The organism is Rhodococcus sp. NPDC127593 (assembly GCF_042671975.1).
Taxonomy (GTDB): Bacteria; Actinomycetota; Actinomycetes; order Mycobacteriales; family Mycobacteriaceae; genus Rhodococcus_F.
Window position 1 is genome coordinate 1 of sequence record NZ_JBHXWI010000044.1, and the last position, 57,671, is coordinate 57,671.

Genomic DNA, 57,671 nt, shown 5'->3' on the forward strand with positions numbered 1-57,671 from the left:
CGTGTCAAGCGAGCAGGGCAGTGACCCGGCGGCACCTCGGGTGCATCGGCAGTCCATCTGAAACCACCGACACAAGGATGGTGCACCAGTGAGCGTCACTCGACTGGGCTCCCAGACCCGTCAGCTGATCGATGCCGCGCGGCACGAACTGCGCGGCGATCCCGCCACCGTCGAGGAACTCCGGCACTGCGGCGCCCGCCTCGAGGAGCCACTGCGTGTTGCCCTCACCGGCACGTTGAAGGCCGGGAAGTCGACGCTGCTCAACGCCCTCGTCGGCGAGGAGATCGCACCCACCGACGCCACCGAGTGCACCCGGGTGGTCACGTGGTTCGAGCAGTCCGCCACGCCGCGAATCGATCTCACCCACGACGCCGGACGCCGGACGCGACTGCCCGTGCACCGGGACGAAGGCAAGCTCTCGCTGGATCTGGGGACGGTGACCGCGGATCGGGTGGAGCGGCTGCAGGTGGGGTGGCCGTCGGCGCTGCTCGGCGAGTTCACGCTCGTCGACACTCCCGGAACGTCGTCGAACTCGCGGGACGTGTCGGCGCGCACCCGGGCGCTGCTCCTTCCCGAGGACAGGCCGTGCGACGTCGACGCCGTCGTCTACCTGACCCGAGGCACCGACGGGGCGGACGTGCGGCTGCTCGATCAGTTGCAGACCCGGGTCGGGACCGCGGCGGGTCCGCTCGGCATCGTCGGTGTGCTGTCGCGGGCCGACGAGGTGAAGGGCGGTCGCGAACGCACCCTCGATGCGGCCCGGGCCGCCGCGGACGACGCGGGCCGCCGGGTGCAGCGGAGCCTGCTCCCCGTGTCGGGACTTCTCGCGCTCCGCGGTCGCACTCTGCGTCAGACCGAGTTCGACGACCTCGCCGTGCTCGCCGCCGTTCCGGACAGCGCACTCGAGTCCGCGCTGCGCTCGGTCAGCCGGTTCACCGGCGAGGACCCCGATCTCCTGCTGTCGCCGCGGCAACGAAGCGACCTCCTCGACGCGTTCGGCCTGTTCGGTATCCGGTTCGCGGTCAGGCTGATTCGCGCGGGCGCGACCGACGCGCCGGCGCTGGCCCGCGAGCTGACGGCGCACAGTGGCCTGGAGGACCTCCGACGCACCCTGCATCTGCAGTTCGGTCAGCGCAGCACCGAACTGAAGGCGCACTCGGCGCTCAGATCGCTGAAGGCCGTGCTGGCCCGCACCCCGTCGTCGGCGAGCCGCAGCCTGAGCAGGGCAGCCGACCGGCTACTCGCAGACACCCACGTGTTCCGGGAACTGCGGGTGTTGTCGGGACTGCGGACCAGCGGTCTGCAGTTGCGGGACGCGGACGTCGTCCTGCTCGAGCGGGTGCTCGGCGGCGAGGGCATGTCGCCGCACACCCGCCTCGGCATGCCCGCCGACGCCGCCCCGGAGCAGATCTCGCGCGTCGCGCTGACGGCCCTGCGGTTCTGGCGGTCCCAGGCGGGCCGGCCCACGATCGACACGGCGACGGTTCAGGCGTGCGCGTGCGCGGCCCGTTCCTGCGAGGCACTGCTGGCGCGGTGAGCGCTCGGCGCCGGGCGACTCGTCTGGCCTGTTTGCTACTCGGACAGGCCGAGCGATTCGGCAAGTTGCGGCCACGACGCACGTAGATCGTCCTCCCAGTAACCCCAGGAATGCGTACCGTTGTTTCGAAAGTCGAACGTCGCCGGAATGTTCAACTGATGTAGACGCTCCGCCAGCCGGTGGGTACAGACGTTGGTGGCTGCTTCGATCGCGCCGCCGACCGCTATCTGATCCTGCAACGGCGGAGATTGCGGAGTCCGCGGCTGCAGAGGGCTCTCGTGTGGTCCAGGGAGTCCGTTGCCGTTCGCGATGAAGAGCGAAAGCCCCCTCAGCCCCTCTGCGTCGAGGTAGGGATCGTGTTCGCGCCATCCGGGTCCGTTGAAGGGTCCCCACATGTTCCTCGCGTCGCCATTACCCAAGGCTTCGACGACCAGCCGGACGTAGGCCTGGCCGAGCGGGTCGCTGGTCTGCGCGCATCCGCTGTACGAGGCCACGCCCCGGTACAGACCGGGAGCCTCGATGGCCAGGTCGAGCACGGAAGTGGCCGACATCGACAGGCCGGCGATCGAGTTCACCGAGTTCGTGCCGAGCTTCGAATCGATCACCGGTGGGAGTTCACGGGTAAGGAACGTAGTCCATCTGTTCCGCCCGAGTACTGGGTCGTCCGTCACCCAGTCGGTGTAGTAGCTGAACATTCCCTCGGCCGGAATCACCACGTTGGCGTTCTTGTCGGCGAAGAAGTCGAGAATGTCGGTTTGGTTCAGCCAGTTCGCGCCGTCCTCGCCGCCACCGGCACCGTTGAGCAGATACAGCGTCGGCCGCGGCGCACTGTCCTCGGAAGGTCGGATCACCTGCAACGGGATCACCCGATCCATCGACGGGGAGTACACGAACACGTCCCACCGGCGATCGTCGATCTTGTCGATGTGGTCGACATATGCGGTTGATGTCGATTGCGGCCGCTGCGGGTCGGCACCCGCCGGGGCCACCCCAACCAGACTCGAGGCAACCGTTGCGGCACTCACCAGACCCATAATCCATCGTTCACGCGCTCCTGACAGCCGAGGCGAACGCCCGTTTTTTCGTGAATCCTCGCGAACCCTGATTCGCGCGCGTCGATGACCGCAACTGACCGGCTCACCCATCATGTTGTTTGCTCTCTCAGGGCCTCGTTCAAGATCTGGCCGGTGACCGCAAGAGCATCGGGTGAGGTCATCCGCCAATGCGTGGCCGGCACGGCGTGGTCGTGGACCGCGCCCGTGACCGCGTGGCCCCAACCCTGGGCCGCCCGCTCTCCGTCGGCTGCCGCGGTGAAGAACACGATGTCACCGTCGAAGCGTGCGGGTCGATATTCGGACATCAACCTCGAGTTCCGCTCCGCCGCCGACAGGAGCCGCCCCAGCACCCATTCGACTCGTTCCACGGAAGACCCGGTCAGCTCGGCCAGACCGGCAGTAACATCGTCGAGACCGCGACCGGATTCAGTTCTCACGAACTCCTCTTCGATGCCGAAACCGCCCAGCAACTCGCTTATCGAGATGTCGTCGACCGACCCGTCCCCCGCATTCGGCCCGACAAAGCTGTCCATCATGGCCAGCAATTCCACCTGTTCGCCCACCGCCTGGAGATGCACCGCCATCGCGTGGGCGATGACACCGCCGAGCGACCAGCCGAGCAGCCGGTATGGACCGCAGGGATAAACGCGACGAATCTCGCGGATATAGCGGTCCGCCAGTTCCTCGAGCGACGCGGGCAGGTAGTTCTCCTCGAGAATCGACGGACTTTGTACGCCGTAGAGCGGCAAATCGGTATCGAGGTATTTCGCTAAACCGGAGTAGCACCAGGACAATCCGACAATTGGATGAATGCAGAACAGCGGCGTCCCCGCGCCCGCGCGGATCGTCAGCAGCGCCCCGAGACCCTCCTCGTCCGTGCCCATAACACCGCTCTCGATCCGACAGGCCAGGGCTTCTGTCGTGGAATCCGAGAAGAGCCACTGCAGCCGAACAGCCGTCTTCAGCTCGGTTCTCAACCGGTACACCACCTGCGCTGCGACGAGCGAGTTGCCGCCAAGTGCGAAGAAATCGTCATCCAGTCCGACCTCCTCGAGGCCGAGAATTTCTGCGAACACAGCGGCCACTGTCTCTTCGATGGGGTTGGTCGGCGCCCGGAACTCCCGAACGACGAACGACGGCGCGGGCAACGCCCGTCGGTCGAGCTTCCCACTGGGATTCAACGGCAACGCGTCGAGCTCCATCAGCACGTCCGGAACCATGTAGTTCGGCAGCGAGGTACTCACCACCTCGCGTGTCGCCTCGACGTCGACGGTCCGCCCGCTGGTCGGCACCACATACCCGACCAACTGCTGACCGAACTCACCGTCGCGCACGACCACCACGGCCTGGTCCACCGACTCGTCTGCCCTGAGCGCGGTCTCGATCTCCCCCAACTCGATCCGCAGACCACGTACCTTCACCTGAAAATCAGTTCGCCCCAGGAACTCCAGATCACCGTTAGCGTTCCACCGCACACGATCACCCGTGCGATACAAACGCGAACCCGGACCCCCGAACGGATTGGCCACGAACCGCTCCGCCGTCAGATCAGCCCGGCCATGATACCCACGCGCCAACTGCACACCCGCCACATACAATTCACCCGCCACACCCACCGGCACCGGACCTAAACGCCGATCTAATACCACCACGGTGGTATTCCACACCGGTCCGCCGATCGGAACACTCAGCAACTCACCCCCACCACACCGATACGACGCCGCAGTCACCGCACACTCGGTCGGACCGTACTTGTTGTCCAACCGCGCCACCGACCTCGTCGCCCACCGCGCAGCCAAGTCCACCGGCAACTCCTCACCACCAGCGAACACACACCGCAACGAATGCGGTATCCGCACCCCCGGATCCATCAACAACGCCGCCAACATCGACGGCACGAACGCAGCCACGGTGATACCGGACTCTTCCATCAGTGACAGCAGATAGTCCGGATCCCGATGCCCCTCCGGACGCGCGACCACCATCCGAGCCCCGACAGTCAACGGAACGAACAACTCCCACAACGACACGTCGAACGTCACAGGAGTTTTGTGCAGCACGACATCGGAGTCATCGAACTCGTATTCAGCGGCCAACCAGGACAATTGGTTTGCAATCGCGCGGTGGCTGACCGAAACGCCTTTTGGTTTTCCGGTCGATCCCGACGTAAAGATTACGTACGCCAGATTCTCCGGCCGTGCGGATGTCACGACTTCGGACTCCCCAACCGGTTCGGACGAATACGCCGACAAATCCAACGCGTCAAGGCTCAGTACTGGAATCCGGAACGCGCCGAATCCGTCTCGGGAGGTGGACAGGACACACACGGGTGCTGCCGTTTCCAGGATGTAGTCGTTGCGTTCCGGCGGTTGATCAGGGTCCAACGGCACGAATGCAGCACCCGTTCGGAGCACCGCGTAAACCCCTGTCACCAACTCCAGCGACCGGCGCATCCCCAGTGCCACCAACGACTCCGGTCCCACACCCTCGTCGATCAATCTACGAGCCAATCGGTTCACCCGAGCAGAGAACTCGGCATACGACAGCGACTCGTTGTCGTACACGACTGCCACTGAGTCCGGTGTTCGGGCCACCTGCGCATCGAATCCGTCGAGCAGCAGTCCATCCGGGACGTCGTGTCCCGTGATGTTCCACTCGCGCAGCATCCGACGCCGCTCGTTTTCGTCGACGATCGAGATGTCGCCCACCGGCATCATCGGATCATCCACCACCGCTTCGAGAATTCGCACGAACCGCCCCGCGATCTCGCGCACCGTCGCGGCGTCGAATACATCCGTCGCGTAGGACAGCGTTCCCACGAATCCAGCCCCGCCATCCGCCGACTCACCCACAGTCATCGACAGGTCGAACTGCACTGCTTGCCGATCGACCTCCACCGGCGAGACCGTCAATCCCGGAAGCTCCACCGCCGGCCGAGTGAAATTCTGAAACGCCAACATCACCTGGAACAACGGAGAGAACGACTGAGACCGAATCGGATTCAGCTTGTCCACCAACCGCTCGAACGGAACATCCGCCCGAGAGAACGCCTCGAGATCGACATCGCGCATCCGCCCCAGTAGTTCCGCGAACGATTCGCCCGGCTCGTACTGAGCCCGCAACACCAACGTATTGACGAACATGCCCACCAGATCGTCCAACGCCGCATCACCACGGCCCGCCACCGGCGACCCGATCGCGATATCGGTCGCCCCACTCAGCCTCGCCAACAGCACCGCCAACGCCGTATGCACAACCATGAACGGCGTCGCACCCTGTTCACGGGCCAGCGCCGCGAGACGCTCCACCGTTGCCGCCGGCACGGTGAAATCCACGCTGGAGCCGAGGCCCGACCGCACCGGCGGGCGTGGCCTGTCGGTAGGTAACGCCAGCGCATCCGGAAGCCCCGACAACGCACCCATCCAGTACGCGATCTGTTGCGACATCAACGATCCCGGGTCGTCTTCCGAACCCAGCACCTCCCGCTGCCACAACGCGTAATCCGCATACTGCAACGGCAACGGCGTCCAGGACGGCTCATGCCCTGCGTGCCGGGAGGCATATGCCACCAACACGTCTCGGCCCATCGGTCCGGTTGAGAAACCGTCCGCGCAGATATGGTGCACCACCACCGCCAAGACGTGCTCGGACTTCGACACCCGGTACAGCGCCCCGCGCACCGGCACCGATTCCGTGACCTCGAAGCCCGCCGTGAGCAATGCAGCCACCCGCATCCGCAGCTCTTCCTCGTCCGCGACCGGAATCGGCGTCAGGTCCATCGACACTCCCGACGCATGCACGATGCGCTGTGTCGGCCCCTGGTCCGAGTCCGGGAACACCGTCCGCAACGCCTCGTGCCGAGCGAACACGTCGAGCACCGCAGCCTGTATCGCAGCCACATCCAATTCACCGGTCAGGCGGACCACGAGCGGAATGTTGTATGCCGCCGACTCCGGGTCGAACTGGTTGAGGAACCACATCCGCTGCTGCGCCAATGACAGCGGAACTCGGTCGGGCCGCTCGCGGCGCGTCAGTACCGGGCGTCCACCCTCACCGGCATGCTCGTCGGCCCGCACCGCCAGCGCCGCCACCGTCGACGCCTCGAAGATCACCCGAACCGGCACACGGGTGTCCAACGCCGCACCCAACCGGGACACCACCTGCGTCGCAACCAACGAATTACCGCCCAACGCAAAGAAATCGTCGTCCAGACCGACCCGCTCGAGCCCCAGCACCTCCGCGAAAATACCCGCCACGACCTCCTCGACCGGCGTAGTCGGCGCCCGAAACTCCCGAGCGACGAACGACGGCGCGGGCAACGCCCGTCGGTCGAGCTTCCCACTGGGATTCAACGGCAACACGTCGAGCACTACCAGCACGTCCGGAACCATGTACCGCGGCAGCGAAGTACTCACCACCTCGCGTGTCGCCTCGACGTCGACGGTCCGCCCACTGGTCGGCAGCACATACCCGACCAACTGCTGACCGAATTCACCGTCGCGCACGATCACCACGGCCTGGTCCACCGACTCGTCCGCCGTCAGCGCGGTCTCGATCTCCCCCAACTCGATCCGCAGACCACGTAGCTTCACCTGGAAATCGGTACGACCCAAATATTCGAGGTCGCCGTTCGAATTCCACCGCACCAGATCACCCGTGCGGTACAGCCGCTCACCGGAGTCGGCGAAGGGATTGGCGACGAAACGTTCTGCCGTTAGCGCCCCGCGGGCATGATAGCCGCGGGCGAGCTGGATTCCGGCGAGATACAACTCCCCCGGCACGCCGACGGGCACGCGGTGTAACCGGCGGTCCAGCACGAACGTGCGGGTATTCCTTATCGGTCTCCCGATCGGTATCGGACCCGCCACGCCCCGCAGGCAGCGATGCACGGTCGAGGTCACCGTGGCTTCCGTCGGACCGTAGGTATTGTCCAGCACTGCCTCGGTCCGCGCGGCGAACCGAGCGGCCAAGTCCGAGGACAGCGCTTCTCCGCCGACCGAGACATACCGCAGCGACCGCGGCAGTGCGAGCGCCGATTCCGCGAGGAACAATGCGAGCATCGACGGCACGAATTCCAAGATCGTGACGTGCCACCGGACCGACATCCGCATCAGGTACTCGGGATCACGATGTCCTCCAGGCGCGGCAACCACCAATCGAGCACCGACCTGTAGTGGATAGAACAGCTCCCACACCGACGCGTCGAACGTGATGGGCGTCTTGTGCAACACCGTGTCGCGATCGCCGAGCGCGTAGCGGTCACGCATCCACGCAATCTGGTTCACTGCCGAGCGGTGGCTGACCGCGACGCCTTTCGGTCGCCCTGTGGATCCGGACGTGAAGATCGTGTAGGCGAGATTCTCGGGCCGCAGTGGCGCCAGCCTGGACCTGTCGGTCACCGTCTCAGAGTCGAAGACCGACAGGTCCAGGATGTCGACCTCGTCGGCGTCCACCGACGCCGGCAGGTCACCACGGTCCGTGGACGTGGTCAGCACCACGACGGGTTTCGCGGTCGCAATCACGTACTCGGTGCGGTCTGCGGGATGCTCCGGATCCAGTGGCAGGTACCCGGCACCGGCTTTGAGCACAGCGTAAATGCTCACCATCATCGCGAGGGAGCGACTCATGCCCAGCCCCACCAGCGACTCCGGTCCTACCTCTCGTGAGATCAGGTATCGGGCCAGCCGATTCGCGCGAGAATCGAACTCGGCGTATGTCAACGTCTGTTCCTCGAACACCACCGCCACCGCATCCGGCGTCCGGTGTACCTGCTCGTCGAAGAGCTGCACCAGGGTCCCGCCCTCGACAACCACGGCTGTGGCATTCCATCGCTCCATCGCCGCACGCTCGTCGACGCTTCGCAACTCGAGCTCGCCGACCGGTATGGTCACATCGCGTGTGACCGCCTCGAGGATGGTGACGAGTTGGGTCGCGAATCGGGCGACCGTCGATTCCTGGAACAGGTCGAGCGCATAGACGATTGATCCCTCGATTCCGGTCCGATGCCCCTCGGAATCCGAGGTGTCGGTGAAGTGGAATTCGAGATCGAGTTTCGCACCGACGATGTCCGTTTCCAGCGGGGCGATCTCCAGGCCCGGCAGAGTTACCCTGGACCGGACGAAATTGTGAACCACCAGCAGTACCTGGAACAGGGCTGAATGGGCTGTGGAGCGCGTGGGATTGAGGACTTCCACCAGGCGTTCCAGCGGAACGTCGGGGTTGCCGAAGGCGGCGAGGTCGACTTCCCGGACGTCGGCCAGAATATCGGCGAACGACGTTGCGGGGTCGACGCGGCTTCGCAGCACCAGTGTGTTTCCGAACATGCCGATGAGGTCGTCGAGTGCCGGGTCGCCGCGGCCGGCTATCTGTGTGCCGATGGGGATGTCCTCAGTTCCGCTCAGGCGGGCCATCAGCACCGCCAGCGACGCGTGGACGACCATGAAGAAGGTCGAGTTGAAATCTCGTGCAAGGTGATCGATACGCTCGGCCAGATCCGAACTCAGGGTGAAGCCGACCTTGGCGCCGCGCGGTGATTGTACTGCCGGACGCGGATGATCCGTCGGCAGCTCCACCATCTCCGGCAGATCTGCCAGAACCTCGGTCCAGTACCGCAGTTGTTCCGAGATCAGTGACGTCGGATCATCCTGCGCGCCCAGGATCTCCCGCTGCCACAGGGTGTAGTCCGCATACTGCACCTCGAGCGGCGACCAGCCTGGCTCATGTCCCTCACGCCGCGCGGCGTACGCCACCACGATGTCGCGCGACATCGGCGCTGCTGAGCCGCCGTCACTGGAAATGTGGTGCACTACCATCGCCAGCACGAACTCGTGGTCGTCGAGCTGGAACAGCTTCACGCGCAACGGGACTTCCCGGGACACGTCGAACCCGCACCCGACGAAGTCGAATACGAGGGCATGTGCCTCCTCCGGAGCGACCCGCTCCGGCGTCACACTCAGCGGGAGCGCCGATGTGGGGACGATTACCTGAGACGGCCCGTGGTCCGAGTCCGGGAACATAGTGCGCAAGGCTTCGTGCCGGTCGATCACGTCGACCAATGCGGTCTGGAGCAATTCGATGTCCAGATCACCGGAAAGCCGAATTGCCAGAGGAATGTTGAAGGCCGCCGAATCCGGGTCGAACTGGTTGAAGAACCACATCCGCTGCTGCGCCAACGACAACGGAATCCGCGCCGGCCGCACCCGACGCGTCAACGCCGGCCGCCCACCTTCACCAGCATGCTGCTCGGCCCGCACCGCCAGCGCCGCCACCGTCGACGCCTCGAAGATCACCCGAACCGGCACACGGGTGTCCAACGCCGCACCCAACCGGGACACCACCTGCGTCGCAACCAACGAATTACCGCCCAACGCAAAGAAATCGTCGTCCAGACCGACCCGCTCGAGCCCCAGCACGTCCGCGAAAATACCCGCCACGACCTCCTCGACCGGAGTAGTCGGCGCCCGAAATTCCCGAGCGACGAACGACGGCGCGGGCAACGCCCGTCGGTCGAGCTTCCCACTGGGATTCAACGGCAACGCGTCGAGCATCATCACCTGCGACGGCACCATGTAGTTCGGCAGCGTCTCGCCCACCGTGATGCGCAGCGCCTCGGGGTCCAGGGCAACCTTGGTATCGGCCACTACGTATCCCACCAGTTGTTCACCGGTGTGGGGATCGTGGTGCAAGACCACGACGGTCTGCGCAACTCCTTCGCACCTGCTGAGCGCTGCCTCGATCTCACCGAGTTCGATCCGCAGACCCCGCAATTGCACCTGTGAGTCGATTCGCCCGACGAAGTTCAGTCGTCCGTCTTTCGTCCACCGCACCAGATCGCCCGTGCGGTACATCAGTTCGCCGGAACCCCTGAAGGGATTGGCCACGAATCGAGCTGCCGTGAGTGCACCGCGGGCATGGTAGCCGCGGGCGAGCCCACTGCCAGACAGATACAGCTCGCCGATCACGCCGACCGGAGAGGGATGCAGCCTTGCATCGAGGACAACCGCTCCGGCGCCCTCGATCGGGGTGCCGATCGTGATTCGTTCCTCCGGCACGAGCGGCTCGGTCATGGAGATGATGATGGTGGTCTCTGTGGGACCGTAACTGTTGAAGAAACGACAGGCGGGTGCGAACTTCGCGACCAACTCCGGAGGGCAGACGTCTCCGCCGACGACCACGGCCTGGAGTTCGTCGAGCCCGTCCGGGTCGACGATCCCCAGGGCCGCCGGCGCTGTGATGATGTGGGTGACCCGCTCGACGTGCAGCAACTCCGCGAGCTCGCCGCCACCGATGATCTCGGGTGGAGCGACAACCAAGGTGGCGCCGGCACTGAACCCCGCGATCATCTCGAACACCGACGCATCGAAGCTCGACGACGAGAACCTCAGCACCCGCGAGTTGCCGGTCAAGTTCAGTTCGAGGCGGGCGTCCGCACAGAACGACGCCAGCCCGGCATGGGTTACAACGACACCCTTCGGGACCCCGGTCGAGCCCGACGTGTAGATCATGTAGGCCGCATTGGACAACGCCACCGGCGCACCGCGCTCGCCGTCGGTGATCTCTGCCGCCGAAACCTCGTCGCACAGATCCTGCACTTCACCCGCGGTGGGTACCAGCCAGGCAACCTTCCCCGGCAGCGATGTGGTCTCGGCGCTGGTAAGACCGATCACGGCTCCTGAATCGACCAACATGTACTCGATCCGCTCGACCGGCAGTCTCGGATCGACCGGCACGAACCCGCCACCCGCCTTCGCGACCGCCCACACCGCAACCACTGATTCGATGGATCGAGCGAAGGACAGCGCGACAAATGTCTCAGGACCGACACCCCGCGAGATCAACACTCGGGCCAGCCGGTTCGATCGGATGTCGAGGTCCGAATACGACACCTCCACGCCACCGCAGGTCAACGCAACGCCCAAGGGGTTCGACGCGACGCCGGCCGCCAGAATCTCCGGCAACGTCCGTGCCGGCACAGGCAGTGGCACTGGGGCCGCAATCGCAAGCACCCGTTGCCGCTCGGCGGGACCCAGCAAGTCGATGTCGCCCACCGGGACGGACGGATTCTCGACGACCGCGTCGAGCACCCGCACGAACCCCTCTGCGATGCCGCGCACCGTCGGAGCATCGAAGATGTCAGTGGTGTACGACAGCCTCCCCGCATACCCGCCCCCGGCCGCCTCACTCAGAGTCATCGAGAGGTCGAATTGCGCGGCCTCCCACTCCACCTCGAGCGGTGACACCGTCAACCCCGGCAACTCCACCCTCGACGGCGCGAAATTCTGGAACGCCAACATCACCTGAAACAACGGCGAGAAAGACTGCGACCGAACCGGATTCAGCTTCTCCACCAACCGCTCGAACGGCACATCCGCCCTGCCGAACGCCTCGAGGTCCGAATCGCGGACCCGCCCCACCAGCTCCGCAAACGACCGACTCGGCTCACAATCGGCCCGCAATACCAATGTATTGACGAACATTCCCACCAGATCGTCCAACGCCGCATCACCACGGCCCGCCACCGGCGACCCGATCGCGATATCGGTCGATCCACTCAACTTCGCCAACAGCACCGCCAACGCCGCATGCACAACCATGAACGGCGTCGCACCCTGTTCACGGGCCAGCGCCGCGAGACGCTCCACTGTCGCCGTCGGCACCGCGAAATCGACACTCGCACCCACACCCGACCGCACCGCCGGACGTGGCCGGTCGAGCGGCAGAGCCAGCACGTCCGGCAGACCCGCGAGCGCATCCGCCCAGTACTCGAGCTCCTGCGACATCAGCGACGTGGAATCGTCCTCCGAGCCGAGAACGTCTCGTTGCCACAGGGTGTAATCCGCATACTGCACCGGCAGCGGGGTCCACGACGGCGCGTCGCCGGCTGTGCGCGTGGAGTAGGCGTGCACCAGATCGCGGGCGAGTACCTGGATCGACCAGCCATCGATGCTGATGTGGTGCACCACCATCACCAACACGTGTTCGTCAGGAGCCTCGCACCGCACCAATGTCAGAGCGATCGGGATTTGCGTGGTCACGTCGAATCCGCGTGCCACTGCCGCCCGGATCCGCGTATCCAGAGCAGCGGCCGGGACGACGTCGGTCACAACGTCGATCAGATCACCGGTCGCGGCGTGATCGACCGGCAGCACCAGCTGATACGGGCCGTCAGGGGATTCGGGATACATCGTCCGCAGCGATTCGTGCCGATCGAGGATGTCCGCGGCCGCCCGGCGGAGTTCATCGACGTCGAGCGAGCCGGACAGCCGCAGTGCCGCCGCCACGTTGTAGGCACTCGACGCGGGGTCGAACCGATTGAAGAACCACACCCGGGTCTGAGCCAGGGACAGGGGAACCCTGTCCGGCCTCGGGCCGGACACGAGCGCGGGGCGCGGTCCCGCACCGGCGTGCGTCCGGTCGACGACTTTAGCCAGAACCCCGACGGTGGGCGCCTCGAACAGCGACCGCACGTTCAACCCGGTGCCGAGCTCAGCGTTGATCCGGGCTACCACACGGGTCGCGATGAGGGAGTTGCCCCCGAGATCGAAGAAATTGTCCGACATACCGATCCGCGGGGCGCCGAGTACGTCCGCGAGAATCTCCGCGAGGACGGACTCGGTCGGGGTACCGGGCGGGACGAACTGCGCCGAACTCGCGAACTCGGGGACCGGCAGTGCCTTGCGGTCGAGTTTGCCGTTCGCGGTCAAGGGCAGTTCCGCGAGCACGACCAGCGCCGACGGCACCATGAATCGGGGAAGCGTGGCGGCCGCGAAATCGAGGACGTCCCGCTCGGCCGGGGGCCTCCCGGGCGCAGGCACCACGTATCCGGCGAGGTAGTCGCCGGTGGACCCGTCGTTGCGGACCAGTGCCACGGCCTGTGCAACATCGTCGTGCCGGAGCAGCGTCGCCTCGATCTCACCGAGTTCGATGCGCTGGCCGCGAAGCTTGACCTGGAAGTCCGTGCGGCCCAGGTATTCGAGCTGTCCGGTCGGCAGCCACCGAACCAGGTCACCGGTGCGGTACAGCCGACTGCCTTCTCGCACATTTCCTGCCGCCGCGAAGGGGTTCCCGACGAACCTGTCCGCCGTCAGATCGGACCGGGCCTGATATCCGCGGGCGAGCTGGACGCCGCCGAGATACAACTCCCCCGCTACCCCGACGGGAACGGGACGCAGGCGTCCGTCGAGCACATACGTATGGGTGTTCCAGACCGGCGCTCCGATCGGCACGGTGATCTCGTCCGGCCCGGTCTCGTAGTAGGTCACGTCGACCGCTGCCTCGGTGGGACCGTACAGGTTGTGCAGCTCCGCCCCGCTCACCCGGTGCAGATCCGCCGCCGTCATGGGTGGAAGCGCCTCACCACTGGTGAACACCCGGCGCAACGAACTGCACCCGTCGACATGCGCCCCGGCAAGGAACACGGCGAACATCGACGGGACGAAATGCACGGTGGTCACCGATTCTTCGCGGATCACCCGCTCGAGATAGGCGGGGTCACGGTGCCCGTCCGGCTCGGCGATCACCAGCCGGGCGCCGGTCTGCAACGGCCAGAACAACTCCCACACCGACACGTCGAACGTCACGGGGGTCTTCTGGAGAACCACGTCGTCGTCGCTCAGCGGGTACCGGTGCTGCATCCACAGCAGCCGGTTGACGATGCCCTCGTGCGGTACTGCCACACCCTTGGGTCTGCCTGTGGAGCCGGAGGTGAAGATGACATACGCAGGGTTTCGGGTATGCAACGGCCCCAACCGGTCCCGGTCCCGGATGGGGTCATCGGACAGCGCCGATACATCGAGGGTGTCGAGGTCGACGGCCGGAACCTCGCGGGGCAGCGCGGCGCGATCCGCGGTCGTGGTGAGAACGACGACTGGACCGGCGGTTGCCACGACGTACGCGATCCGCTCGGCCGGCTGGTCCGGGTCTATCGGGATGTACGCGCCGCCGGCCTTGATCACGGCATAGATTCCCACCAGCATATCCACCGAGCGTCGCACCGCTACACCCACGAGCGATTCGGGTCCCACACCCGCGCTGATCAGGAAGCGCGCCAGCTGATTCGCGCGGGCATCGAACTCTGAGTACGTCAGCACCGTCCCCTCGAACACGACGGCTGGGGCGTTCGGCGTGTGAGCCACCTGCGCGTCGAACAGCTCGGCGAGGGTGAGGCGCGGCACCTGGTGTTCCGTTGCATTCCAGGTGTCGACCACCAGTTCCCGTTCCTTGGGAACGAAAAGGTCGACGTCGCCGACCGGGGTGTCCGCGTCGCGCGCGATGGTCTCGAGAATCCCGATCACGCGCGCCGCGAGTGTCGTGACGGTATCGCGATCGAAAATTCCGTGCTGGTAACGCAGGCTCAGCCGCAGTTGAGGTTCGAGGATCGACAGCAGGGTGATCGGATAGTGCGTGGCGTCACGCGCATCGAGAGCGGTCACTCGCATTCCCGCGATGTCGGTGTGCTCGTCGAATCCGGACTTGTCGATGGGGTACGACTCGAACACCGACAACGTGTCGAACAGGTTGCCCAGACCTATGCGTGCCTGGATGTCACCGAGTCCGAGGTAATGGTGATCGAGCAGGGAAACTTGCTCACCCTGGAGGCGGGCGAGCAGCTGCGCGCACGTCTCGTCCGGGTCGATCCGCACCCGCACGGGCACGGTGTTGATGAAAAGTCCCAGCATGCTCTCGACACCGGACAGCTGCGGCGGCCGACCCGACACGGTGGCACCGAACACAACGTCGCGACGGGAGAGCAGCCGGGACAGCAGTATTCCCCACGCCGTCTGGACGACGGTGTTCACGGTGACTCCATGGCGCGCCACCACCGTATCGAGCGCACCGATCAGGGCCGCGGGCAGCGCGATGTCGACTTCGCCCGGCACGCCGTGCTGTTCCGAGGACGCCTGCGGCGCCAGCAGGGTCGGCTCGTCGAGCCCCTCCAGCGCACGTTCCCAGGCGCGGAGGGAAGCGTCCCGGTCGCGTGTCGCCACCCATTCCAGGTACGTGCTGTACGGCCGCGGCTCCGGGAGGGCGGAAGCGTCGTCCGCGGCATAGCGAACCAGCAGCTCGCGCACCAGCAGTGGCATCGACCATCCGTCGAGGATGATGTGATGGTTGGTCAGTGCCAGCACGTGACTCTCGGGTGCGGTGCGGATCAACAGTAGGCGCACCAGCGGAGGACGGGCGAGGTCGAATCGGGCGACGCGGTCGTGATCGAGGAGACGCTCGAGTTCCTCGCCGGCCGCCGACCCGAACCCGGTCAGATCCACCTCACGCCACGGCACGTCCACCCGGTCGACAACCAACTGCGCCGGGATACCGGCGTCGTCGTACTCGAATGCGGCACGCAGATTGGCGTGGTGTGCGAGCACGCCGGCGGCGGCACGGCGCAACCGCGCGGAGTCGACCGCACCGTCGAGGTCGATGCGCAGTTGCGCGGTGTAGATGTCCAGCGAATCGGCGGCCAGCGTCGAGTGGAACAGCAGCCCGGACTGCAACGGGGACAGCGACCAGATCTCTCGCAGCCCCGGGTACGAGTGTTCCCAACGCTCGATTCGACTCTGGCTCACCGTGACCAGCTGGCAATCGGATGGTGTCAGACCACCCGCGACGGGCTGAACAGTGTGCGCGGCAAGACCGTCGAGAGCGCTTCGCCACAGATCCGCGAGGGCCGCGACGTCGGAGTCTCGGATCACCCCGGTCGGGTACGCGAACGATGCCGTCAACCGGGGCCCGTCGGGGCTGTCGACCACCATCGCGTTGATGTCGATCACCGCAGCCACGGCCATGCCGGATCCGCTCGCTGTGATCAGATCCGGCGTCTCGGAGTCCGGCATCCAGCCGAGGTCCTGCAACTCGCCGAGGTGTTGCACGCCCACGCGGCCCAGGTAGTTGAAACTGATCTGCGGCTCCGGGAGACCCCCGAGAATCGACCTCGCGCTCTCGTCGAGATGCCGGAGCAATCCGAATCCGACGCCACGGGCAGGCACCGCGACGAGCTGTTCCTTGACGGCCTTGATCACGACACCGGCAGCATGTCCACCGTCGAAGGCCCCACCGAGTTCGACGGCCGGCAGTTCGAGCCGGACAGGGAAGGCGCTGGTGAACCAACCGACGGTACGTGCAAGATCCGCACCGGCCACGGCCTCCTCCTCACGCCCGTGGCCTTCCAACGTCAGTAGCACCGAACGTTCGTCGATCCCGTGCGAGTGTCGCCGCTGCACAACCGCCATCGCCAGCGCCGACAGGAGTCCGTCGTTGACGCCGCAGCCGAATACATCAGGAAGTCGAGCGAGCACCGCATCCGTCACGGCGGCACTCACGTCGATATGTACCCGCTCGGTCGTGCGCATCGTGTCGATCGCGGACGAGATCGGACGTGTGCCGATACGTGGGTCGGGGCCGCTGAGAACCTCACGCCAGTAGGGCAATTCGTTTCTGTGCGCTCCTCGATCTGCCGCATCCTGCAGTCCATACGCCCAGCGGCGGAACGACGTGCCCACCGGATCCAGCGTCGGCGTCTGCCCCGCGCCCAGCTGCAGCCACGCCGTCGCGAGGTCCGGCAACAGCACGCGCCACGACACACCGTCCACCACCAGGTGATGCGCGAGAACCAGCAGTCGGCCTGGTGCACCTGCAGATTCGGAGACACACCACACCAGCTGAAGCATGATCCCGTTTTCCGGGTCCAGGCGAGCCGCAGCCGCCGCACACTCGGCGATCACCACGTCGGTGAACGCACGGCTGCCGGGTACCGCCGCCGTGACGATCCTCGAAATCCGATCGCCGGCCGACACGCTGCCGGCGGCCGTCGTTTCGAACGCCCAGGTACCGTCGCCGTCGGGGACGAACTTCGAACGCAGGGCATCATGGTGATCGAGCACCGCCGCGAGCGTCGCACTCAACCGATCCGGATCGACATCAGACGGCAAGGTCAGCAGCAGCGCCTGGAAGAAGTCGTCGAAGGGGCCCCGCTCGAGCATCGAGTACATGATCGGTGTCAGCGGGATACGCCCGACGCCGGCGCCCTCGAGCTCCTCGAGGACGACCGCTGATTCTGCCTCCACCGGCACCGCCACGGCGGCGATTCCGGCGATCGTCTTGTGCTCGAACACGGCCCGCGCACTGAAGCTGAGGCCGAACTCCCTGGCCCGGGCGGCGATCTGCATCGCGACGATGCTGTCCCCGCCGAGCGCGAAGAGGCTGTCGTCCACACTCACCCGGTCGAGGCCGAGCGCCTCGGCGACGAGACCCGAGAGCTGCTCCTCCGCCGGTGTCGACGCGGCGCGGAACTCGTGTTCAGCTGATCCGAAGTGTGGTTGAGGCAGGGCACTTCGGTCGAGTTTTCCGGCCGCCGTCACCGGCACGTGGTCGAGCCGCAATACCGCCGACGGGACCATGTGGGACGGCACGATCTCGGCGACGCCCTCGACAATCGCGCCCGGATCGAATTCCCGACCGGTGCCGAGGCGCACGTACGAGACCAGCGCCGTCGTGCCACTCGCCGTCCGGTGAACCACCGTCGCCGCGAAGTCGACGCCGTCCTGGGCGAGCAGTGCCGAGTCGATCTCGCCGAGTTCGATACGGAAGCCACGGATCTTGACCTGGGTGTCGGACCGGCCGATGAACTCGAGCGTGTAGTACTTCGCCTCGGCTCCCTGCGACGACCGCACCCAGCGCACCTCGTCACCGGTGCGGTAGAGGCGAGACCCCGGCTCACCGAAGGGGTTGGCCACGAATCGGTTCGCCGTCAGCCCGTGCCGGTGGTGATAGCCGCGTGCGACTCCGGGGCCGGCGAGGTAGAGCTCACCCACCACCCCGACGGGCACCGCGCGGAGCCTGCGGTCGAGCACCACGACGCTCGCACCCTGGATCGGGCGGCCGATGGTAATCGGTTCGCCCGGCGTCAGCGGCTCACCTGCGGTGATGATGATGGTCGTCTCGGTCGGCCCGTAACTATTGGTGAAGCGACACACCTGGCCGAACCGCTCCACGAGGTCGGGGGTGCACACGTCCCCGCCGACCACCACCGCCTCCAGATGTTCGAGCCCACGCGGGTCGACTGTGTTCATCACCGTGGGAGCGGTGATGATGTGGGTCACCTGCTGCTCGCTCAGCAGGTCGACGAGGTCGGTTCCACCGTGCACCTCGGGCGGGGCGACGACCATCGTGGCGCCGGCGCTGAAGGCCTGGATCATCTCGAATACCGAGGCGTCGAAGCTGGCCGACGAGAACCGCAGCATCCGCGATTCGTCGTGAATGCCGAGTTCCGGGCGGGCGCCGGCCGCGAAGTTCGACAGACCGGTGTGGGTGACGACGACCCCTTTCGGAAGCCCGGTCGATCCCGACGTGTAGATCATGTACGCGGGGTGGTGGACCGACAGCGGGGCGAGGCGATCCATGTCGCCGATCGCGGCGCTCCGCTCTCGGTCACAGCGTGCGCGCACCTCGTCGTGGTCGAGGACGAGCCAGTGAATGCCGTCGGGAAGTGTTGCACGCAGTTCGTGCATCGTGAGCCCCACCAGCGCCCCCGAATCGGACAGCATGTGGGCGACTCGCTCGGGTGGCAGCTTCGGATCGACAGGCACGAAGGCGGCCCCGGTCTTGGCGACCGCCCAGAACGCGACGAGTGACTCTGCCGATCTGGGGAGACTCAGCGCGACGAAGGTTTCCGGTCCGGCCCCCGATTCGATCAGTAGTCGCGCCAGTTGATTGGATCGATGGTCGAGCTCGTGGTAAGCGACCTCCCTTCCCGACGCGCGAATCGCGATTGCGTCCGGCGAGGCGGCAATGCCGTCGGCCAGCAAGTCGGGGAGGAGCCGTTCCGGCTCTGCCCGCGGACCACAACACGGCACGAGATCCGCGCGTTCGTCGGCGTGCAGCACGTCGAGAGCGGCGATGCGGTCGGTGGCCGACGACGCAGCGAACGCGGCGAAGAATTCGAGAAACCGAGCGTGGTGACCGCGCAGCGCCTGCTCGGTGTACAGATTCGGGTTCGCCTCGAAGTCGACCTGCGCCACGTCGCCGGCGACACCGGGATAGATGTTCACAGCGAGGTCCTCCACCGGACCGGTGGTCAGCACGTGGAGCCGGCCGATCGACGGACCGAGCCGAATCTCGTCGTGGAACATCATGATGTTGATCGACGGCCCGAAAAAGCCGCGACGTCCACCCAGGACGCCCGCGTCCCGTCGTATGTCCTCGTGCCGGTACCTCTGGTGACGTAGTGCTCCGGTCAGCTCCCGTTGCGTCCGTCTCATCAAGTCGACGGGGGTCGTTTCGTCGCCGACCGAGAGTCGGATCGGAAGGACGTTGGAGATCATGCCGCCCGAGCGGCGCAGCCGGGCGGTAGTGCGTGCCGAGACCGGCAAGCTCAACACCACGTCGTCCTGGCCGGTCAGGCGGGACAAGAATGCAGCGACGGCAGCCACGGCGGCTGTCGCGAACGTCGCTCCGGGTTCCCGGTCGGTCAGACTCCGCAGTGCGGCTGTCGTAGCGGCGGACAGCGGCGCGCTGCTCACCAGTGACTGCGCCCCGATCTCGGCCGCTCGCCCGGCGAGGCTGATCGTCGGTGGAAGGTTATGGCTGCGTTCGGCCCAGTACTTGCGGTCGGCCTCGAACCGGCTCGAGGTGCGGTAGCGCGCCTCTTCTTCGACGACCTCCTGCAATCCACTCGCGGTGAACTCGGCCGGCGGGCGCCCCTCGACCGCCGCGGTGTACAGCTCCGCGGCGCGGTTCATGAACGTCATGGCGCCGAAACCATCGAGGGCGATGTGATGAATTCGGGAGTACCAGAGGTAACAGTCGTCGGCGATGCGCAACATTGCCGAACGGATCAGCCGATCGTGGAGGAGATCGATCGGGTTGCTGTACTCGGCGCGCATCCACGCCTGAGCCGCCGCCCGCGGATCAGGGTCGGAACGGAAGTCGAGATGTGTCATCTCGAAGCCGAGCGACTCGTCGACCGTCTGGAGCGGCTCACCGTCCCACTCGACGATTCGGAGCAGTCCGGTACCGAGTTCCCGGAGTGCGGCGGGTCCGATCCGTGCGAGCAGGTCGATGTCGAGATCAGCGATTCCGACCTCTACGTACTGAGCGATGACGATCGGAACGTCGCCCAGCAGGTGCTGGGCAAACCACATTCCACGTTGTGCGGCGGAGAGGGGGAACGGCTCGGACAGCGGTGCCACATTCGCCATCACCGTGTCCGAATGGACGGAATTCGTATCGAGATCGTCCAGCGATGACACCCTCGGCCCTCGGCAATCCATAGATCGACACTGAAGCGCGCGAAGGGAACACCCATTTCACTCAGCTGCGGCTATCGACTCCTCTTTCCGACGCTACCCGTGGCCACGCCGCCCACGCGATACCCTGCTCCGTTCATACCGCGTGGTCTCTACATCTCCGCAATCAGAGAAGAGCACAACGACCGGTTTGTTTTGCGTATCAAAACGTTCGGGTTCCGGTTCGACGGTCAGCCGTTGGCGGCCGCCAGAGTTCGAGTCGCGGAATGTCCGGTGGCTCGAATCCCAGCACCTGGCCGTAGAAGGACAGTTCGGCGTTACGCGAGCTGATCAGGGTGGCCAGCTTCCGGAATCCGTGCGACTCCCCCTCGTATTCGAGGTAGGCGTGCGGGATGCCCTTCTCCAGGAGCGCGTCCCGGAACCGTTCCGCCTGCGACGGCGGCACGATCGGATCGTCGAGCCCCTGTAGGAGCAGAACCGGGCAGTTCAGTCCGGCAACGTTGTTCAGCGGTGCACGCTCGGCGTAGAGGTCGGCCGCCTCGGGCAGCGGGCCGATGAGGCCGTCGATGTATCGGGACTCGAAATCGTGTGTCTCCTTCACGAACCCGTCGAGTTCCGCCACCCCGAAGTAGGACGCACCGCAGGCGAACACGTCCGACGTGGTCAGCGCCGCGAGCACGGTCCACCCGCCGGCGGATCCGCCCTCGATCGCCAGCCGGCCGGGGTCCGCCATGCCCGCCTCGGCCAGGCCGGTCACCGCGGTCACCACGTCCTCGACGTCGACGACCCCCCACTGTCCCCGCAAGCGGTTGCGATACTCGCGCCCGTATCCCGTGGACCCGCCGTAGTTCACGTCGACGACGCCGATGCCGCGACTGGTGAAGAACGCGAACACGGGATTCAGCGAAGGCGCGACCCGCGACGTCGGTCCGCCGTGCACGAACGCCACATACGGCGGCAACTCCCCGTCCTCGCCCCGGTACCGCGGGTGACGCGGCGGGTAGGCGATCACGTGGACTTCGCGTTCGGCGCCCTGGAACGTCAGCTGCCGGGCCTCGGGGAGATATGCCGCCTCGGGAAGTTCGGTGACGGACAGCCGGACCGTGCGGAGTGCGCCGGTGTCGAGGTCGAGTTCGCGCAGGCCCGACGGGGTCTGGGCGCCGCCGGTGAGCAGCAGGATCCGGTTGCCGTTGCGGTCCCCGAGGCCGACGCTGGTGAGCCCGTCCAGAGGGATGTCCACGAGCGAACCGGTCGCGGGATCGAGGACGGCGAGCGTGTCGGTTCCGAACGTCCTCACGGTCAGGAGCGTGCCGTCGTCGCGGCGGGTGTGCCAGCGGCCGCCGAGCATCCACAGCGCGCCGCCGAAGTCGGCGTCCATCGGGCACAAAGCGACCGGGTCGGGATCGTCGATGCCGACGCGGTAGAGATTCCACCACCCGCTGCGGTCGCTGATCGTGTACAGCTCGGTGGGCCCGACCCACTCCGGTTGCAGCACCGATTCCTCGGGACCGCCGAGAAGTGTCCGCACCTTCCCGGTCACCCGGCCGCCCTCGACCGCCACGACCCTGAGCTCGGTGCCGTCCCACGGCATCTGCGGGTGATCCCACGCGATCCAGGCGAGGTGCCTGCGATCCGGGGACAGCCGCGGATTGGCCAGGAAGTCCGAGCCGGCGACGACGGACCGCACTCGATGCGGATCGTTCGCCGCCGACCCGTCCAGCGGAATCACGCAGATGTCGCGGGAGACGCCGCCGTCCGTGTCGTGCATCTCGCGGACGGCCCACACCTCGCCGTCGACCACCGACAGGTCGCCGTACCGCAGCGAGCACGGCTGCGGCGGCTCCGGTGTCAGCGGCACCGGTGTCCCGCCTTCCAGCAGGTACAGACGCTGATCGCTGAACTCGGCGAACACCAGGCGGCCGGCGTCGGTGACGGTCCAGGCGCCGCCGCCGTACTCGTGGACGCGGGTGCGGGCGTTCCACGGCGCCGGCAGGACGTCTTCCGGTTCGTCGTCCAGACCGAGGCGCCGCACCGCGACCCGGCCGCCTTCGCTGGGTCGCAGTTCGGACCACCAGACGTCGTCGCCCACGTACCGGCCGCCCTCGACGGGATGGCCGCTGGAGGCGAGATCCGCCGCCGCGATCGGAGAGGGCCAGGAACCGTAAGGCGCAGAGGTCATCCGCCGAGGATATTCCGCCGTCCGCTACTCCGCAGGCAGCCACGCGCCGTGAAGGCCCGCCGGAACCCGGATCGGTAGCCGCACCTTCCCGATCGGCCCCGACCCGGGGTCGTCGGCGGGCAGCACGAAGAACCAGGACGACATGTCGCGCCGGTCGGTGCCGATCATTCCCCAGTACTCGTGCTCGGCGCTGGGCATGAAGATCGGCTCGCCCACCGACACGCTCCCCGGATCCCAGTGCGCCTCGGTGCCGCGGGCCGTGTCGAAGAACCACAGCGAATCCTGCCGGCCCTGGCTGCGGTCGAGTTTGCCGACGGTCGCCACCGTGCGGTGCCCTCGGGTCAGCTCACGGTCGTCGACCCGCGGGAACTCGACGTCGCGGTCGCACACCACCTCTCGCGTCACCCGTCCGCTGCCGGGGTCGACGACGGCGCGAACCAACGAGCCGAGCGACGGCGACGGGGCCTTCGCGAATCCACCGGGATACGTCCACTCGACGTAGTCGACGCTCACCCTCCCATCGGGCAGATCGAAGGCGTTCGCGAAGTGCCACACCCAGTAGGCGTCGTGCGTCGTCCACCGGACCGGCCCGCCGTCGCGGGGCACCAGCGCGATCCTCGTGCCGTCCTCGGGCCGCCAGTCGAGCACGGACCCGCCGGTCAGCACGGCGGCGATGTCGAAGACCAGCGGGCACAGCATCAGAACGATGTAGTGCTCGGTGAGCGCCATGTCGTGGATCATCAGCGGTGTGTCCACACCCTCGACCGGCGTCGGTGTCCGCGCGACCGAGCCGTCGCGGTTCACCACCGACCACGTCAGGTACGGGGCCTCGAGCTGGTAGTTGAACAGCACCATTTGTCCGGTGACCGGGTCGATCTTGGGGTGCGCGGTGCTCCCCACATCCATGGCGCCGTCACAGTTCTCCCGCCCCAGCGTGCTCAGGTCGGCGGGGTCGAGGCGGAACGGCAGCGTGGTCTCGGCCATCGCGAGCAGCCGTCCGCCGTGCCGGACGATGTTGATGTCGGGCAGCTCGCGCGACGTGCCCGCCAGTTCGGGCCCCACTTCGTCCTCCGTCGGCGTGTAGAGGTCGGTGACCCCGGGCCAGATGACGTGCCCGGCTTTCTCCTCCGCCTGCACCATCGGGGTTCGGACGAAGCGGTTGGTGTATCGGGCCGCACCGTCGGCCAATTCGACTCGGTGGACCATGCCGTCGCCGTCGAGCGGATAGACGTACGTCCCGATCGGGTCGAAGCGCGGATTGGGACCGTTGCGTAGATAGGTGCCGTGCAGATCGGCGGGCAGCTCGCCGATCACCTCGAGATCCCGGACGTCCACCTCCTCCCGTTGCGGCGCGAACACCCCCACGAGGTGGCTGTGGTGCGCGATGTCGACGGGTCCGGGACGACGGGTTACCGGTGCTGACATGTGCGTCCTTCCCTCCGGGCGCGGTGGACACGAGACGGATCTGGCCCCCTCTCGAGGGTACGGCGGCCACCTGCGCGGGCGGGGTGTTTCGACGTCGCGACGGCGGTCCGATACCCACCAGTAGAAATCCGGTTGCCCGGGAGTGGGAGAATGACGCTCGTGAGCAACCCAGACCACGGCCATCACCGCATGCCGCACCGCAAGCTGGAGCAGTCCACCAAGCTTCAGAACGTGCTCTACGAGATTCGTGGACCGGTACATGCCCACGCCGCCCGGCTGGAGGCGGAAGGCCACCGGATCCTGAAGCTCAACATCGGCAACCCCGCGCCGTTCGGTTTCGACGCGCCGGACGTGATCATGCGCGACATGATCGCCGCGCTCCCGTACGCGCAGGGTTACTCCGAGTCCAAGGGCATCCTGTCGGCACGGCGCGCGATCGTCACCCGCTACGAGCTGGTCGCCGGGTTCCCCGAACTCGACGTCGACAACATCTACCTGGGCAACGGTGTGTCCGAGCTCATCACGATGACGATGCAGGCGCTCCTCGACAACGGCGACGAGGTGCTGATCCCGGCGCCGGACTACCCGCTGTGGACGGCGATGACGAGCCTCGCCGGCGGCACCCCGGTGCACTACCTGTGCGACGAGGGCAACGACTGGAACCCCGACATCGCGGACATCGAGTCGAAGATCACCGACAAGACCAAGGCGCTGCTGGTCATCAACCCGAACAACCCGACGGGTGCGGTGTACTCGATGGAGGTGCTGCAGCAGCTCGTGGACCTGGCGCGCAAGCATCAGCTGCTGCTTCTCGCGGACGAGATCTACGACAAGATCCTGTACGACGACGCCAAGCACATCTCACTCGCGACGTTGGCCCCGGACCTGCTGTGCCTGACGTTCAACGGGCTGTCGAAGGCGTACCGCGTCGCCGGCTACCGGTCCGGTTGGGTGGCCATCACGGGCCCGAAGGAACACGCCGCGGGTTTCCTCGAGGGACTCGATCTGCTGGCGTCGACGCGCCTGTGCCCGAATGTGCCCGGTCAGCACGCCATCCAGGTGGCGCTCGGTGGGCATCAGAGCATCGAGGACCTGATCCTGCCGGGTGGTCGACTGCTCGAGCAACGTGATGTGGCCTGGGAACGCCTCAACATGATTCCGGGTGTGTCGTGTGTGAAGCCGAAGGGCGCGCTGTACGCCTTCCCCCGCCTCGACCCGAACGTGTACGAGATCTACGACGACGAGAAGCTGGTCCAGGATCTTCTGCTGCAGGAGAAGATCCTGATGGTGCAGGGCACCGGCTTCAACTGGCCGGACCACGACCATCTCCGCATCGTGACGCTGCCGTGGGCGCGTGATCTCGCTGTCGCCATCGAGCGGTTCGGAAATTTCCTCACCAGCTACAAGCAGTAGGATCGAGACACAGCAAGCGACACGCGCGTCGCTTGCGTGTCTCCTGGGGGAAAAGCATGGTCACCAGCACCCGCGCGCGTTTCGGACAATTCGTCCACAGACGACGGCGTTTGCTGAACCTCACACAGGACCAGGTCACGGCCGCGGGTGGCCCGTCCGACGCCGCGCAGACGCGCGCCGAGAACGGGACCGGCCCGGATCCGAGCATCGAGACCCTCCGCAAACTGGACTCCGCGCTCCGCTGGGCGCCGGGCAGCGCGGCGCGCACCCTCGACGGTGGTCATCCGACTCCCCTCGAGGCGCTCGACGGGGAGGACCGGTCGCCGACCTCGCGCCCGCTGACGCTCGGGCCGTCGGAGATCCCGCTGGATCTGGACACAATCATCGAGATCTTGGGGCCGCACACCCAGATCACCAAGCTGAGCGCGGCGCACCCCGAGGTTCCGGGGCTCGCCGAAGCAGCAGGCGAACTGAGCCGTGTGGTCTCGAAGATCACCGGCGCGTACGTGACGCGGTTGCTGGAAGTCAACGGAGGACCCGCCGGGCCGCGCCAGCCGCTGGTCGAATTCGCGTTCGGCCAACTGCTGGAGGAACCGTCCACGGTCACCGACCCGCGTGAACTCGAGGAGGCGCGGTATCGCCGCTTCCTCTACGGCCGGGGAGAGGACCTCGACGCCGCCACCCGGGAGCGCTTCTGGCGTCGATGGGAGGACGCGGTGAAACTTGTGGCCACCGAGGATCCTGAACGCAGCGGAGACGCGGAGGTGAACGCATGAACGGCGTGCCACTGTCGGTGCGGGTCAACCGCCTCTTCTCGCTGGCCCACGACCTCGACGGTCCCGAACCGGGCGAAGACGCCGTCGCCGTGGGTGTGTCGCGGATTCTCGGCCGTCCAGTCGAGCCGTCCGAGATCGAGTCCCTGCGCAGGAACGATCACCACGCGCCCGAGCCCGACGTCCTGCGGGCGGTCGCGCAGCACTTCCATGCCCCCGAGCAGTACCTCGCCGCCGACGGCTACCACGACTACGACACGCTGGTCCGTTTCAAGATCGCGGTCCGCGCGGCCGGAGTCCGGCACCTGTCGATGCGATCGCTCGACGCCGGCGCGGAGCCGACCACCGCGGAGATGGAATCGCTGATTCCCCTTCTGGAGAATCTGCGGCGGAGTCACGGACCGATGCCGGTCGCGGCGCCGGACCCTCGTCAGACCTGAGCGGGGACGCGCGCCGACGGGTCCGCGGGGCCGCCGAACTGAGGGAGGCGACGCGCCCACAGTTCGGCCGCCACGTGCTCGGCGTCCCGCCAGTGATCGGCCATCCGGGCCAGCTCCCACGGTTCGCCGCCGACATCGGTCGTGAACAGGTGGGCCGTCGCGCCCGTGCCGTGCGCCCGGTGACCAGCCCTGCGGGCCAGGCACGCGAGGTGAAGCCGCGTCGCCGTGACCACGGGCGATGCGGTGCCGGTATGCCCGCCGAGTTCGAACACCACGTGCCGGTCGAGGATCATGATCGCGTCGCGGATCTCGACGCTCATGCGGTCCAGGCGGCCGCGGGCGGACAGTGCCCGGCGATCCGCCGGACGCAGTTCCAGGACCACTTCGGGCACCGCGCCGGTCAGGGTCCGCCACATCGGCCGCAGACGCCGGGTGACCCGCCGCGATCGCCGCCGGTGACCGAGCACCCGTGCCACCGGTCCCACCGAGATGAGCGCGCCCGCCGACACGACGAGCAGGCGGATGAACGCCCCCGAGTCGCTGTGCGATTCGGTCAGGGCGTTGTCTTCGCTGACCGCGTTGACCACGCCGGTCGTCATGACGACCCCCATGTCGAATACCTCGAACAACGACAGGGCGATGACCGCGAGAAACACCCGCCGCTCGCGTCCCGGCGTCGCGCTGCGCACGGCCTTCAGCGAGATCCACAGGTTGAGCAGGGCGACGGACAGGATCGGAACCGCGTACGTGATGCAGTACGCCGCGAAAGGCCAGCCACCCTCGTCGGCGATGGCGACGCCCCGCGATCGCGCGGGCGTGCTCAGGCCGATGAGGATCGCCCCGGCGACGAGACACATCGACAACGAGACGACGTGGATGCGGGGAAGACGCGCCGGGCCGAGCGCCCACGCGGAGAACAGGCTGATCAGCGACGCCGCGGTGAGGATGATGCAGACGTTGCTGAGAGTGTTCGCGAATCCGTACCCGAACCAGCGGTCGAGCCAGACCTGTGCCAGCGATCGCTGGAGGACCAGGGAGAGGGAGGCGAAGACGACGGCGGCGTTCATCCGGCGTTCGGCGACCGTCGATCGGACGAGAGCCAGGCGCAGGAGCGTCGTCCCCCAGACGACGGCGAGGAGCGGCCAGCTCACATAGGTGGGCGGTGCGTACACGGCGTCAGAATGTTCCGAGCATCCGCGACACCCGTGCGTCACCGACGGTGTCGTCGCTCGTCCTCGCTCGGCGACCCGCCATGATCAGGGTGGCGAGAAGTTCCGCCTCGTATTCCTGGTCGTTCGAATAGTTGGACCGGCCGAGCATTTTGACCACGCGTGCCGTGTCGACCGACGGCGCGGCCACCGACAGCACCGTCGAGTCGACGGAGGTGTCCCCGATCGTGTCGCGGTCGTGGCCGAGCTCCATGTGAGCCAGTTCGTGGCAGATGATGTGGGTGGCGTGCACGTCCGACGTCCCTGCTGCGTAGAGGATCACGTCGTCCTCGGCCCGTGCGAGCCAGAGGCCGGAATGACCGCCCTGGACCAGGGCATGCGAGACCGGGACCAGGTGGATCGGACGCCCACGACGGGCCGCGAGGCCGGCGACGAGCTGATCCCTGTTCCAGGGCACGGCAATACCCATCTCCGCCACGACCCGGCGGAGATGGTTGCTGGATCGCGACTGCCGCGAGATTCGCACTGGAACACCTCCGAACGGCCATAATCCTAGGCCGTCGGGGTATGAGGTCACGACATGTGGGCGATTTCACCTACCCGGTTGACGAATACCCCTACCGTGTCGGTAGATTGGCAACCGGCACCTCGAGTGCCGCGAGCACCTGTCGCCCCTCCCCCCCCTGTGGGCGCCAGGTCGGTGGCGGGGTCAACCCCCCCTGTACCCCGCCACCCAGCTCGGCAAATCTCTCCACCAGCGGCTCGGCGTCCGCGGAACACACCCCTCGTTCGGAGTTCCGGACCACCCCTGTGTGGAGTTCGGCGTTCGCTGCAAATTAGCTGCTGCGTGCCATGCTTCGATATCTAATCACACCGGCGACATATAAGCGACACGAGAGCAATACAAGCCTGACAGGTCGGCAACACTGGTACCGCACGCCACTTCCGTCACAGCGTCGCCGGGCGCCGTCCGACTACCCTGTCGTGCGTGCCGAGACAATCCCCCCAGCAGCCGACGCGATGCGGCCGATGAGCGAATTCCACGGACACGGACACGGACACGGCCACAGCGACGGACCGGCCCCGATGGGGCCCACGGCCGCCAAGGTGGTCGTCGGGCTCCTCGTCGCCATCGGTGTCGCGGTGCTCATCGGCGCCATCGCGTTGTGGCCCGGCAAGCCGGGCGCCGACGTCGAACAGCCCTTCCAGAGCGCCCAGGGGGGTGCGGTCGTCACGGAGTCGGGCACGGTCACGATGCAGAACATCGGCGACTGTGGAAGTCCGTCGGCCGGGCGCGTCTTCACCGGCACCCCGCTGCCGCCGCCCGCCGGCGCGTACGAGTGCCAGCGCAGCATCGTCGACATCGAGTCCGGTCCCAACTCCGGTACCCAGACACTGCTGGAAATCATTCCCGGACCCGGGCAACCCGACCTCCGGGTCGGCGAGAGCATCCGGCTGTCCCGTCAGACGGACGTGAACGGCACAACCGAGTACTCGTTCGAGGACTACGCCCGCGGCCTGCCCGTCACCCTCATCGCACTCGCGTTCGCCGTCGTCGTGATCGCGGTCGCGCGCTGGCGCGGCTTCCGGGCGCTCGTCGGCATCGTCGTCTCGTTCGGCGTGCTCGTCCTGTTCACGCTCCCGGCCCTGCTGGACGGACAACCCGCGATTCCGGTGGCGCTCGTCTCCGGCGCCGTGATCCTGTATGCCGTGCTGTATCTCGCTCACGGTGTCTCCCTGCGAACGAGTTCGGCGTTGCTGGGCACTCTCGCGTCGATGCTGGTGGCCGCCGTCCTGTCCTACGCCACCATCGAGATGACCCGTCTGACAGGACTTTCCGAGGAGCAGAACACCAACGTCCAGACGTACATACAGCACGTCAGCATCACCGGGCTCCTGCTGGCCGGTTTCATCATCGGCTCGCTCGGTGTGCTCAACGACGTCACCATCACGCAGGCGGCGTCGGCGTTCGAACTGGCGTCGCTGGACCCCGACGCGTCCCGGCGTCAGATCTTCGGTTCGGCGATGCGCGTCGGTCGCGATCACATCGCCAGCACTGTCTACACCCTCGTCCTCGCGTATGCCGGCGGGGCGTTGCCGCTGCTGTTGCTGTTCAGTGTGGCGGGGCGGTCGATCCAGGACGTACTGCTCAGCGATGCCGTGGCCATCGAGATCGTGCGTTCGGCGGTCGGTGGCATCGCCCTGGCACTGTCGGTTCCGCTGACCACCGCGATCGCGGTGATGTTGGCACGTCCGATCGGCGCGGGTCCTTCCGGCACGACCCCCGCGGTCAAGCCGTCACGGGGTGGCCGCCATTCCAAGTAGCGCGGCGACCGTTAGCTGAAGGCGCCGAACTCCCGGAGGACGATGAAGACGATGGCGATGACCATCAGCGCGTAGACGGTCAGCATCGTCACTTTGGCCGCATGCTCGCTGGTGGGCGGGAACATCTTCAGGATCGGCTTCGTATACGCGACGAGCCGGCGCGTTTCTGCCGGCGCGGCCGCCGAAGGCCTGGGAACGCTGGGAGTGCTGTGGAACTCCGCTGGATTTGCAGACACTGCACACATCCTCTCTACGCCGGAACCATTCCCATGGTAAGCCCGCGGAGCGGTGACGACTACGTTCCCGGGAACCTGGGGAGTTCGGGCAGCTGGAACGGCGGCAATTGGATCTGCGGCAGACCGGGGAACAGCGGCGCGGGCGGTGGGGGCGGCGGTGCGGGCGCCGGCTCGGGAATCCGGATCTGCGACGCCGTCTGGACCGGCGCGTCGACGGCTTCGGACGTCGCAGGCGGCGGGGGCGTCGTCGGCGACGGCGTGGCCATCTCGGTCACGACCGGCGACGCGGTGGTGAGTTGCGTGGTCACCGGCTGAGACGAGCCCTCGGTGCGTGCCAGCAGGTTCTTGCCGTACCCGAGCCCGAGACCGATCACCGCCACCACGGCGAGTGCGCTGCCCGCCAGCGCGGCCCCCCGGATCTGGAGCTTGGCCACCTGCTGACTCGGCGGCGGCGCGGCGGCGCTCAGCCAGGACGGAGTACTCGACGGAGCACCGGTGCGTGCGACGGTCGCGCTCGGAGCCTGGTTCGAGACGGCGGCGTCGAATCCGGTCGATACGGCCGTCCCGGGTGTGGACCGCGGTGTGTAGTGCGGCGGGAGGACCCTGGCGACCTCGGCGGGTGGCGGCACCACCTGCTGGGCGAGCAGCGCAGCACCCTGTGCCGCAACGAGTTCGGGGTGATCGGGAACGACGACGGGCAATCCGAGCCACGACTGCAGCACCGTGCGCACCAGAGGAATGCGTGCACCGCCGCCGATGAGCACCACCGCATCCGGGGTTCGTCCCGACCTCGTGATCACGTCGCGGGCGAGGCGCGCCGAGGATTCGACGGTGACACCGATCAGCCCGTCCAACACGTCGCGGGAGAGCAACAGCAGTCCGCCGTCGCCGGGCACCGCGACGGCGCCGCCGGTGGACAGCCGCTCTTTCGCCTCGCGACAGCGGAGGTCGAGTGCGAGGCCGGCGGCCGCGTCGCCGGGTTCCTCGATCCGCTTGTTGTCCAACTGGTTGTCGCGGATCAGCCGGTCGAAGACGTCTCCGCTCACGGTGTCGGTGCGGGCCGTCTCGACCACCTCCCCCGTCGCCCGGTCGACGACGCTCACGGTGAGCCCGGAGCTGCCCAGGTCGTAGAACACGAGCGTCGCATGGTGGCCGAGGGCGCCCGAGACGTCGAGGAACTTCAGTGCCGCCGAGGCCTCGGTGACGAGCTGGTAGTTGCCGAGCTGCTGCCGGGCCATCGCCGCCTGGACGGCGCCTGCCTGGGCTTCGTCGCGGTAGGCGACCCCGGTGGCTCGGACCTGCCCGGCGTCGGGTGCCCCGGCGAGGACGACGCCGATGGATTCGGCGGCGAGTTCCTCCGGGAGATCCCGGCCCGCGGCGACGACCTGGGCCCGGAAATCGGGGACGAGCCGGCTCCCGGTGTCGTCACGGTTCACGGAGTCGGGTCGTGCCAAGCGCACAGCGCTCGCACCGACCGACACACCTAGAACCGAACTCATGGGCCGCCTTCGACTGTGCACGGGTTCGATCCGGAATCCCCCCACTCCATGGCCGCAGTCTAGCGAAGCGGTCCGACGCAGCAACCGGGCAACCGTTCGGCGGGAGACAACTCAGAAGTTGCTCGCGATGATCACTCCCGCGATGCCCGTGCCCAGGGGCACGAACATGCACGGTGGCACGACCGTGTGCGTGGGATCGAGGGTGTTGAGTACCAGTTGCTGCGAGAACGGGTCGTAGGGCAGGTTGAAATGTCCGGTCTGATCGATCGGGCACAGGTCCTGGACGAGGATGTTGGTGGCACCGGGGTCGTGCAGCGTCACGTTGGTGTACGGCTGGATCACCTCGTCGTACCGCGTCCCGATCGTGGTGTATTCGACGCCGGGGACGGTGTCACCGCCGGCATTGAGCGCGGTGAGGAACGGCGATCCCTGCACCTGCTCGGCGAGAGCCTCCGAACCGATCCCCACGATCAGTTCGTTGCCGCCGGGCAGCGTTTGCAGAGCCGTGGCGATCCCGAAGAACGTTCCACCGTAGGACGGCGACGCGATACCGATCCAGCGGTTCACCTTCGAGGCCCCGCCGAGCCTGTTGGTGTAGTAACGGGCCACCGTCGCGCCCTGCGAGTGCCCGATCAGGTCGACCTCGTCTGCACCGGTGGCGGACAGTACGTCGTCGACGAATACCTCGAGTTCGGCTGCCCCCTGGGTCATCGTCTGCATCCCATAGTGTTCGGTGCCCGGTTTCTGTCCGTAGTTCAGGGCGAACACGCAGTAGCCGGCGGCCTTCAGTTTCGGGCTCAACCCGGCCCAGTTCGAATAGGCACTGCCGTCGCTGCCGTGAACGAGAATCACGGGATGAGGGTGCGCGGGACCAGGGCGGCACGAGAAGTCGTTGGTCCCGGGCGGCACTGAATGCGGATGGTGCTTCGCGTACGAGATCGCCGCGCCCGCGTCCGATTGTGCCGGCCCCGGCAGGGTCGGAACTTCCGCAGCGTGAGCGGGCGTGACGCCGAACGCGCAGATGACCGCGGCGAGGAGCGCGAGTAGGGATCCGTGACGTGCCTTCGACATCGTCAGCCCTCCGTTGCGATTGAGGCTGACGCTACCGGCCGCCGCTGCCCCGGGAGCGCAGATCGTCAACCCGTTATCGCGGGTGCCGCGAAGTCACAATCCGTTATCTCGGCGCGCTAGCCCCGCCCCAGCCCCCGGTAGACCCACCCGGCGGCGCGCCAATCCGCGGCGTCGAGGCAGTTGCGGCCGTCGACCATCACCCGCGCACGCACCACATCGTTCAGATCTTCCGGTTTCAGGGCCGCGAATTCCGCCCACTCGGTGAGCAGAAGCACGGCGTCGGCGTTGTCGCACGCCTCGACCGCCGACGTCGCGTAGTTCAGCGTCGGGAACAGTCTTCGCGAGTTGTCCAGCGCTTTCGGGTCGTAGACGCTGACCACCGCCCCGTGCAGCTGCATCATTCCCGCGACGTTGAGTGCCGGCGAATCACGAACGTCGTCGGATTCGGGCTTGAACGCCGCGCCGAGCACGGCGACGTTGGCGCCGAGCAGCGAACCCCCGCACACCTGCGCCGCCAACTCCACCATCCGGGTGCGGCGCCGCATGTTGATGCTGTCGACCTCCCGGAGGAAGTGCAGTGCCTGGTTCGCGCCCAGTTCACCCGCCCGCGCCATGAACGCGCGGATGTCCTTGGGCAGGCAGCCGCCGCCGAAGCCGAGGCCGGCGTTGAGGAAGCGCCGGCCGATCCGCGCGTCGTATCCCAGGGCGTCGGCGAGTTGGGTGACGTCGGCGCCGGTGGCCTCGCACACCTCGGAGATGGCGTTGATGAACGAGATCTTGGTGGCGAGGAACGCGTTGGCCGAGACCTTCACCAGTTCCGCGGTGGCGAGGTCGGTGACCAGGAACGGAATGTCCTCCCCGAGCAGGCGGGCATACAGTTCGCGCAACTCGGTCTCCGCGCGTCCGGGGCGCTGCCGATCCACACCCAGCACCATCCGGTCGGGATGCAGGGTGTCCTCGACGGCGAAGCCCTCCCGCAGGAACTCCGGATTCCACGCCACTTCCACGGCGTCACCCGCCGGGGCGAGCGCCCGGGCCCGCGCACCCAGATCCGCCGCCGTCCCGACGGGAACGGTCGACTTGCCGACGATGACGGCGGGACGATCGAGCAGCGGCGCGAGCGTGTCGATCACCGAGTGCACGTGCCGCAGGTCCGCGGCGTACTCCCCCTTCTTCTGCGGGGTGCCGACACCGAGAAAGTGGAGGTCCGCGAACTCGGCGGCCTCGCTGTAGGACGTGGTGAAGTGCAGTCGGCCGGCGTCGATGTTCCGGCGCAGCACCTCCCCGAGCCCGGGCTCGTAGAACGGGACCTCCCCGGAGGAGAGCTTCGCCACTTTTCCGGGATCGATATCGACGCCCAGGACGTCGTGGCCCAGTTCCGCCATACAGGCGGCGTGGGTGGCTCCCAGGTATCCGGTTCCAAACACGGTGCAGCGCATGCACCCTTGATAACCAGCGCAGGTGAGCGCGATATTTACCCGACTGATGTTCGAAGCCAACAGTGCGTGTACGAACGGTGCGGGCCGAGACCCTATGCTTCGCCCATGCATGTTCTCTTCGTCTGCACCGGAAACGTCTGTCGCTCCCCAACGGCTGAGCGCCTCGCAGTGGCATACGCCGAGGAGCTCGGGATCACCGATCTGACTGCCGAAAGTGCAGGTACACGCGCCGCGGTCGGACGCCCGATGGAACCGACGGCCGCGCAAGTCCTCGAAGGACTCGGGGGTGATCCGAGCGATTTCACCGCGCGGATGCTCACCGCCGATCTGGCGGCAGAGGCCGATCTGGTGTTGACGATGACCGAGCGTCAGCGCGAGAAGGTGCTCGCTTTGGCCCCTGAGCAGCTGAAGAAGACGTTCACCCTCAAGGAAGCCGCCCGTCTGGCCGAGGCAGCGGATGCGAAGTCGGTGGCCGATCTGGCTGCTGCGCGTCCCAGACACAAGGCGGGCGAATCCCCGGAGGACGTTCCGGACCCGATGGGACAGGACGAAGATACCTTCCTGACCATCGGGTCCGAGATCGCCGAACTACTGGGTGTGGTCGCGCGGAGCGTCCGCCTCTGACCAGGTTTCCTGGTCGTCACGGTAGCGGCGGGTGCGTCTCGGTGCGGTTGGCACCGGTGCGCCCGCCTGCTGCTCGTTGCCGTAGTGGTCGGCGGCTCCGTACCACTGCTGACTCTGGTCACCCGGGTAGGCCGGGGCACCCTGATAGGCCGGCACTTCCTGCGGATCTCCCCCGTTCGGACCGTACTCGTGCGATGGGTACTCGTCGCGAACGTACGGGGTCGGCTGCTGCGGTGCCGGCGGCTGCGGTGCCTGATGCTGAGGGGGCTGCTGCTGCACGGCAGGCTGCACGGGGACGGCCTGCTGCATCTGCGGCAGAGACTTGTCGGTCTCGTAGTAGTACTTGTACTCGTAGACGCCCCGTCCGCGACTCGGCGTCATCGTGATGATCGTTCCGAGGATGGTTGCCCCCACGCTGTGCAGGTTGCCCACCGCCCTCGACAGCTGATCCCGCTTGGTTTCGGCGTGCCGCGCGATGACCAGCGCGCCGTCCGACATCGCGGTCAGCACGGTCGCGTCGGTGACCGGCAGCAGCGGTGACGCGTCGACGATCACGTAGTCGAACCGTCCGCGCAGATCCGCCAGCACCTGGCGCGCCGTCTCCGTTCCGAGGAGCTCACTCGGGTTCGGCGGGATCGGTCCGGACGCCAGAACCGTGAGTCCCGCGTACTGCGTCGGCTGGAGCACGGCGTCGAGGTCGGCCTTGCCCGCCAGGACGCTGCTGAGACCGACGGAACCGACGACACCGAGGTACTTCGACACCCGCGGCTTACGGAGGTCACCCTCGACCAGGCACACGTTCTGGCCGCCCTCCGCCAACACGAGCGCGATGTTGATGGCGGTGGTCGTCTTGCCCTCGGTGGGCAGCGAACTGGTGACGACGATGACACGCGGCGGGTTGTCGACCTCGAGGAATTGGAGGTTGGTCCGCAGTTCGCGATAGGACTCCGCGCTCGACGAGTGCCCCTCGGCGAAATTGATGGCCTGCTGCGTCTGCCTGTCCTTGTCGAACGGGATGGTGCCGATCAGTGCGGATCCGGCCAGCTCCTCGACGGTGCGACGATCCTTGACCGTGTTGTCGAGGCGATCACGCAGGACTGCCAGCGCGAGACCGAGCAGCAAGCCCACCGCTGCACCCAGCGCCAGGTTCCGTTCGGTTTTCGGGGAGACCGCCACCGACGGCGTCTGTGCCTGCTGCTCGACGACGACGCGCGCCGCCGGCGCGCCGCCACGCTCGGGCGTTTCCAATTCTCGTGCCATGACGACGAACTCGTCGGACAGCGCGTTGGCGATATCGCGGGCGCGTTCCGGCGACGAGTCCTGCACCTTGACGTCGATCAGCACCGTGTCCGGCGCCGAGCTGGCCTTCACTTGCGATGCGAGTGCGGGCGCCGTCATGTCGAGGCCGAGCTTGTCGATGGTTCGCTGCGCGAGATTTTCACCGGTGAGCAGCTTGGTGTAGGACGTCACTCGCTGCTGCGAGAACAGATTGCCCTGGTATATCTCGTTGACTGATGCCCCGGACGACGTGGACACGAACATGCGGGTCGACGCCTCGTACATCGGCGTGGTGAGCAGTGATGCTCCCAGCGCGCCGAGAATAGCAACTACGGTCGTCACGGCGATGATTTTCCATCGTGCTTGCAGTATCCGCAGGTAGTCTTGTATTTCCATTATCGAGTCTCCCATCGACTTCACGCTCGGGGCTTGCGTGATCGTGCTGTCATCTACTTCGTTTCGACCCGACTGAACCTCTGCATCGTAGTGATGGCCGCGGTCAGGGGCGGCAGCTGCTTCACGGTCCGGAGTGGCCTCCCGATCCCCGCAGTCTTCGGCCGATCACAGCCACCGGTACACGCCCGACCATGTCTGCGTGCACAGCATCGATGCGGTGTTCGGTGACGTCACCGCCGAAGTGTCGCCGCCAGTCCGGAACGAGTTCCGGATGGTGATCGAGATCATATGCGGCCGTGAAGAACACGGCGTCGCCGTCGAAGTGCCGGGGCTGATGTGTCGACGCGATGTGTTCGAGACGGATGAGGAGCTCGCCCAGCGACTGCACCCGATCGGCCGACACCGCGGCTCCGAGCTCTGTCGGAAGGCCTAGGTCGGGCCGGTTGTCGCCGAGGTTCACGAGCGCGGCGCGATGTTCCGGCAGTAGGGTGTCGAGCATCGCGAGGGTGGCCACTTCGTGGCCCGCTTCGTGTAGTTGCACGGCCATCTCCTGCGCCACGGTGCCGCCCAGCGACCAGCCGAGCAGGTGGTACGGACCGGCCGGTTGCACCGTGCGGATGGCGTCGATGTGGCGAGTGGCCAGCTCGGTAATGGACGAGGGCAAGTCCGTGTCGCCAGTTGCCTGCACTCCGTACAACACACGTCCGGGGAGATGCTCTGCGAGGCCGGTGTAACACCACGCGATTCCGGCCGCAGGGTGGATGCAGAACAGTGGCGGACCGTCGCCCTCTCCTCCGAGGCCAACCACAGCGGCGAACGGATCTTCGGACGAATCGCTGCCGGATTCGATACGCTTGGCGAGTCGCGCTGCGGTGGGGTCGGTGAAGAGCCATTGCAGGGGCACTTCCCGGTCCAGCCTCGCGCGCAGTTCATCGGCCGCCGCGACCGCGCCCATGGAGGTGCCGCCCACCGCGAAGAAATCTTGATCCGCGCCGATGGAATCCACTCCGATGACATTGGCCATTACCTCGGCGACCACCGTCTCCAGATATCCGGAGGGCGGTGTCGTCCTTGGCGTGTCTGGATCGAATTCCGGCTCGGGGAGCGCAGATCGGTCGGCTTTGCCCGACGGGAGTACCGGCAGGCTGTCCAGCACGACGACGGAGGACGGCACCAGATGTCGGGGCAGGACCGCGCGGGCGAATTCGCGGACAGTGTGGGCGGTGAGCGTGGAATCCGGCTCCATCACCACGTAGGAGACAAGGACGAGCTCCCCATTAGGAGCCACGACCGGCGTGGTGATCACGAACCGGACGTCCGGGTGCCGAGCCAGGGCGGCATCCACCTCGGCAGGTTCGACGCGGATGCCGTGCAGCTGCAACTGAGCGTCATTACGTCCCAGATAGTCCAGGGCACCGTGTGCATTGCGGCGCACGAGGTCTCCGGTGCGGTACATCCGGTCCCCAGGTTTCCCGTACGGGTTCGGGACGAACTGCGTTGCGGTGAGACCACCCCGCCCGAGGTAACCACGGGCGACGCTGGTTCCGGACAGGTAGAGCTCGCCTGTCACGCCGTCGGGAACCGGGTGCAGCCTCGGGTCGAGCACGAGGGCGGCGGCAGCGTCGATCACGTCCCCGATGTCGACGCCGTCATCGACGCCGGCCGGCGCGAGCGGTCCTGCGACCGACGCCAGGATTGTGAATTCCGTCGGGCCGTAAGCATTGAAGAGCCGATGACGCGACGCCCAGGTCGCCGCCAACGCGGACGGTAGGCGTTCGCCGACGGACACCACGGTCCGGGGCCCTTCGTCGCCGAGGCTGTCGGCATCGAGAGTGGCCAGCACGGTGGGTGTCGCGACGAGGTGGGTGATGCGCTTCCGGCGCACCACCTCGGCCAGCTGATCGCCGGCATAACTGAAGTCGGGTGCGATCACGAGGCTGCCGCCGGACGACAGCGCGTAGAGCATTTCGAACAGTGAGGCGTCGAAGGTCGGGGAGGCCAGCTGGAGAACCCGCACGTCGCCGTCGATGTCGAGCACTGGCGCCTGTGCGGCAACCACATTCACCAGGCCGCGGTGCGGTACCACGACGCCCTTCGGCGTTCCGGTGGTGCCGGATGTGTAGATGACGTACGCGGCACCCTCCACCTGTGAGTACTTCTTAACCGCGGGTGGTTGATAAGTACTCACGGGCGACAGCCAAAGGACGACGGACGGGAGTTGGTCGGTGCGCTCGGGCACGGTCAGCCCGACCACGGCACCGGAGTCGGCGAGCATCCATTCCAGACGCTCGGTGGGATGCGTCGGGTCCAGCGACAGCCAGACCGCACCCGCTTTCGCCACAGCCCACACGGCGGCCACCCAGTGCCGGCCACGACCGGTGGCGACCGCGACCACATCCTCGGGTCCGACGCCACGGTCCGAGAGCGCCCGGGCCCACCGTTCCGCCACGTCGTCCAGTTCTTCGTAGGTCCACTGCACTCCGTCATCCTCGACGGCGACGGCGTGCGGGGTGGCCAGGACCTGCGTCTCGAAGATCTCGGCGAGAGTCCTCGGCTGATAGTTCCGTGCAGGGCCACTGACGAGGGCCGCACGTTCGCCCGCCTCGAGGATGTCGATGTCGCCGACCACCTCGGACGGATCGGTCAGGGCTGCGTCGAGGATTCGATCGAAGCGCTGTGCCAGCGCCCGGGCGGTGGAGTGGTCGAACAGGTCCGTGGCGTACAACAGCCGCAGCGTCAGCTCCCCCACCGATTCCGTGAAATCCCACACCAGGTCGAATTCAGCGGTGGCAGTGGCAGGTCCGACCGCCTCGACCTCGGTTCCGGGCAGACCGACTGGCTGCGGCGCTGCGTGCTGGTACGCGAGCACCACCTGGAACAGCGGGTTGTACGAGGTGGAGCGGCGGGGTGCCACGCGCGCGACCACGTCGTCGAACGGCACGTCGGCGTGGGCGAACGCGTCGAGGTCAACCGCCCGCACCTGCTCGAGGAGCGTGGCAAAGGTTGCAGCAGAGTTCACTTCGGTGCGCAGGGCGACGGTGCCGACGAACATCCCCACCAGGGCGTCGAGTGCCGGGTCGGGTCGTCCGGCAACGGCGGTCCCTATCACGACGTCCGGGTGCCCACCTTCACGCCCCAGCAGAACGGCGAGCGCCGCGTGCAGCACCATGAACACCGTGGCGCCCTGACTGCGCGCGACGTCGGACAACCGTTGACGCAGTTCGGCGTCCAGGGTCCACTCGACGGTGGCGCCTTTGTGGCTCGGTTGGGCGGGCCGCGGACGGTCTGTGGGCAACGCGATCGGGGCGTCGATGCCGTCGAGCATCCGGGTCCAATAGTCGAGCTGAGCACGGGCGACGCTGGCGGGGTCCGCGGGGTCGCCGAGCACCTCACGCAGCCACACGCTGTAATCCGCGTAATCGACGGGAAGCGGCGCCCATTGTGGTTCGAGTCCTCCGCAGCGAGCGGTGTAGGCAACTTCGAGATCGGAAGCCAACCGGTCCATGGAGCCGCCGTCCAGCGCGATGTGATGGACGACGGCGGCGAGCACATGGTCACCGTCGGGATCGGACCACAGCTGCACGCGTACCGGGGTATCCGACTCCAGACGGAAGGGTCGCCGCACGAATTCCGCGACCTCGGCGGACACGTCGGCGCCGTGGACGGGACGCAGGTCGATGTCCACGGGGACGATCATCTGGTGTGGTCCGCTGTCGTCCATGGGAAAGACGGTGCGCAGCACGGCATGCCGCTGCACGACGTCGGCGAGCGCGTGCCGCAATGCGCCTAGGTCGATGTCCCCGCCGAGCCGTTGCACGAACACGAGGTGGTGCATCGAGCCACTCGGATCGACGCGGTGAAGCAGCCACATCCGTTGCTGGGCCGGCGACAGCGGAATCCGGGCGTCCGGGTCCCGTCGCACCAGTGGAATGCGTGTCGCGGCCGCGTGCCGCTGGTCGAGCCACACGGCCATTCCGTCGGCGGTGGGATGCTCGAACAGCGCTCTGACGGGTACGTCCACGCGGAATGCAGCCGACAGCCGCCCCGTCACCGCGGTGGCGGAGAGGGAGTCGCCGCCGATGTCGAAGAAGTCGCTGTGGGCACCGACGCTCGCGCTACCGAGCACTTCAGCGAACACTCCTGCAACCAGTTCCCCGCTCACGGTCCGCAGTGGCGCCGGCGAGTCGGTGTCGGTGTCGCTCGCTTCGAGTGCCTGCACGTCGAGTTTGCCGTTGGCGGTGAGCGGCAGGCTGTCGCGAATCATGATGCCCTGCGGCACCAGGTGTGCCGGGAGTTTCCGGATCAATTGCGCGCGGAGTGAATCGGCCGCCACGCCCGCACCTGTGACGAAGGCGACCAGCCGACCGTGGTGCAGCAGCACCACTGCCTGGGTGACATCGGGCTCCGCCAGCAGTGCGGCTTCCACCTCGGCGGGTTCGATGCGCATGCCGCGCACCTTCATCTGACGGTCGGCGCGTCCGACATAGGACAGGGTGCCGTCGACGCGGCGGTGCACCATGTCGCCGGTGCGGTAGCGGCGGATTCCGGATTGTCCGGCAATGAAGTTCGCGGCCGTCAGCGCTGGGTCCGCGACGTAGCCGAGGGCCAGTCCCAGTCCATCCAAGTACAGTTCGCCGACGCCCCCGAGCGGAACCGGACGCAGCCGGTCGTCCAGGACCGTCGCCGTCGTGCCGGGGACGGGTGCGCCGATGGTGACGTCTGCGCCCACCTCGGCCAGGGTGGCGACCACCGTGGACTCGGTGGGCCCGTAGGCGTTGAGCATCAGCCGCCCCTCGCTCCAGGCCGCGGCCTGCTCAGGGCCCAAGGCCTCGCCGCCCACGGCGACCACCTGGAGGACGTCCAGTTCCCGCGGTTCGAGGGTCGCCAGGACGGAGGGTGTGGAGAGGTAATGCGTCACGTTCTGAGCGATGAGCAGATGCTGCAGTTCGGCGCCGCCGTAGACGTCGGGGGGTGCGACCACGAGGCAGGCGCCCGCCCGGAAGGCCAGCAGCATCTCGAGCAGCGCCGCGTCGAAGGTGGGGTTGTAGCCGTGCAGTACCCGCGCCTCCGGGTGTACTCGGTACCGGCGGACGGCCTCGTCGGCGAGGGCGCCCAGCCCCTGGTGCGTGACGGCCACGCCCTTCGGGGCGCCCGTCGATCCGGACGTGTAGATGATGTACGCCGCCGAGGGTTGCGCCGACTGCTGCGCCTGCGACACCATCGCGGCGCGGCGTTCGGCGGGGTGGGTCGGGTCGAGCGGCAGGAAGGTGGCCCCGGTCCGGGTGACGGCCCAGAGTTCGACGATGAAGTCGGTCGAGCGCGGCATGCAGATTTCCACCACCGTCCCGGGTCCGGTGCCGTCGGCGCGAAGCTGACCGGCCCGCAGTTCCGACGCCGCGGCCAGTTCGCGGTAGGTGAGTGTGCGGGTGCCGTCGGTGAGAGCCGGGCGGTCGGGGTGCGCGGCAGCGGTGGACAGGAGGATGTCGGTGAGGGTGCGGGTGTCATCGGCGGGCCCACCGGTGAGCGGCGGTGCCGGGGTCAGAGCAATCTCCCCCACCATCACATGCGGATCGAGTGCGACAGCTTCCAGCACCTGCCCCAGAAGGGCCGCCAGTGAGGCGGCGGTACCGCGATCGAACAGGTCGGCGGCGTAGGCGACGGCCCCGTCCATACCGCCGGGCTCCTCGTCCTCCCAGTGTTCGCGGACCGTCACGTGGAGGTCGAATTTCGCTGTGCGGGTGTCGACTTCCCGAACTTCTACGCGAAGGCCGGCCACGTCGACGGCGGGAAGGGCGAGGTTCTCCACTGCCAGCGCAACCTGTGGTGTGCGTCCCCCGAGCAGGTCGGCGATCGATTCGAAGGGCACGTCGGCATGCTCGAACGCATCGACGTCGAAGTCGCGCACCTGGGCCAGCAGTCCGGTGAACGGCATGTCCGGCTGGACCTGCGCCCGCAGCGCGAGGGTGTTGACGAACATGCCGACCAGCGGGTCGAGGATGCGGTCGCCGCGGCCGGCGACCGCGGTGGCAACGGTGACGTCGCGCTGCGCACCGAGCCGCGACAGCAGCACCGACAGCGCCGCGTGCAACACCATGAACGGCGTGGCGCGGTGCTCGTGAGCCAACCGGTGCACCGCTCGCTGGACCGCGCCGGGGATCCGGAAGGTCGCCACCCCGGCGGCGCCGTCCGCTGCGTCGATGCCCCGACGCCGATCCGGGACGAGTGCGGCACCCGACTCGGCACCGTCGAGCGCGCGCCGCCAGTGCTCGATACCGCGCGCCGAGTACTCGCTGCGCAGCAGTTCCTGCTCCCACAGTGCGTAGTCGGCGAAGTGTATGGACAGCGGCGCCCAGTCGGGTGCGTCTCCGGCGCGACGAGCGTCGTAGGCGGTGAGCACGTCGGTCACCAGCGGGGTGAGCGACCAGCCATCGGCGGCGATGTGGTGTAGCACCACGGCCAACACGTGCGAATCGGGGCCGATCTGCAGCAACCGGACCCGCAGGGGCATTTCGCAGGTGAGGTCGAAACCTTCGGACGCGAATGCGGCCACCACGGATTCCACCGACTCCCGCGGTGTGGCCCGGGGCGTGAGGTCCAGTTCGGGGGCTGGGAGGATCTCCTGGTGCGGTAACTCCCCTGCCTGTGCGGGGTACCGGGTTCGCAGCACTTCGTGCCGGGACACGACGTCCGCAAGCGCCGCCGACAATGCGGGCACGTCGAGTGGCCCGTCCAGGCGGAGTGTCGCGGGCTGGTTGTAGGCTGCGGACGACGGGTCGCGACGGTTGAGCACCCACATCCGGTACTGACTGCGCGACAATGGAATTCGATCCGGACGTGGCCGCGAGATGAGCGCGGGGCGCAGGTCCGGTTCGGGGACGGCACCATCGAGGACGGTGGCCAGTTCCGCAATCGTGGGGTGCGCGAAGAGGCTGCGCAACGGGACCGGGTGGCCCATCACCTCGGAAAGCCGGGCTGTCAGCTGCGTTGCCAGCAGCGAGTTGCCACCCGCATCGAAGAAGTGCGCGCCACAACCGGCCTCGGGAAGTTCGAGGACTTCGGCGAAGACCGCTGCGACGGCACGTTCGGTATCCGTGGCGGGTGGTTCGTGCTCACCCGCGCCGAGTTGGGGCGTGGGCAAGGAACGCAGATCGAGCTTGCCGTTGATCGTCTGCGGCGGCGAATCGAGCACCACGACGGCCGTGGGTACCAGGTACGACGGCAGCAGTTCGGCCAGGCGACGGCGTAGTCCGTCCGCGTCGAAGCCTGTGTGCCGCGGCAACACATAGGAGACGAGTGAGTCGGAACCGGTGGGTGTGGGGCGCACGATCGTGGCCGCGAAGTCGACGTCGACGACCCGGCCGATGGCGGCATCGATCTCACCCGGTTCGACGCGGACGCCTCGGATCTTGACCTGGCTGTCGTTGCGGCCCATGTACTCGAGTTCGTAACCGCCGCGCCAGCGCACCAGGTCGCCCGTGCGGTACAAGCGTGTGCCGTCCGGCCCGGCGACGAAGCGTTCCGCCGTCAGCCCGGATTGTCCGGCGTATCCCCTGGCCAGCGCGCCGCCCGACAGGTACAGCTCACCGGGCACGCCCACCGGCACTGCGCGTAGCCGCTCGTCGAGCACGAGGGCGGCGACGCCCGGGATGGGTGTACCGATGGTCACCGGCGCTCCGGACGACAGCGGACGAGTCGCAATGGTGTACATCGTCGACTCGGCGGGGCCGTAGCCGTTGATCAGCCGGCGACCAGGGGCCCAACGGTCGACCAGTTCGGCTCCGAGTCGCTCTCCGCCCACCATCAGTACTTCCAGGTCGGGCAGTGCGATGTCGCCGACGGTCGCGAGAACGGTGGGGGTGATACAGGCGTGGGTGATCCGTTCGCGGTGAAGGAGCTCACCCAGTGCGGGACCGGCGAACTCGGTGTCGGAGGCAATCACGAGTGTGGCCCCGGACGCACCTGCGATCAGTACCTCGAGCAAGGTCATGTCGAACCCGGCGGCGGCGCGGTGCAAAACCCGCGATCCCGGTGCGGCGCCGAAGCGCGACGCGACGTCGAGGTCCAGCGCGCCCAGGCCGGAGTCGGTCACCACGACGGCTTTGGGTGTGCCCGTGGTGCCGGACGTGAACACTACGTACGCCGTGCCGGTCGCCCGGGGCAGGCTGTCGGCGATGCCCCGCATCACGGCCACCCGCGCTTCGGGCAGAGCCGGGTCTATCAGGACGGGCGCTGCGCCTGCTTTCGCGATCGCCCACAACCTCACCACCGACTCGGTCGAACGGGGCGCGGACCAGACGACGCACTCGCCCGGCCGCACACCCGATTCGACGAGTTCGCGCGCGACGACGTCGGAGCGGGCGTCGAGTTCCCGGTACGTCAGTTGCGTTCCGGAGTCGCGGACTGCCACGGCATCCCGCGACACGTGGGCGCCGCGAGTGATCATGGCCCGCAACGTCAGCGCGCCCGGTGTGCGGGGCCCGGTAGCGGGGACCAGGACGGAACGCTCGCGTGCGCTCAGCAAGTCCACATCGCCCACGGAGATGTGGGGGTTGGCGGTGACCGCCTCGAGGAACCGCACCAGCTGCGCGGCGAACTCGACCACGGTGGCGTGGTCGTAGAGCTCCGCGTTGTAGCCGAAGTGGAGTGTCATCGGCTCGCCGGGGCCGGGCTCGGCGACGGTGAGCTGCAGATCGAAGTTCGCGTGCTCGACGTCGGGGATCACCGGGGTCACGGTCAGCCCGGGCAGGGTGAGGTGTCCGGGACGGTGGCGCTGCATCGACAGTGCCACCTGGAACAGCGGGTGGTGCGACGCGGATCGCGGCGGGTTGAGCAGCTCCACCAGCGTCTCGAACGGCATGTCGGCGTGGGTGTAGGCCGCGATGTCACGTTCGTGTACCTGGGCGAGCAGTTCGGTGAAGCCGGCGGTCGGGTCGACGGTTGCCCGCAACACCAAGGTGCTGGCGAACATGCCGACTACGTCGTCGAGTTGCGGGTCGGTGCGGCCGGCGACGGCGGTGCCGATGGGCACGTCCGGGCTGCCGCTGTACCGGGACAGCAGCGCCGCGAGTGCGGCGTGCAACACCATGAACGTCGTGGCCCGGTAGGTGCGTGCCAAGGCGGTCAGTGATTCGTGCAGCGCGGTGTCCACCACCACCGAGTGGGCGTCTCCCTCCCCCGACGGGATGGCGGGGCGGGGACGGTCGGGCGGGAGCGTCACCTGTTCGGGCAGCCCTGCCAGGGCACCCGACCAGTAGTTCGACAGTGCGTTCTCGGTGTTCTCGCTGTCCTCGGCCAGCATCCGACGCTGCCAGATGCTGTAGTCGCTGTATTGCACAGGCAGCGTGGACCATTCGGGTCCGGTGCCACTCAGCCGGGCCCGATACGCCACCAGGGTGTCCTTGATCAGCGGGGTCAGCGACCATGCGTCGGCGGCGATGTGGTGGACCACCAGGGTGAGCACGTGAGTGGTTGCGGCGGTCCGGTAGAGGCGCGCCCGCAGCGGCGGCTCTGCGGCCACGTCGAAACCGTCACCGGTGAGTGCCCGGACGTGGGCGTCGACGGCGTCGGCGGGAATGGCGATCGCAGTGAGGTCCAGCGGGATCTCGTCGGCCTCGAGCACCCGCTGCTGCACACCGTCAGCGGTCCGCGGGTACACGGTGCGCAGGGTGCGGTGGCGTTCCACGACGTCGCGCGCCGCGGCGGCCAGTGCCTCCACGTCGAGGTCGCCGTCAAGTCGGACGATGAGCGGAATATTGTATCCGGCTGCGCCCGTGTCGAACTGGTTGAGAATCCACATCCGTTCCTGAGCCGGCGAGAGCGGAAGCTGCTCACCGTCGGCGACCGGCACCAGCGGCGGTCGGCGGCGGCCGTCCCCGGCCCGCTCCTCCACCCGCGTCGCCAGTTCGGCGACGGTGGGGACCTCGAAGAGGTCCCGGACCGTCACGTCCGTGTCGAAGACGGCGCTGAGCCGGGCGGCCACCCGGGTGGCGATCAACGAATTGCCGCCCAGGTCGAAGAAGCTCTGCCGGGCGCCGATCTCGATGCCGCCGAGTAGCTCGGCGAACACACCTGCGACCACTTCCTCGATCGGCCCGTGGGGTGCGTGGGAGTCCGCGGCGAGGACGGTCGGTTCGGGCAGGGCCTGACGGTCCAATTTCCCGTTGGGGGTCAGCGGGAAGGTCGGGACGGGCACCACCGCGCCCGGCACGAGGTACTCGGGCAGCACCGACCGCAGGTAACCGAGGAGTGTGCGCGGGTCCGCTGTGCTCACCACGTAGGCCACCAGTTGGTCGCCGACGGCGCTGCCCCGCAGCATCACTGCGGCGTGCTCGACGTCGGGACGCCGCAGAAGTGTCGCCTCGATCTCGCCGGGCTCGATGCGGTAGCCGCGCACCGCCACCTGGGTGTCGGCGCGGCCCAGGTGGTCGAGTTCACCGTTCGAGCGGTATCGGGCGAGATCTCCCGTCCGGTACATGCGCGTCCCGGGGGTGAAGGGGTCGGCGACGAACCGTTCCGCAGTGAGCGCGGGCCGTCCCACGTAGCCGCGCGCGACCTGTGCGCCGGAGACGTACAGTTCGCCGACCGTCCCCGGGGGCACAGGATGCAGCGACCCGTCCAGGACGTACGTCCGCAGTCCCGGCAGCGCCCTGCCCACGGACCGGTGTTCATCTCCCGACGTCAGGTCGTGCCGGGTGACGTGCACGGTGGTTTCGGTGATGCCGAACATGTTGACCGCGCGCACGTTCGGGTGGTGGCCGATCCATGGCGCCACGAGGGCGTGGTCGAGTGCCTCACCGCCGAAGATCAGCAGCCGCAGCGAGGAGCTGTCGATGTACTCGACGAGTTGCCCGAAGGCGGACGGCGTCTGGTTGAGGACGGTGACACCTTCGCGTACCAGCAGATCGGCGAATTCACGGGGTGAACGGGCGAGGTAGCGGTCGACCAGCACGAGCCGTCCGCCGGTGGTGAGGGCGCCCCACATCTCCCAGACCGAGAAGTCGAAGGCGTGTGAGTGGAACATCGTCCACACGTCGCCCGGGCCGAAGCCGAATTCCTCGCGCGTGTTGGCGAGCAGCGACAGTACGTTGGCGTGGGTGACCAACACGCCCTTCGGCTGCCCGGTGGAACCCGACGTGTAGATCACGTACGCCGCTCCCCCATGTGAGTGGCGAGGCGCACCCGAGGACACATTGCCACTCACATGCGGCATCTCGGAGATCACGACCGCGGGCGCGGCGTCTTCGAGCAGGTAACGGATGCGTTCGGCGGGGTAGTCGACGTCGATGGGCAGGTATGCGGCACCGGCACGGACCACCGCGACCATCGCCACCAGCAGATCGACCGAGCGCGGCAGGACGAGGGCCACCAGGTCTTCGGCTCCCACACCGGACGCCCGCAGGTTCTCGGCCATCTCCGCGGAGCGGTGATCCAGGTCGCCGTAGGTCAACGTGGTGTCACCGAACGTGATCGCCACCGCGTCGGGATTCTCGGCGGCACGGTGCTCGAACAGTTCCGCCAACGATGACGCTTCCGGTAGTGCACCGTCGATACCCGAAACACTCGCGTCGCGTTCGGACTCGCTGAGCACGTCGATCGACCCCACACGCACGTGCACATCGGTGGTCACCGCCCGCAGCACCCGCAGCAGACGCTCCGCCCACCCCTCGACCGTCTCGGAATCGAACAGCTCTGCCGGATAGACGAATACGCCGTCGAGTCCGACGGGTTCACCATCTTCGCCGCGCTGTTCACGTACCGACACTTCGAGGTCGAAGCGGCTGGTGCCGGTGCCCAGTTCACGGCCGTGTACATCCAACCCCGACATGGTCACAGCCGGAACGGACTCGAAGTTGTCGTACGCCAGCAGCACCTGGAACAGCGGGTGATGCCCGACGGAGCGGGTAGGCGCGACCGCATCCACGACCAGGTCGAACGGCACCTCTGAATGGGCGAACGCCGCCAGGTCCGTTTCCCGAACGGCGGCAAGTAGGGCGTCGAACCCGGCGCGTGGATCGATCCTGCTTCGCAGGGCCACGGTGCCGACGAACATGCCGACCACGTCGTCCAGCGCCGGGTCGGTCCGCCCCGACGTGGGTGTTCCGATAGCGAGGTCGTCGGCACCGGTGATCTTGGACAGCAGGACGGCGAGTGCGGCGTGCAGCACCATGAAGGGCGTCGCGTTCTGCCGGCGAGCCACTGTTTCCAGGCGCCGGTGCAACTCGGCGGGCACGGAGAACGGGAGGTGTCGGGCGGTCAGCCGATCGGTGCCCGGTCGTGGCCGGTCGGTGGGCAGCGGCAGCAGGGTTGGCAGGCCGGCGAGCGCGGATGTCCAGTAGTCGAGTTCGCGTCGCATCCGACTGTCGGGGTCGGCGGCGTCGCCGAGGACGCGGCGTTGCCACCGGGCGTAGTCGGTGTAGGCGACGGGAAGCGGTGCCCAGTCGAGCGCGCGGCCGGACGTCCTCGCGTGATAGGCGATGACCACGTCCCGGATCAGCGGCCCGAACGACAGGCCGTCGACGGCGATGTGGTGCAGCACCACTGCGAGGGTGTGGCGGTGCGGCGCGACCGCGAACAGGGCGGCGCGCAGCGGTGGCTCGGTGGTGAGGTCGAACCCGCGGACGGCGAATGCGGTCTCGTCCTCCGTGGCCTCGAGGTCGACGGTTGCGGGGACTACCTTCTGTACGGGTCCGGTTTCGGTGTCGGGGAAGACGGTGCGCAGCACGGCGTGCCGGTCCACGACATCGTGCAGGGCGGCAGACAGTGCAGCCACGTCCAGGTCACCGTCGAGGTCGACGGCGAACGGAACGTTGTAGGCAGGAGACTGGGGGTCGACCCGGTTGAGCAACCACAGCCGTTGCTGCGCGTGGGCGAGCGGCGCCGGCCGGTCGGCAGGCTCGGCGACGAGCGGTGGACGCTGGTCACCGCCCTCCTCGATCAGGGCGGCCAGCGCGGCGACGGTGGGGCGGTCGAACAGGTCGCGAACACCGATGCGTAGTCCGGACACTGCTGACAGGTGCGACACAACCCGGGTCGCGGACAGCGAATTTCCGCCCAGTGCAAAGAAATCCGCGTCGGCTCCGATGTCGGGGATCCCGAGGACGGCTGCCACCGCGTCCGCGACCGTCTGCTCGACGGGGGTCTGCGGGGGCCGGGTCGCGTCTGGAAGTTCGGGTGCGGGCAGAGCGCCGCGGTTCACCTTGCCGTTGACCGTGAGCGGCACGGCGTCCAGCACGGTCACAGTGGCGGGCACCATGTAGTGCGGCAGCCGCTCCGCCACGTACGCCCGCAATGCTGCGGGGTCGAGCTCGACGGTGCCGTGGACGTAGGCGGCAAGGATGTTGTCGTGCAGCACGGTGACGGCGGTATCGACGCCGGGCGCCGACCACAGCACCGCGTCGATCTCACCGAGTTCCACGCGGAATCCGCGGATCTTGAGTTGGCTGTCCGCGCGGCCCACGAACTCGAGGGTGTGGTCCGCGGTCCAGCGCACCAGGTCGCCGGACCGATACATACGACCGTATCCGTGCGGGTTCGCGACGAATCGTTCGGCCGTCAGGGCGGGTGCACCGAGGTAGCCGCGGGCCAGCGCCGGACCCGCCAGGTACAGCTCACCGATCACACCCACCGGCACCGGCCGAAGGCGGGCGTCGAGCACCACAGCGGACGCACCGCGGATCGGACGGCCGATGGTGATCGGGTCGCCTGGCCGCAACTCGCTGCCTCCGGTGGCCCACACGGTGTGTTCGGTGGGTCCGTACAGGTCCACGACGGTCCGGTGCCCGGAGGCCCAGCGCTCCAGCACGTCCGGTGGACACGCCTCCCCCACCACGGCCAGGAACTCGAGCGAGCCCAGGCCTGCCGGATCCATCAGCGCGGGCACCGAGGGGGTGGTGGTCCAGTGGGTGACGCGCTCGCGGAGGAGCAGGTTCTTCAACTCTTCGCCGCCCACCACGCCGGGTGGGGCGATCACGAGGGTGGCGCCGCCGATGGCGGCCACCAGAATTTCGTGGATGGCGGCGTCGAAGCTGGGGGCCGCGAAGTGCGAGACGCGGGAGTCGGGCCCCACTCGGTAGCGGGCACGGACCTCGGCGGCGTGGTTCGCGAAGCCGCGGTGGGTCACCACGACACCCTTGGGCACACCTGTCGACCCGGATGTGAAGATTACGTACGCGGGGTGATCCGCCGACAGCGGCCGGACGCGCTCGCCGTCGCTGATCGGTGCCGAATCCCCCTGCGAGTCGCTGGCATCGATCCACTCGATGCCGTCGGGCACGTGCTCGGCGTAGCGCGCGATCGCGACGCGCACTCGAGCGGCGGCGAGGACCCGGGCGGTGCGGTCGGCGGGTTGGTCCAGGTCGATCGGCAGGGACGCGGCACCGGTCCGGGCAACGGCCCACACTGCGGTCACCGACTCGAGCGACCGCGGCAGCAGCAGTGCCACCGCGTCCTCGGGTCCGATACCCTGGTGGATCAGCTTGCGCGCCAGCCGGTTCGCTCGCTCGTCCAGCTCCCGATAGGTCAGTTCGTCGTCACCGCACCGCACCGCAACGTTGTGGGAGTTGCCGCGCAGAAGCTCGGGAAGTGTGATCGGTGAGAGTGCCACCTCCCCGCGAGCGGGGACCAGGTCGGCAGCCTCGGACGGCTCGAGCACGTCGAGATCGCCGACCGCCACCGACGGGTCCGCCACCGCCTCCTGCAGCAACCGCTGCAGCAGTCGCGACCACCGGACGATGGTGACACGGTCGAACAGTTCTGTGGGATAGGCGATCACGCCGTCGAGTCCGGCTGCGGTGCCGTCCTCGTCGTGACGTTCCCGAATCTCGATCTCCAGGTCGTAGCGGCTGACGCTGCTCGGGGCGTCGCGACTACGTACGGTGACGTCGTCGAATCGAATCTCGGGTTCGGCAAAGTTCTGGTAGGCGAGCATCACCTGGAACAGCGGGTGATGTGTGGCGGAGCGCGTCGGCGCGACGGCGTCGACCACTCGGTCGAACGGCTGCTCGCCGTGCGCGAAGGCCGCCAGATCCGCGACGCGGGTGGAGGAGACGAAGTCGGCGAAGGGGATGCTCGGCTCCACCCGGGTACGCAGGACGACGGTGCCGACGAACATGCCCACCAGTTCGTCCAGGACGGGATCGCCGCGACCGGAAACCGGCGTGCCGACGGCGATGTCGTCGGCACCGCTCAGGACGGCCAGGGTGGCGGCCAAGGCGCTGTGCACCACCATGAACGGGGTGGCGCTGCATCGTCTGGCCAGTTCCTCCACGGCACGGTGGGTACTCGCGTCCACCGTGAACGGGACGCGATCCGGGGTGGTGGCCGTCGCCGGCCGCGGCCGATCGGTGGGTAGCTGCAGCCGCTCCGGCAGTCTGTCGAGGGTGGCCTTCCAGAACGCGAGGTCGCGGCCGGCGTCTTCCTCCACTATCCGGCGGTGCCAGCGGGCGTAGTCGCCGTACCGGACGGGTGGGGCGTCCCAGCCGGGAGCGTGGCCGTCCCGGCGCGCGCGATAGGCGGCCATCAGGTCGCGGATGAGCGGGGCGGCCGAGAGTCCGTCGAAGACGATGTGATGGGCGGCGACGGCCACGGTGTAGCCATGGGTTCCGCGGTCGAAGAGCCGGACCCGAACCGGCGTATCCCGGGTGAGATCGAACCCCTCGGTTGTCAGTGCGGTGATCGCCTCGTCGAGTTCGTGCTCGTCGACCGCGACCGGGGTCAGATCGAGTGCCACCTCGGTTACCAGTTGCACCGTTCCGGTCTCGGTCTCCCGGAACACCGTGCGCAGCGGTTCGTGGCGGTCCACCACGTCCCGCACGGCCGCGGCCAGTGCGTCCACGTCGACGGCGCCGCTCAGGTCCATCGCGAACGGCACCACGTAGTCGGCGGAGCCGGGGTTCATCCGGTCGAGCAGCCACAGGCGGTCCTGCGCGGGCGCGAGAGGCGCTTCGCTCCCGTGCGTGGTCGACGAGTGCAGAGCCTCCTCGCGCGCGGACGAGCCGCGGAGCAGCCTGGATGTCAGCGCCGCCACGGTGGGAGCCTCGAAGACATCGCGCACACCCACCTGCCGGTCGAGTGCGTGCCCCACCCGCGACGCCAGAGTGGTGGCGGTCAGGGAACTGGCGCCGACCGCGAAGAAGTCCGTCTCGGCATCGATCGACGGCAGGCCGAGCACGTCGGCGATCACCCGGGCCACGACCTCTTCGGTGGCACCGCGCGGCTTCCGTGACCGCACCACGGACGATCCGGGGTCGGGCAGAGCGGCCCGATTCACCTTGCCATTGGCGGTCAGCGGCATCGCGTCGAGCACCGTCACCGAACCGGGCACCATGTAGTGGGGCAGCTTGTCGGCCGTGAACGCTTGCACTGCAGCCGGTTCCGCGGATCCGGTGACGTACGACGCCAGCGTGGTGCCGTGCACCAGCGTCACCGCGCTCTCGACGCCGGGTGCCGCCCGCAGTGCGGCGTCCACCTCACCGAGTTCCACCCGGAACCCGCGAACCTTCACCTGGTTGTCGGCGCGCCCCACGATCACCAGTTCGTGCGAGGGCGTCCACCGGGCCAGGTCGCCGGATCGGTACATCCGCGTGCCGTTGCCGGACGGGTAGGCGATGAACCGCTCCGCCGTCAGCCCCGGCCTGCCGTGGTAGCCCCGGCCGAGGCTCTCCCCTGCCAGGTACACCTCGCCGGTCACACCGACCGGAACCGGACGCAGCCGCGAATCCAGCACCAGCACTTCGGTTCCCTCGATGGGACCGCCGATCGTCAGCAGACCGCCTGACGTGAGGGGGTCGCTCATGAAGTTGACGATGGTGGTTTCGGTCGGCCCGTACCCGTTGACGACGATGCGTCCGGGGGTCCATCGCTGCGCGAGTTCCCACGGTAGTTCTTCGCCGGCCAAGTCGATCACCCGTAGGTCCGGTACCGACGACGGCTCCAGTGACGCCAGCACACTCGGTGTCACCATCACGTGGGTAACGCGTTCGCGGCGCAGCACGTCGGCCAGTTCGTCGCCGGCGAGCACCCCGGGCGGCACGATCACCAGGGTGGCGCCGGCGGTGAACGCCAACAGCATCTCGTTGATGGAGAGGTCGAACGACGGTGACGCGACGTGCGCCACCCGCGCCTCCGAATCGAGCAGTCCCAGCGTCGCGTTGGCGTCGGCGAGCGGTGCCAGCCCGCGGTGGGTGACGACGACGCCCTTGGGTCTTCCGGTGGAGCCGGAGGTGTAGAGCACGTATACCGGATGATCGACCCGCAGCGGACGGACACGATCTGCGTCGGTCACCGCAGCCGCGTCACCCGGGCCGTCGGCGACGTCGATCCACACGACACCCTCGGGCACGTGCGACGCGTCGGCTGCCAGCGCCATCCTGGCACCGGAGTCGTGGAGCATGTATGCAATCCGCTCCGTCGGATATCCCGGGTCCACCGGGAGGAACGCGGCGCCGCTGCGCGTGACGGCCCAGACGGCGACGATCGACTCGACAGACCGCGGCAGCATCAGTGCCACCAGGTCCTCGGGTCCGATCCCGTGCGCGATCAGCCGCCGGGCCAACCGGTTGGCCCGGGCATCCAGCTCGCGGTAGGTGACGTCGACGCCGGCGCACCGCACCGCCACCCCGTCGTGCCTGCCGTCGAGGAGTTCGGGCAGTGTCGCGGCCAGAACGGCGACCGGCCCGACGCGCGGTATCAGTGCGGCGTGCTCGTCCGGTTCGAGCAGGTCCAGATTCCCGATAGTCACCGACGGATCCGATGTTGCGGCGAGGAGTATTCGCTGCAGCAACGCCATCCACCGGTCGATGGTCTCGGTGTCGAACAGTTCGCGCGGGAAGTTCACGTCCGCGTGCAGCCCGTCCGGGCTGCCGTCGTCCGAGCGTCGCTCCCGGACGGTCAGGTCCAGATCGAACGGTCTGGCGTGAGTCTGGATGTCCCGGACCCGGGCTGCCAGGCCGGGCAGTGCCACCTCGGCTGCACCGAAGTTCTCGTACGCCAACATCACCTGGAACAGCGGGTGCTCGAGCTGGCCGGATTCCGTACCCTGCTGTCGCACGACCTGTTCGAAGGGCACGTCGGCGTGCGCGAAGGCCCCGAGGTCTGCTGCCCGCACAATGCCGAGGAGTTCCGCGAAGCTCGCGGCGGGGTCGATCCGGGTGCGCAGCGCCAGGGTGCCGACGAACATGCCGACCAGATCGTCGAGTGCCGGATCCGCGCGACCACCCGACGAAGTGCCGACGACGATGTCCTCGGTGTCGGCCAGGGCACGTAACAGGACGGCGACCGCCGCGTGCAGCACCATGAACGGGGTCACGTCGTGCTCGCGCGCCAACCAGACCAGCGCACGGTGCTGTTCGGCACCCACAGCGAACGATGTGTGTCCCAGCGTCAGCGCGCCGGCGGGCCGCGCCCGGTCCAGCGGCAACGGCAACACCGCCGGAAGCTCGTCCAATGCCTTTGCCCAATATGCCAGTTGGCGGGCGGCGAGGCTGTCGGGGTCTTCCGCGTCTCCGAGAACTTCTCGCTGCCACAACACGTAGCTCGAGTACTCCACGGGCAGCGGCGCCCAGTCGGGTTCCTGCCCGGCCGCGCGGGCGGAGTAGGCGACTGCGAGGTCGCGCAGCAGCGGCCGCAGGGACAGTCCGTCGACGGCGATGTGGTGCAACAAGATGGCAACGGTGTACCGGCCGCGGGCACGCTGCGACAGCGTCACCCGAATCGGAACGTCACGGGTGAGGTCGATACCGGCGCCGGCAACGTCGTCCAGAACGCAGTCCGCCTCGTCGAGCACCACCTGCTCGCCCACCGAGGGGAACACAGTGCGCAGCATCCGATGCCGGTGCAGCACATCCCGGACAGCGGCCCGCAGCGTCTCCACATCGAGGGTGCCGTCGAGGTCCACCTCGAATCCCATGGAGTACGGATCGGTGGCGGGGTCGCGCTGGTTGACCAGCCACAGCCCCTGCTGCTGCGCCGACAGCGGCACCGGTCCCGACGTCTCGCGTGAGTCGAGCGCCGGGCGGTCGGCGGCCCCCGTCACGTGGGCGGCCAGTTCGGCCACGGTGGGGTGGTCGAAGATGTCGCGCACCGAGACCTGGCGTCCCAGCACCGATCCCACTCGGGCGGCGAGACGTGTTGCTCCCAGCGAGTTTCCGCCGAGGTCGAAGAAACTGTCGTCGAGACCGATATCCGCGGTCCCGATTTCGGTCGCGAAGGCGGCGACCACCAGTTCCTGCGTCGCGGTGCGCGCTTCCCGGCCCGATGCCGTCCGGATCACGGGGTCGGGCAACGCCGCGCGGTCGACTTTCCCGCCGCGCGTCAACGGCAGGCGCTCGAGTACGGTCACGGATGCCGGAACCAGGTGCCGGGGCAAGTGCTGCGACGCGAACGCCGTCACTGCGTCGGCGTCCACGGCGCTTCCGTGGACGTAGGAGTGCAAGGTGCCGTCCCGCGCGATCGTGACCGCCGTGTCGACGCCGGGAGAGATCCCAAGGACCACATCGATCTCGCCGAGTTCCACGCGGTAGCCGCGGATCTTCACCTGATCGTCTGCGCGGCCGACGAATTCGAGGTGGTGCGACGCGGTCCAGCGGACGAGGTCGCCGGTCCGGTACATGCGACCGTCGCCGTGCGGGTTGGCGACAAAGCGTTCCGCCGTCCACCCGGGCCTGCCGACGTATCCGCGGGCGAGGCTCGGTCCGGCCAGATACAGCTCCCCCACGGCGCCGACGGGAACCGGACGCATCGCCGCGTCGAGCACCAGCACAGACATGCCGTCGACGGGACCGCCGATGGTCACCGGGTCATCCCCGGACAGTGGTCCGGTGCCGGTGGCCCAGATGGTGGCCTCGGTGGGCCCGTACAGGTTGAGCAGGGCTCGGCCGGGCGCCCACCGCGACACCAGTTCCGGTGTGCACACGTCCCCGGCCACCGCGACGACGCGCAGACGGTCGAGACCGTCGGGCTTGGTGAGAGCAAGGACGGCCGGGGTGGTGGTCCAGTGGGTGATGCGCTCACGCTGCAGGAGTTCCGTCAGTTCGTCGCCGCCGTAGACGTCGGTGGGCGCGAGGACCAGAGTCGCACCACACGCCGACAGCAGTTCGTGGACTGAAGCGTCGACGCTCGGCGACGCGAACGCCAGTACCCGCGAGCCGCTGTCCACGGCGTACGACTTCCGTAGGGCCGCAGCGTGACTCGACAGCCCGCGATGGGTGACGACGACACCCTTAGGAGTTCCTGTCGATCCGGAGGTGTAGATGACGTACGCGGGATCGTCCACCCGTAGCGGGCGCACCCGGTCGGCGTCGGTGACCGGGGACGGATTCTCGCCGAGGTGCTGCATGGCGCTGTCGGTGAGTACTGCGCGTGCCCCGGAGTCGGCGAGGATGTGCGCCACACGCGATTCGGGGTGGGTGGGATCGATGGGCACGAACGCCGCACCGGTGCGGGCGACCGCCCACAGCGCGGTCACCCACTCGACGGACCGCGGCAGCAGCACGGCCACCACGTCGCCGGGGCCTAGGCCGCGCTCGATCAGTTGGTGTGCCAACCGGTTCGCCCGATCGTCGAGTTCCGCGGGA

Annotated in this window: 18 protein-coding genes (1 of these 18 running past the window's edge); 6 read left to right on the forward strand and 12 right to left on the reverse strand. The window is 67.7% G+C overall.

The features are described 5' to 3' along the window. The first annotated feature begins 88 nt into the window (after positions 1 to 88). Positions 89 to 1,537 (forward strand): dynamin family protein, encoded by a 1,449-nt coding sequence (locus ACFVJ3_RS33780; RefSeq protein WP_378456200.1) that lies wholly within the window; start codon positions 89 to 91, stop codon positions 1,535 to 1,537. Between the two features lie 35 nt (positions 1,538 to 1,572). Here the strand turns inward: ACFVJ3_RS33780 and ACFVJ3_RS33785 are convergent, their stop codons facing one another. From ACFVJ3_RS33785 to ACFVJ3_RS33800, 4 genes are all read right to left on the reverse strand, one after another. Continuing rightward, the gene (locus ACFVJ3_RS33785; RefSeq protein ID WP_378456201.1) at positions 1,573 to 2,571 is read right to left on the reverse strand and encodes an alpha/beta hydrolase; all 999 of its coding nucleotides are present in this window, start codon (positions 2,569 to 2,571) and stop codon (positions 1,573 to 1,575) included. Positions 2,572 to 2,681: 110 nt separating this feature from the next. Then, positions 2,682 to 20,858 carry a non-ribosomal peptide synthase/polyketide synthase gene (locus ACFVJ3_RS33790; protein ID WP_378456202.1) on the reverse strand — a complete coding sequence of 6,059 codons (18,177 nt, stop codon included), beginning with the start codon at positions 20,856 to 20,858 and terminating at the stop codon, positions 2,682 to 2,684. A 178-nt stretch (positions 20,859 to 21,036) separates the two neighbouring features. Then, positions 21,037 to 23,013, reverse strand: a complete 1,977-nt coding sequence (locus tag ACFVJ3_RS33795; protein WP_378456203.1) for a prolyl oligopeptidase family serine peptidase — start codon at positions 23,011 to 23,013, stop codon at positions 21,037 to 21,039. A gap of 24 nt (positions 23,014 to 23,037) precedes the next feature. Continuing rightward, complete coding sequence (locus ACFVJ3_RS33800) at positions 23,038 to 24,438, reverse strand: carotenoid oxygenase family protein (protein WP_378456204.1); 1,401 nt, start codon at positions 24,436 to 24,438, stop codon at positions 23,038 to 23,040. Between the two features lie 150 nt (positions 24,439 to 24,588). Here ACFVJ3_RS33800 and ACFVJ3_RS33805 point away from each other — a divergent pair, with 150 nt between their 5' ends. The 3 genes from ACFVJ3_RS33805 to ACFVJ3_RS33815 are packed head-to-tail and all read left to right on the forward strand — an operon-like array spanning position 24,589 to position 27,064. Further along, positions 24,589 to 25,851: a pyridoxal phosphate-dependent aminotransferase gene (locus ACFVJ3_RS33805; RefSeq protein ID WP_378456205.1), complete on the forward strand. Its 1,263-nt coding sequence runs from the start codon at positions 24,589 to 24,591 to the stop codon at positions 25,849 to 25,851. A gap of 56 nt (positions 25,852 to 25,907) precedes the next feature. Continuing rightward, complete coding sequence (locus ACFVJ3_RS33810; protein ID WP_378456206.1) at positions 25,908 to 26,627, forward strand: XRE family transcriptional regulator; 720 nt, start codon at positions 25,908 to 25,910, stop codon at positions 26,625 to 26,627. Then, positions 26,624 to 27,064, forward strand: a complete 441-nt coding sequence (locus ACFVJ3_RS33815; protein WP_378456207.1) for a hypothetical protein — start codon at positions 26,624 to 26,626, stop codon at positions 27,062 to 27,064. The genes ACFVJ3_RS33810 and ACFVJ3_RS33815 overlap by 4 nt, the downstream gene beginning before the upstream one ends. Here ACFVJ3_RS33815 and ACFVJ3_RS33820 read toward each other — a convergent pair. Both ACFVJ3_RS33820 and ACFVJ3_RS33825 read right to left on the reverse strand, forming a co-directional pair. Continuing rightward, complete coding sequence (locus ACFVJ3_RS33820; RefSeq protein ID WP_378456208.1) at positions 27,055 to 28,236, reverse strand: MAB_1171c family putative transporter; 1,182 nt, start codon at positions 28,234 to 28,236, stop codon at positions 27,055 to 27,057. The two genes, ACFVJ3_RS33815 and ACFVJ3_RS33820, sit on opposite strands and share 10 nt — an antisense overlap. A 4-nt stretch (positions 28,237 to 28,240) precedes the next feature. After that, positions 28,241 to 28,759 (reverse strand): hypothetical protein, encoded by a 519-nt coding sequence (locus tag ACFVJ3_RS33825; RefSeq protein WP_378456209.1) that lies wholly within the window; start codon positions 28,757 to 28,759, stop codon positions 28,241 to 28,243. A 503-nt stretch (positions 28,760 to 29,262) separates the two neighbouring features. On the opposite strand from ACFVJ3_RS33825, the gene ACFVJ3_RS33830 reads away from it, so the two are divergent. Further along, a complete protein-coding gene (locus ACFVJ3_RS33830) occupies positions 29,263 to 30,558 on the forward strand; it encodes a YibE/F family protein (protein WP_378456210.1) in 1,296 nt (431 codons plus the stop codon). Between the two features lie 11 nt (positions 30,559 to 30,569). Here the strand turns inward: ACFVJ3_RS33830 and ACFVJ3_RS33835 are convergent, their stop codons facing one another. The 4 genes from ACFVJ3_RS33835 to ACFVJ3_RS33850 form a co-directional block, all read right to left on the reverse strand. Further along, positions 30,570 to 30,794: a hypothetical protein gene (locus tag ACFVJ3_RS33835; protein ID WP_378456211.1), complete on the reverse strand. Its 225-nt coding sequence runs from the start codon at positions 30,792 to 30,794 to the stop codon at positions 30,570 to 30,572. A 59-nt stretch (positions 30,795 to 30,853) separates the two neighbouring features. Beyond that, positions 30,854 to 32,293 carry an Hsp70 family protein gene (locus ACFVJ3_RS33840; protein ID WP_378456212.1) on the reverse strand — a complete coding sequence of 480 codons (1,440 nt, stop codon included), beginning with the start codon at positions 32,291 to 32,293 and terminating at the stop codon, positions 30,854 to 30,856. 111 nt (positions 32,294 to 32,404) lie between these two features. Further along, the gene (locus tag ACFVJ3_RS33845; protein ID WP_378456213.1) at positions 32,405 to 33,364 is read right to left on the reverse strand and encodes an esterase/lipase family protein; all 960 of its coding nucleotides are present in this window, start codon (positions 33,362 to 33,364) and stop codon (positions 32,405 to 32,407) included. Between the two features lie 116 nt (positions 33,365 to 33,480). Further along, the gene (locus ACFVJ3_RS33850) at positions 33,481 to 34,803 is read right to left on the reverse strand and encodes a UDP-glucose/GDP-mannose dehydrogenase family protein (protein WP_005563241.1); all 1,323 of its coding nucleotides are present in this window, start codon (positions 34,801 to 34,803) and stop codon (positions 33,481 to 33,483) included. 105 nt (positions 34,804 to 34,908) lie between these two features. On the opposite strand from ACFVJ3_RS33850, the gene ACFVJ3_RS33855 reads away from it, so the two are divergent. Then, a complete protein-coding gene (locus ACFVJ3_RS33855) occupies positions 34,909 to 35,427 on the forward strand; it encodes a protein tyrosine phosphatase (RefSeq protein ID WP_378456214.1) in 519 nt (172 codons plus the stop codon). On the opposite strand, the gene ACFVJ3_RS33860 is transcribed toward ACFVJ3_RS33855, so the two are convergent. Beyond that, on the reverse strand, positions 35,392 to 37,101 hold the full coding sequence (locus ACFVJ3_RS33860) for a polysaccharide biosynthesis tyrosine autokinase (protein WP_378456215.1): 1,710 nt from the start codon (positions 37,099 to 37,101) through the stop codon (positions 35,392 to 35,394). The two genes, ACFVJ3_RS33855 and ACFVJ3_RS33860, sit on opposite strands and share 36 nt — an antisense overlap. Before the next feature lie 121 nt (positions 37,102 to 37,222). Then, positions 37,223 to 57,671, reverse strand: partial view of a non-ribosomal peptide synthase/polyketide synthase gene (locus tag ACFVJ3_RS33865; RefSeq protein WP_378456216.1) — the 3' portion only. It continues 4,505 nt past the right edge of the window; only the last 20,449 of its 24,954 coding nucleotides appear in the window; the start codon falls outside the window, past its right edge; its stop codon occupies positions 37,223 to 37,225.

Coding starts and splice junctions, on each gene's coding strand:
- ACFVJ3_RS33785 (WP_378456201.1), bottom strand. CDS start 2,571: ATGGGTCTGGTGAGTGCCGCAACGGTTGCCTCGAGTCTGGTTGGGGTG.
- ACFVJ3_RS33790 (WP_378456202.1), bottom strand. CDS start 20,858: ATGGATTGCCGAGGGCCGAGGGTGTCATCGCTGGACGATCTCGATACG.
- ACFVJ3_RS33795 (WP_378456203.1), bottom strand. CDS start 23,013: ATGACCTCTGCGCCTTACGGTTCCTGGCCCTCTCCGATCGCGGCGGCG.
- ACFVJ3_RS33800 (WP_378456204.1), bottom strand. CDS start 24,438: ATGTCAGCACCGGTAACCCGTCGTCCCGGACCCGTCGACATCGCGCAC.
- ACFVJ3_RS33805 (WP_378456205.1), top strand. CDS start 24,589: ATGACGCTCGTGAGCAACCCAGACCACGGCCATCACCGCATGCCGCAC.
- ACFVJ3_RS33810 (WP_378456206.1), top strand. CDS start 25,908: ATGGTCACCAGCACCCGCGCGCGTTTCGGACAATTCGTCCACAGACGA.
- ACFVJ3_RS33815 (WP_378456207.1), top strand. CDS start 26,624: ATGAACGGCGTGCCACTGTCGGTGCGGGTCAACCGCCTCTTCTCGCTG.
- ACFVJ3_RS33830 (WP_378456210.1), top strand. CDS start 29,263: ATGAGCGAATTCCACGGACACGGACACGGACACGGCCACAGCGACGGA.
- ACFVJ3_RS33840 (WP_378456212.1), bottom strand. CDS start 32,293: ATGAGTTCGGTTCTAGGTGTGTCGGTCGGTGCGAGCGCTGTGCGCTTG.
- ACFVJ3_RS33845 (WP_378456213.1), bottom strand. CDS start 33,364: ATGTCGAAGGCACGTCACGGATCCCTACTCGCGCTCCTCGCCGCGGTC.
- ACFVJ3_RS33850 (WP_005563241.1), bottom strand. CDS start 34,803: ATGCGCTGCACCGTGTTTGGAACCGGATACCTGGGAGCCACCCACGCC.
- ACFVJ3_RS33855 (WP_378456214.1), top strand. CDS start 34,909: ATGCATGTTCTCTTCGTCTGCACCGGAAACGTCTGTCGCTCCCCAACG.
- ACFVJ3_RS33860 (WP_378456215.1), bottom strand. CDS start 37,101: ATGGAAATACAAGACTACCTGCGGATACTGCAAGCACGATGGAAAATC.